Source organism: Enterobacter soli ATCC BAA-2102, assembly GCF_001654845.1.
GTDB classification, from domain to species: domain Bacteria; phylum Pseudomonadota; class Gammaproteobacteria; order Enterobacterales; family Enterobacteriaceae; genus Enterobacter; species Enterobacter soli.
This window is the reverse complement of the sequence record NZ_LXES01000028.1, coordinates 1-52,123: the sequence shown is the minus strand read 5'-3', so window position 1 is coordinate 52,123 and position 52,123 is coordinate 1. Positions and strand designations below refer to the sequence as shown.

General features: G+C 54.1%; 51 protein-coding genes and 1 pseudogene. 15 read left to right on the top strand and 37 right to left on the bottom strand.

Translation table 11 applies throughout. The features are described 5' to 3' along the window. Positions 1–185: 185 nt before the first annotated feature. Entirely contained in the window at positions 186–1,091 is a 906-nt protein-coding gene (gene mak, locus M987_RS10415) for a fructokinase (RefSeq protein ID WP_041162002.1), read from the bottom strand. A 123-nt stretch (positions 1,092–1,214) separates the two neighbouring features. Between mak and rdgC the strand changes: the two genes are divergently transcribed. Then, positions 1,215–2,129, top strand: a complete 915-nt coding sequence (rdgC, locus tag M987_RS10410; RefSeq protein WP_014069084.1) for a recombination-associated protein RdgC — start codon at positions 1,215–1,217, stop codon at positions 2,127–2,129. A 46-nt stretch (positions 2,130–2,175) separates the two neighbouring features. On the opposite strand, the gene ppnP is transcribed toward rdgC, so the two are convergent. The 5 genes from ppnP to M987_RS10385 all read right to left on the bottom strand — a co-directional run bounded on the left by ppnP (position 2,176) and on the right by M987_RS10385 (position 4,815). Further along, positions 2,176–2,463 carry a pyrimidine/purine nucleoside phosphorylase gene (gene ppnP / locus M987_RS10405; protein WP_006176849.1) on the bottom strand — a complete coding sequence of 96 codons (288 nt, stop codon included), beginning with the start codon at positions 2,461–2,463 and terminating at the stop codon, positions 2,176–2,178. A 71-nt stretch (positions 2,464–2,534) separates the two neighbouring features. Continuing rightward, complete coding sequence (locus tag M987_RS10400; RefSeq protein ID WP_014069083.1) at positions 2,535–3,212, bottom strand: AroM family protein; 678 nt, start codon at positions 3,210–3,212, stop codon at positions 2,535–2,537. A 237-nt stretch (positions 3,213–3,449) separates the two neighbouring features. Continuing rightward, entirely contained in the window at positions 3,450–3,641 is a 192-nt protein-coding gene (locus tag M987_RS10395; protein ID WP_014069082.1) for a YaiA family protein, read from the bottom strand. Between the two features lie 46 nt (positions 3,642–3,687). Next, positions 3,688–4,212 (bottom strand): shikimate kinase AroL, encoded by a 525-nt coding sequence (gene aroL, locus M987_RS10390; RefSeq protein ID WP_014069081.1) that lies wholly within the window; start codon positions 4,210–4,212, stop codon positions 3,688–3,690. Positions 4,213–4,356: 144 nt separating this feature from the next. Beyond that, positions 4,357–4,815 (bottom strand): YaiI/YqxD family protein, encoded by a 459-nt coding sequence (locus tag M987_RS10385; protein WP_014069080.1) that lies wholly within the window; start codon positions 4,813–4,815, stop codon positions 4,357–4,359. 110 nt (positions 4,816–4,925) lie between these two features. Here M987_RS10385 and proC point away from each other — a divergent pair, with 110 nt between their 5' ends. Then, complete coding sequence (gene proC / locus M987_RS10380) at positions 4,926–5,735, top strand: pyrroline-5-carboxylate reductase (RefSeq protein WP_014069079.1); 810 nt, start codon at positions 4,926–4,928, stop codon at positions 5,733–5,735. A gap of 16 nt (positions 5,736–5,751) precedes the next feature. Here the strand turns inward: proC and adrA are convergent, their stop codons facing one another. The 5 genes from adrA to M987_RS10355 all read right to left on the bottom strand — a co-directional run bounded on the left by adrA (position 5,752) and on the right by M987_RS10355 (position 10,607). Beyond that, positions 5,752–6,855, bottom strand: coding sequence for a diguanylate cyclase AdrA (gene adrA / locus M987_RS10375; protein ID WP_014069078.1), 1,104 nt, complete (start codon positions 6,853–6,855; stop codon positions 5,752–5,754). A gap of 102 nt (positions 6,856–6,957) precedes the next feature. Beyond that, the gene (gene psiF / locus M987_RS10370; RefSeq protein WP_014069077.1) at positions 6,958–7,278 is read right to left on the bottom strand and encodes a phosphate starvation-inducible protein PsiF; all 321 of its coding nucleotides are present in this window, start codon (positions 7,276–7,278) and stop codon (positions 6,958–6,960) included. 91 nt (positions 7,279–7,369) lie between these two features. After that, entirely contained in the window at positions 7,370–8,785 is a 1,416-nt protein-coding gene (gene phoA, locus M987_RS10365) for an alkaline phosphatase (protein WP_014069076.1), read from the bottom strand. Between the two features lie 99 nt (positions 8,786–8,884). Next, positions 8,885–9,145, bottom strand: coding sequence for an anti-adapter protein IraP (gene iraP, locus M987_RS10360; protein WP_014069075.1), 261 nt, complete (start codon positions 9,143–9,145; stop codon positions 8,885–8,887). 247 nt (positions 9,146–9,392) lie between these two features. After that, positions 9,393–10,607 carry a multidrug efflux MFS transporter gene (locus M987_RS10355; protein WP_041162001.1) on the bottom strand — a complete coding sequence of 405 codons (1,215 nt, stop codon included), beginning with the start codon at positions 10,605–10,607 and terminating at the stop codon, positions 9,393–9,395. A gap of 266 nt (positions 10,608–10,873) precedes the next feature. Between M987_RS10355 and ddlA the strand changes: the two genes are divergently transcribed. Continuing rightward, positions 10,874–11,974 carry a D-alanine--D-alanine ligase gene (gene ddlA, locus M987_RS10350; RefSeq protein WP_014069073.1) on the top strand — a complete coding sequence of 367 codons (1,101 nt, stop codon included), beginning with the start codon at positions 10,874–10,876 and terminating at the stop codon, positions 11,972–11,974. Here the strand turns inward: ddlA and M987_RS10345 are convergent. Further along, positions 11,971–12,207, bottom strand: coding sequence for a DUF2754 domain-containing protein (locus tag M987_RS10345; RefSeq protein WP_014069072.1), 237 nt, complete (start codon positions 12,205–12,207; stop codon positions 11,971–11,973). The genes ddlA and M987_RS10345 overlap by 4 nt on opposite strands. 249 nt (positions 12,208–12,456) lie before the next feature. On the opposite strand from M987_RS10345, the gene M987_RS10340 reads away from it, so the two are divergent. Continuing rightward, on the top strand, positions 12,457–12,762 hold the full coding sequence (locus tag M987_RS10340; RefSeq protein ID WP_014069071.1) for a DUF2755 family protein: 306 nt from the start codon (positions 12,457–12,459) through the stop codon (positions 12,760–12,762). Here the strand turns inward: M987_RS10340 and M987_RS10335 are convergent. The 3 genes from M987_RS10335 to M987_RS10325 all read right to left on the bottom strand — a co-directional run bounded on the left by M987_RS10335 (position 12,759) and on the right by M987_RS10325 (position 15,741). Further along, positions 12,759–13,856 carry a DUF1615 domain-containing protein gene (locus M987_RS10335; protein ID WP_014069070.1) on the bottom strand — a complete coding sequence of 366 codons (1,098 nt, stop codon included), beginning with the start codon at positions 13,854–13,856 and terminating at the stop codon, positions 12,759–12,761. The two genes, M987_RS10340 and M987_RS10335, sit on opposite strands and share 4 nt — an antisense overlap. A gap of 14 nt (positions 13,857–13,870) precedes the next feature. Further along, positions 13,871–15,091 carry a peptide antibiotic transporter SbmA gene (gene sbmA / locus M987_RS10330; protein WP_014069069.1) on the bottom strand — a complete coding sequence of 407 codons (1,221 nt, stop codon included), beginning with the start codon at positions 15,089–15,091 and terminating at the stop codon, positions 13,871–13,873. Positions 15,092–15,207: 116 nt separating this feature from the next. Further along, positions 15,208–15,741, bottom strand: coding sequence for an isochorismatase family protein (locus tag M987_RS10325; RefSeq protein WP_014069068.1), 534 nt, complete (start codon positions 15,739–15,741; stop codon positions 15,208–15,210). Positions 15,742–15,945: 204 nt separating this feature from the next. Here M987_RS10325 and ampH point away from each other — a divergent pair, with 204 nt between their 5' ends. Continuing rightward, the gene (gene ampH, locus M987_RS10320; protein WP_014069067.1) at positions 15,946–17,103 is read left to right on the top strand and encodes a D-alanyl-D-alanine-carboxypeptidase/endopeptidase AmpH; all 1,158 of its coding nucleotides are present in this window, start codon (positions 15,946–15,948) and stop codon (positions 17,101–17,103) included. 5 nt (positions 17,104–17,108) lie between these two features. Here the strand turns inward: ampH and M987_RS10315 are convergent, their stop codons facing one another. Continuing rightward, on the bottom strand, positions 17,109–17,735 hold the full coding sequence (locus M987_RS10315) for a helix-turn-helix domain-containing protein (RefSeq protein ID WP_014069066.1): 627 nt from the start codon (positions 17,733–17,735) through the stop codon (positions 17,109–17,111). 94 nt (positions 17,736–17,829) lie between these two features. Then, positions 17,830–20,604 carry an autotransporter outer membrane beta-barrel domain-containing protein gene (locus tag M987_RS10310; RefSeq protein WP_014069065.1) on the bottom strand — a complete coding sequence of 925 codons (2,775 nt, stop codon included), beginning with the start codon at positions 20,602–20,604 and terminating at the stop codon, positions 17,830–17,832. A gap of 449 nt (positions 20,605–21,053) precedes the next feature. Here M987_RS10310 and hemB point away from each other — a divergent pair, with 449 nt between their 5' ends. After that, positions 21,054–22,028, top strand: coding sequence for a porphobilinogen synthase (gene hemB / locus M987_RS10305; RefSeq protein WP_014069064.1), 975 nt, complete (start codon positions 21,054–21,056; stop codon positions 22,026–22,028). 117 nt (positions 22,029–22,145) lie between these two features. After that, entirely contained in the window at positions 22,146–23,870 is a 1,725-nt protein-coding gene (gene olsF, locus M987_RS10300; RefSeq protein ID WP_014069063.1) for a bifunctional ornithine lipid synthase OlsF, read from the top strand. Positions 23,871–23,939: 69 nt separating this feature from the next. Here olsF and tauD read toward each other — a convergent pair whose 3' ends face one another. From tauD to M987_RS10210, 18 genes are all read right to left on the bottom strand, one after another. Beyond that, the gene (gene tauD, locus M987_RS10295) at positions 23,940–24,791 is read right to left on the bottom strand and encodes a taurine dioxygenase (protein WP_014069062.1); all 852 of its coding nucleotides are present in this window, start codon (positions 24,789–24,791) and stop codon (positions 23,940–23,942) included. Then, positions 24,788–25,615: a taurine ABC transporter permease TauC gene (tauC, locus tag M987_RS10290; protein ID WP_014069061.1), complete on the bottom strand. Its 828-nt coding sequence runs from the start codon at positions 25,613–25,615 to the stop codon at positions 24,788–24,790. Before tauC ends, tauD begins: the two co-directional genes overlap by 4 nt. Beyond that, the gene (gene tauB, locus M987_RS10285; protein ID WP_014069060.1) at positions 25,612–26,379 is read right to left on the bottom strand and encodes a taurine ABC transporter ATP-binding subunit; all 768 of its coding nucleotides are present in this window, start codon (positions 26,377–26,379) and stop codon (positions 25,612–25,614) included. The genes tauC and tauB overlap by 4 nt, the downstream gene beginning before the upstream one ends. Before the next feature lie 10 nt (positions 26,380–26,389). Further along, positions 26,390–27,352: a taurine ABC transporter substrate-binding protein gene (gene tauA / locus M987_RS10280; protein WP_014069059.1), complete on the bottom strand. Its 963-nt coding sequence runs from the start codon at positions 27,350–27,352 to the stop codon at positions 26,390–26,392. Positions 27,353–27,489: 137 nt separating this feature from the next. Beyond that, a complete protein-coding gene (locus tag M987_RS10275) occupies positions 27,490–28,080 on the bottom strand; it encodes a hypothetical protein (RefSeq protein ID WP_014069058.1) in 591 nt (196 codons plus the stop codon). Between the two features lie 89 nt (positions 28,081–28,169). Next, the gene (locus tag M987_RS10270) at positions 28,170–28,655 is read right to left on the bottom strand and encodes a hypothetical protein (protein ID WP_014069057.1); all 486 of its coding nucleotides are present in this window, start codon (positions 28,653–28,655) and stop codon (positions 28,170–28,172) included. Beyond that, complete coding sequence (locus tag M987_RS10265; RefSeq protein WP_014069056.1) at positions 28,618–29,355, bottom strand: winged helix-turn-helix domain-containing protein; 738 nt, start codon at positions 29,353–29,355, stop codon at positions 28,618–28,620. Before M987_RS10265 ends, M987_RS10270 begins: the two co-directional genes overlap by 38 nt. A 193-nt stretch (positions 29,356–29,548) precedes the next feature. Beyond that, positions 29,549–30,325, bottom strand: coding sequence for a cyclic diguanylate phosphodiesterase (locus tag M987_RS10260; RefSeq protein WP_245551566.1), 777 nt, complete (start codon positions 30,323–30,325; stop codon positions 29,549–29,551). Further along, positions 30,325–31,191 (bottom strand): MrpH family fimbial adhesin, encoded by an 867-nt coding sequence (locus tag M987_RS10255; RefSeq protein ID WP_014069054.1) that lies wholly within the window; start codon positions 31,189–31,191, stop codon positions 30,325–30,327. Before M987_RS10255 ends, M987_RS10260 begins: the two co-directional genes overlap by 1 nt. A 12-nt stretch (positions 31,192–31,203) precedes the next feature. Continuing rightward, positions 31,204–31,680 (bottom strand): fimbrial protein, encoded by a 477-nt coding sequence (locus tag M987_RS10250; protein ID WP_014069053.1) that lies wholly within the window; start codon positions 31,678–31,680, stop codon positions 31,204–31,206. Next, positions 31,673–32,254 carry a fimbrial protein gene (locus M987_RS10245; RefSeq protein WP_014069052.1) on the bottom strand — a complete coding sequence of 194 codons (582 nt, stop codon included), beginning with the start codon at positions 32,252–32,254 and terminating at the stop codon, positions 31,673–31,675. The genes M987_RS10250 and M987_RS10245 overlap by 8 nt, the downstream gene beginning before the upstream one ends. 13 nt (positions 32,255–32,267) lie before the next feature. Further along, positions 32,268–33,014 (bottom strand): fimbria/pilus periplasmic chaperone, encoded by a 747-nt coding sequence (locus M987_RS10240; RefSeq protein WP_014069051.1) that lies wholly within the window; start codon positions 33,012–33,014, stop codon positions 32,268–32,270. Between the two features lie 30 nt (positions 33,015–33,044). Beyond that, entirely contained in the window at positions 33,045–35,528 is a 2,484-nt protein-coding gene (locus M987_RS10235; protein ID WP_014069050.1) for an outer membrane usher protein, read from the bottom strand. 1 nt (position 35,529) lies between these two features. Continuing rightward, positions 35,530–36,081, bottom strand: a complete 552-nt coding sequence (locus M987_RS10230; protein ID WP_014069049.1) for a fimbrial protein — start codon at positions 36,079–36,081, stop codon at positions 35,530–35,532. A gap of 89 nt (positions 36,082–36,170) precedes the next feature. Then, a complete protein-coding gene (locus M987_RS10225) occupies positions 36,171–36,686 on the bottom strand; it encodes a fimbrial protein (protein ID WP_014069048.1) in 516 nt (171 codons plus the stop codon). A gap of 596 nt (positions 36,687–37,282) precedes the next feature. Then, positions 37,283–38,215, bottom strand: coding sequence for a homocysteine S-methyltransferase (mmuM, locus tag M987_RS10220; RefSeq protein ID WP_014069047.1), 933 nt, complete (start codon positions 38,213–38,215; stop codon positions 37,283–37,285). Beyond that, positions 38,202–39,602, bottom strand: coding sequence for an S-methylmethionine permease (gene mmuP / locus M987_RS10215; RefSeq protein WP_014069046.1), 1,401 nt, complete (start codon positions 39,600–39,602; stop codon positions 38,202–38,204). Before mmuP ends, mmuM begins: the two co-directional genes overlap by 14 nt. A gap of 240 nt (positions 39,603–39,842) precedes the next feature. Further along, the gene (locus M987_RS10210; RefSeq protein WP_014069045.1) at positions 39,843–40,751 is read right to left on the bottom strand and encodes a LysR substrate-binding domain-containing protein; all 909 of its coding nucleotides are present in this window, start codon (positions 40,749–40,751) and stop codon (positions 39,843–39,845) included. 127 nt (positions 40,752–40,878) lie between these two features. On the opposite strand from M987_RS10210, the gene M987_RS10205 reads away from it, so the two are divergent. Further along, positions 40,879–42,066: an MFS transporter gene (locus M987_RS10205; protein ID WP_014069044.1), complete on the top strand. Its 1,188-nt coding sequence runs from the start codon at positions 40,879–40,881 to the stop codon at positions 42,064–42,066. A gap of 11 nt (positions 42,067–42,077) precedes the next feature. After that, entirely contained in the window at positions 42,078–43,259 is a 1,182-nt protein-coding gene (locus tag M987_RS10200) for an amidohydrolase (protein WP_014069043.1), read from the top strand. Here the strand turns inward: M987_RS10200 and M987_RS10195 are convergent, their stop codons facing one another. Together M987_RS10195 and M987_RS10190 are read right to left on the bottom strand one after the other, a co-directional pair. Further along, positions 43,260–44,423 (bottom strand): multidrug effflux MFS transporter, encoded by a 1,164-nt coding sequence (locus M987_RS10195; RefSeq protein ID WP_014069042.1) that lies wholly within the window; start codon positions 44,421–44,423, stop codon positions 43,260–43,262. It lies immediately after the preceding gene. Positions 44,424–44,568: 145 nt separating this feature from the next. Beyond that, complete coding sequence (locus tag M987_RS10190) at positions 44,569–45,474, bottom strand: LysR family transcriptional regulator (protein ID WP_245551565.1); 906 nt, start codon at positions 45,472–45,474, stop codon at positions 44,569–44,571. Positions 45,475–45,593: 119 nt separating this feature from the next. On the opposite strand from M987_RS10190, the gene M987_RS10185 reads away from it, so the two are divergent. The 6 genes and pseudogenes from M987_RS10185 to M987_RS10160 form a co-directional block, all read left to right on the top strand. Next, on the top strand, positions 45,594–46,457 hold the full coding sequence (locus M987_RS10185) for an arginase family protein (RefSeq protein WP_014069040.1): 864 nt from the start codon (positions 45,594–45,596) through the stop codon (positions 46,455–46,457). A 154-nt stretch (positions 46,458–46,611) separates the two neighbouring features. Continuing rightward, the gene (locus tag M987_RS10180) at positions 46,612–47,721 is read left to right on the top strand and encodes an AI-2E family transporter (RefSeq protein WP_014069039.1); all 1,110 of its coding nucleotides are present in this window, start codon (positions 46,612–46,614) and stop codon (positions 47,719–47,721) included. Between the two features lie 120 nt (positions 47,722–47,841). Continuing rightward, positions 47,842–49,626 (top strand): diguanylate cyclase, encoded by a 1,785-nt coding sequence (locus M987_RS10175; RefSeq protein WP_014069038.1) that lies wholly within the window; start codon positions 47,842–47,844, stop codon positions 49,624–49,626. A gap of 21 nt (positions 49,627–49,647) precedes the next feature. Next, the gene (locus M987_RS10170; RefSeq protein ID WP_014069037.1) at positions 49,648–50,553 is read left to right on the top strand and encodes an alpha/beta hydrolase; all 906 of its coding nucleotides are present in this window, start codon (positions 49,648–49,650) and stop codon (positions 50,551–50,553) included. A 221-nt stretch (positions 50,554–50,774) separates the two neighbouring features. Further along, positions 50,775–51,683 carry a helix-turn-helix transcriptional regulator gene (locus M987_RS10165; RefSeq protein ID WP_014069036.1) on the top strand — a complete coding sequence of 303 codons (909 nt, stop codon included), beginning with the start codon at positions 50,775–50,777 and terminating at the stop codon, positions 51,681–51,683. 3 nt (positions 51,684–51,686) lie between these two features. Further along, positions 51,687–52,123, top strand: a pseudogene (locus M987_RS10160) (hypothetical protein); the annotation flags it as partial.

Below are 52,123 nucleotides of genomic sequence, written 5' to 3'. Positions count from 1 at the left end.
AGCCTCGCCCCGGCCTACAGGAAACGCTTCGGCGATTTTCAGCCGGACCATGGCGTCGCTAGTAGTCTTTTATTTCAATGGCGTAATGTCATCGCTGAATAAAGACAAACATTACTGGTGATCCCTCAGCCCACGGGGAGAGGGTGCAAACACTAAAAACAGCAACGTACGTTGCTGTTTTGCTTTTACTGCGGCCACAACCATGCGGCGCCGCGCACACCGCTGGAATCCCCGTGCACCGCTTTGCGGATCGGGGTTTCACACTCGCCACCGAACACCCACTGTTTCACCAGACCAGGCACCGTGGCATACAGACGATCAACATTGCTCATTCCTCCCCCCAGGACAATCACATCGGGGTCGAGAATATTCACAACATGCGCCAGTGATTTCGCCAGTCGCATTTCGTAGCGGCTCAGAGCCAGTTCCGCCACAGGATCGTGCTCCTCAACCAGGCGCATGATCTCGTTGCCCTTCAGCGGCTGCCCACTGAGGCGATGATAGTCTTTCGCAAAACCGGTGCCGGAGATAAACGTCTCGATGCACCCTTGTTTGCCGCAGTAGCACGGCACTTCAGCGCGATATTTCAGCTCGTCTTCGTCCATCCAGGGCAGAGGATTATGCCCCCATTCGCCTGCCGTACCGTTACCGCCAATGTGGGAACGGCCATTAAAAGCCACGCCTGCGCCACACCCTGTTCCGATAATCACCGCAAACACCGTTTGCGCACCTGCGGCCGCCCCATCGATGGCCTCCGAAACCGCCAGGCAGTTGGCATCATTCGCCAGACGCACTTCGCGGTTAAGGCGCACGCTCAAATCTTTATCAAAAGGCTGGCCGTTGAGCCAGGTGGAGTTAGCGTTTTTCACCACGCCGGTGTACGGCGAAATCGAGCCGGGAATGCCCATTCCCACTGTACCGGTTTGCCCTGTCGCCTGCTCTGCCATGGCGACCAGATGCGCGATCGTCTCGATGGTCTGGTGATAGTCATCACGTGGCGTAGGCAGACGGTGGCGAAACAATTGCTCCCCCTGCTCGCTCAGCGCGATGACTTCGGTTTTGGTGCCGCCCAAATCAATCCCAATACGCACAAGACACTCCTCATTATTTTGATTATCAACAGAGTAGAAGCCGGTTACCCGATTAGCAATGCAAGCACTGCGACAATTCGTTATCATGCCCGCTGATTTAACGACAAGGCCGTGGAAATTATCATGCTGTGGTTCAAAAATTTGATGGTTTACCGTCTTAGCCGCGACGTTTCGCTGCGTGCTGAAGAGATGGAAAAACAGTTAGCCGCTTACACCTTCACCCCTTGCGGTAGCCAGGATATGGCAAAAACCGGTTGGGTTCCTCCGATGGGTTCACAAAGTGATGCGCTGACCCACGCCAGCAGCACGGGTCAAATCATTGTCTGCGCGCGTAAAGAAGAGAAGATCCTGCCCTCACCGGTGGTGAAGCAGGCGCTCGAAGCGAAGATCTTCAAGCTGGAAGCCGAACAGGGCCGCAAGCTGAAAAAAACCGAAAAAGATTCACTGAAAGACGAAGTGCTGCACTCTCTGCTGCCGCGCGCTTTTAGCCGTTTTAGCCAGACGATGATGTGGATCGACACCGTAAACGGGCTGATCATGGTTGACTGCGCCAGCGCCAAAAAAGCAGAAGATACGCTGGCCCTGCTGCGTAAGAGTCTGGGCTCCCTGCCGGTGGTTCCTCTGGCGATGGAAAACCCTATCGAGCTGACGCTGACCGAATGGGTGCGTAGCGGCGCGGCGCCACAGGGATTCCAGCTGCTTGATGAAGCAGAATTAAAAGCGATCCTCGAAGATGGCGGCGTGATCCGTGCGAAAAAACAGGATCTGGTATGCGATGAAATCGCGGTCCACATCGAAGCAGGCAAGCTGGTGACCAAGCTGGCGCTCGACTGGCAGCAGCGCATTCAGTTTGTCATGTGCGATGACGGCTCCGTGAAGCGTCTGAAATTCTGCGATGAACTGCGCGATCAGAACGAAGATATCGACCGGGAAGATTACGCTCAGCGTTTTGACGCGGACTTTATCCTGATGACCGGTGAGCTGGCAGCGTTAATTCAGAGTCTGGTGGAAGGCCTCGGCGGAGAAGCGCAGAGGTAATCTCCCCTCACCCTAACCCTCTCCCCAAAGGGGAGAGGGAAAAAAATCATTTCAGGTAGCGACACAGATAAGAGGTAGGCTCAGCAACCTGCAAATGGAATTCGCTGTGGCCAGGGACGTTGAATACTTGTCCTGCGGCAAACACTTTCCACTCTGTTTCACCTGGCAGTAATACATTCAGCGCACCGCTGACCACTGTCATCTCTTCGGCTTCAGCCGTGCCAAAGGTATATTCCCCTTCAGCCATTACGCCAACACTGGCGCGGCCAGTGCTGCTGCTGGTAAAACCAATGGATTTCACTTTACCGGAAAAGTATTCGTTACTTTGAAGCATGAACTGGCCCTTATATTTATCGATAAAAATCCACTATAGGGGCCATGCTCATAGCCTGTCACGCAAAATCATTACGCCAGCAGCTCTGATGCCAGACGCGCCATCAGTACGTTAGATAACAGCACCGGTACATCAAGGGCTTTTTGCAGAAGATCCCGGTGATGCTGATGAAAACCGAGACAGTCCAGGATCAGGACATCCGCCCCTTTATCAAGCAACGCCTGCCCGGACGCGATCAGTTTTGCCTCGCTATCCGTAATGGGGTTTGCCAGAGCATACAACGGCGTTCGTTCAAGCGCGCTCCATTTCGCCTCCTGGTTTTCCAGCAGCTCCTCAATGGGGACAATAACCCCTACCTGATGACCGTCAACAATCGAGGCCACCAGCGGCGGAATAATCCGCATGGGTTCCAGCAATATGGCATTACGCGCGACAAGCCCCTTAATCGGAGCCGTACTCATCAGTAAAATAACGTCATAACCCTGATTATCGAGCACTTCGATGACACCCTGAAGCGAGCGCTCGATTTTCTGACGTGACACATTCGCCAGTTTACCGTCACTTAATAACGTCGGCAGGAGATCCTCTCCCTCTTCAACAGCGTAGTCTTCCATGACCTCTTCCCGACTCATCTTACCCAACAGACTAAGATGGGTGATTTGTTGTTCAGAGACATGCTCAGTTAAGAGCGGTAATACTTCGCTTACAGGCACCACACCAATGGTGAGGATCGCCAACGTCGCCTTCATTTTGTTTGCCTTCCATTACTACCACAGCGGCCACACAGGTACAGACTCACTTCGCTGCACAGTTCGTTTTTTCAACAAAACAGCACCAAGCGTAGCAGTAGATCCTTACGCTGAAATGTAAAGATCTACTGGCCATTATGAATCCGTCTGTAATAACTTAACTTTAACCTCTGCTTAACATTTCCGATGAGTGAAAAGTGTGATTCGGGCACGGTAATGTGCAGTTTGAGATTTTATTCAGGATTTTTCGGGATCTTCGTAGCGCTGCTTGGCATCCAGCGCTTCTTGCTCCGTCTCGTGCTCACTGATTAACGAATCTGCATTGGGGTAATCGGCACGCAGTTGAAACCAGGTCACGGTATGCCCCGGATGACCTTTTTCAACGGTAACAACGCGTGCGAGACGAGGATAAGGAGGTCGGTTTGGCATAGTTCATCCGTAAGTCAGGGGAGTGAACTATAAGTATAGTCGCCCGCTAACTGGCACACGCCAGACGCAGCGCTGTCACGATTGAATTGACAACCTGTTCAGGGGATAAAGAGGCATCGACAACATGATGCGCCGTCTCACGGTATAACGCGTCGCGTTCCGCCAGCACTTCGCTCACCTCTTCGCTTATCGGTTTGCCGGTCAGGGTAGGACGCTGCCCCTCTTCCGGAAACGCCTCCAGGCGCCCAACCAGAGTAGAAACGGGCGCGCAAAGATAAATCACAATCCCTTTTTCGCGCATAAACTGACGATTATATTCCGCCAGAATAATGCCGCCTCCCGTTGCAATCACCGTTGAAGGCGCCGTCACCGCTTCAAGCGTTGCAGTTTCGCGTGCACGAAAACTGGCCCAGCCTTCCTGCTCGACAATCTCCGCAATGCTTTGTCCGGCATGGGTCTGTAACCAGTGGTCGGTGTCGACAAACTGACTGTGGCACACGCGCGACAGTTCAAGACCAACGGTGGATTTCCCACAGCCACGGGGGCCAACTAAAAAGATGGGTTGGGTCATAAAACGGTGTTCCCCTTGATGCCGGATGGCTGAAGACTGTAAAGAAATGATTGCAGAAGATGTTGCGTTAACTTTACTGCAAAGCGGTACGTGATGACAACCCTGTGGATGCCACACTGTACCACAAATTGACAATGGTTATCATTACGCGGTGCGGCGCTTCACTTCCAGCAGCCATTTATCCAGCTCCGCGGCAAACTGCTGACGGTCGCGCTGGGACAAACTGTCCGGCCCGCCGGTCTGCACGCCACTGGCTCGCAGGGTATCCATAAAATCGCGCATCGTCAGCTTTTCCCGAATGGTTGCCGGCGAGTAGCGTTCACCACGCGGATTGAGCGCCGCCGCGCCTTTCTCCAGCACTTCAGCGGCCAGCGGGATATCCGCGGTGATCACCAGGTCGCCCGGGCTGCACAAACGCACAATCTCATTATCTGCCACATCAAACCCGGCAGGCACGCGCATGGCGCGAATGAACCGGGATGGCGGCACGCGAATATTCTGGTTTGCCACCAGCGTTAACGACATCTGCACGCGATCGGCGGCACGGAATAAGATCTCTTTGATCACGTTCGGACAGGCGTCCGCATCAACCCAAATCGCCATATTGTCTCCTCATAATGACATTGCCGACTATTGTCCCCTGCTTTTCGTTGTTAAGCTATAACGCAACGCTATCGATCATAAACAACAACGCATAAGAACGGAGAGGCATGATGGAGAAGAAAATCGGTTTTATCGGCTGCGGCAACATGGGCAAAGCGATCCTTGGCGGTCTGATCGCCAGCGGTCAGGTGTTGCCAGGGCAGATCTGGGTCTATACCCCATCACCGGATAAAGTCGCCGCCCTGCGTGATGAGTACGGCATCAATGCCGCTGAAAGCGCGCAGGAAGTCGCCCAGGTGGCTGATATCGTCTTTGGCGCCGTTAAGCCGAACATCATGATAAAAGTCCTGAGCGAGATCACCTCCAGCCTGAATAAAGATACCCTGGTGGTGTCGATTGCCGCGGGCGTCACTCTGGACCAGCTGGCCCGTGCCCTGGGTCACGACCGTAAAATTGTACGCGCCATGCCAAATACCCCATCGCTGGTTAACGCCGGTATGACATCGGTCACCCCGAACGCCCTGGTCACCACGGAAGATACCGCTGATGTGCTGAATATTTTCCGCTGCTTCGGTGAAGCAGAAGTGATTTCCGAGGCGATGATCCACCCGGTTGTGGGTGTAAGTGGTTCTGCGCCTGCGTACGTCTTTATGTTTATCGAAGCGATGGCAGATGCAGCCGTGCTGGGCGGGATGCCGCGCGCTCAGGCTTACAAATTTGCCGCTCAGGCCGTGATGGGCTCAGCCAAAATGGTACTCGAAACAGGGAAACATCCGGGTGAGCTGAAAGATATGGTGTGCTCACCTGGCGGCACAACGATTGAAGCTGTGCGTGTGCTCGAAGAGCGCGGGTTCCGTGCTGCCGTCATCGAAGCGATGGCAAAATGCATGGAAAAATCAGAGAAACTCAGTAAGTCCTGATAAAGCTTGCCGGGCGTCAGGCCGCCACTTCGGTGCGCCCGCGTCCGGCATTTTTCGCTTTATACAAGGCGACGTCCGCCGCTTTCAGCCATTCACGATAGTGCCCAAACTGCGGCCCCCAGGGCGCGACCCCGACGCTGATTCGCAACCGCGCGGCAGGCGCGCCGCGTAATGATAATTTGGTCAAACACTCATGCACCCGGGACATGGCCGCAATGGCGCTCTCAGACGTCGTACCCGACATGATCACCGCGAACTCATCGCCGCCAAAACGGCCGATATAATCACCTGCGCGCAGCGTCAATTGCAGCTGACGTGTGATAGCGATAATTGCCTCATCCCCCACATCATGCCCCCAGGTGTCATTAACGCTCTTAAAGTGATCGATATCGATGAGCAAGATTGTCGCGGTGCGCTGGCTTCGACGGCAATGTTCAAATTCGTTACGCAGCAGCGTTTCCCAGTGGCGACGGTTAAACACGCCGGTCATGCCATCACGGGTACTCATCAGCTCCAGTCGCCTCTTATGTTCGGCCAGTCGGATTGCCGTGCGATGGCTAACCCAGGCAAAAAGCATGGGGTAAAGCACCAAAATGGGGAGCGTCAGCCACCATTCCAGTGGCTGAGGGGCAAAGGTGATCACAAGACCGGTGACTTCCAGCGTGGCCAGCGCCGTCAATACGGTCATTGCCACCCCCGCAAGGAACAAGCGGCAGCCGCCAGAGCCCATCATGTTCATGCCGATCATCATGACCAACGCCGCCGTGGGCAGTGCGTTCACGCCCATCAGGCCAATCCATACCCCTGCGATGATGGCATCGACCTTCAGGTTATACATTTCACGGTTAAACGGGTCGGAGGCACGGCAGGCCAGTTGCCAGGCAAGATGCGGCCAGACAAAGGCCCAGCCAACCAGCAGTAGCCACCAGCCGCCAGAAAGAGAATGGGTTACCAGAACGCCCGAGATGGGGAAAAACATCGCCCCCAGCCCCACCATGCGCGCCAGTCTTACCCGCCGGGCAAACTGGATGCCGGAGCTGTGAGGGTCATCCTGAGAAAGGTTTTGATGCCACTCTTCCCGAATGCTTTCGTTATTGTAAAAATTTTCGTCATTCATCATTTTTGGGAATATTCTGAAACATTTTCCCAAATTATAGAGAGGGGTATTCCGGGGAAAGTATGAATTTTCGGGTGAGCCGTAACGGCAACTCACCCGTAAGAACTAGGCTTTTTTCTTCAGACAGCCGCTCATGAATTTATTACGATCGTCGCCCTTAAGCGATTGCTCGGTTGCCTGGACGTTGCACTCGCGCATTCTCTGCTGTTGTGGCGTCAGACTTTTTTCCTGTGGCTTTGATGCACCATTTTTGAGGCAATCACTCATATACGTCTTACGCGCATCACCTTTGAGAGTCTGCGCCGTCGCCTGTTGGTTACAGGTCGTCATGCGCTGCTGTTGAGGGGTTAAGGTTTTTTCCGCCGCGTTCGCCGAAGCCATCAGGAACACGCCAGAGAGCAGGGTAACCAGAAATGTTATTTTCATTGCACCATCCTTTTGTGAACATTCACTGTAAGTCTGGTTCGTGGTGGGAAAAAAACCACCCGGCAGAGGTGTTTTCTGCCGGGTGTGTCTGTTATTTCAGACCGAGTGCCGCTTTCATGGTGTAGAACAGATCGGTTTGATCCGTCAGCCCTACCACGTTTGCCGCATGTGGACCGTACGCGGCAATACGCAACTGCGTACCGGTATGTTCCATCGACTCTTCTTCAGAGTTGCCATAGCTCATCACCATCACCGCACCATCTTTGGTGTTCAGCGCCTGAGTCAGACCAGGTGCTTTGGTTTCTGGCGGAATAATCTGGCTGGCGTGCGCATGGTCAGCCGTCACTACCACCAGGGTATTGCCGTCTTTTTTCGCAAATTCAAGCGCCTTCTGTACCGCTTCGTCCAGATCAACCGTTTCGCCAATCTGACCACACGGATTCGCCGCATGATCTTGCTTATCGATTGATGCACCTTCTACCTGCAAGAAGAAGCCTTTTTCACTTTTGCTCAGCAGGGAAATGGCTTTATCCGTCATGGCCGCAAGCGTCGGGATGCTGTCGTCGCGTTTAGGATTCGGCGTACAGGTCACCGCAGGTTTGTCGATGTTACCGTGGTAAGAGGCCTTCGGGCCTTCCCAGCGTACCGGCATGTTGCCATCCGAGAACAGACCCAGCAGCGGTTTATCCTGATTTGCCTGAGTGATAGCCGCCAGAGAGGCCGCATCGCTTACCAACTGGTAGCCACGCGCTTGCGCCTGTTCACGCAGCGTTTTGCCCTGCCAGTCGCCAGCGGTTGCCGTTTCAGCGAAGGTTTTTGCCCCGCCACCCAGCGTCACATCCGCACGGGCGTTCAGCAGTTGTTCGGTAATCGAACCTTTTCCGCCTTTTTCCAGCGCGTTAGTCGGGCATTTTTCGCTGGTCACAGACGGGCCGTAGCATTTACGTGAGGTAACATGCGACACCAGCGCTGCCGGGGTAGCATCCTGGAGTTCAGCAGTTGAGACGTTACCGGTTGCCAGCCCCGCCGCTTTTGCCATTTCCAGAATGGTTTGATGATCTTTTTCGTGGATATCCACACCCAGCGCACCGTTATAGGTTTTCACGCCGGTTGACCATGCCGTCGCCGAGGCAGCAGAGTCCGTAACGTAATCCGGTTTACCGGTTTTTTTATTCAGTGCGTAATGGGTGTATTGCCCGGTCAAGGGTAAGGCATCAATACCCTTGAAGAAGCCACCCGCACCTTCAGCATAATTTCGCGCAGCGGTAATTTCAGAATCACCCATACCGTCGCCAATCAGCAGAATTATATTTTTGGCCGGCTTCTCATTCAGTGAAGCACGAATGGCCGCGGTCTGGTCTTCTGACAGACGACGAGCGCCACCAGGCTGGGTGATATCGCCCTGAGCGGCGCGATTATCCAGTACGCTGGTACTCGTGGTTTCAGCATGAATAACAGGGGTAAATAACAGGGGTATTAATGCAATGAAAAGTGCGCTCTGTTTCAATTTATTTTCTCCATGTACAAATACATAAAAAATAAAACAGAGCGACTATAGGCATCCTGCATGACATTTCTATGACACGCCGTCAGGTTTGATGACGGTTTAACTGCGTGGATGCCTTAATAGCTTCTTTACGTATTGCTGAAGCAATTGCGCATCCTGTACCGGAACCAGTGAGTCAGGCCGGGCATTCTCCAGCGCCACTTCAACGCTGTTAATCAGGGCCTGCTGATCGTTTTGCGCCATCTGTCTTAGCAGCGCAGTGACTACAATTTCCAGCGCTTCAACCTGAGCGACCAGTTCTTTGGACTCTTCTTCCTTTTGTGCAAGCTTGACCAGCAACTCAGCAATGAGATTTTTCATTGTGCTATTTCCTTATGTCATTTTTTCTGAACTTATCATTCCAGACCAATAATGCAAAGCGGTGTTGAGTATTATCTTATGCAAAATTGATTTTATAGCCAAAATAAATGACATAACTTATCAGCGAAACGTTTTTCTATTATTAAAACCCATCAAGACGAAGCGGGAATATCACACAAAGGCAGGTCGCATTTCGTTATATAAAAATGTGACCGCCATAAGAATATATAATGTATATCGCGGCGTATTAGCGCGACGATTTTGCCTGCGCTATTTGCTGACGACGACGAAGCGCAAAAGCCAGCTGGATGATATTCACCAGGATAACCACGGCCGTGGCGGCAAATACCCAACGGAACCCCGCCATTGCCGAAACAGATGCCCCCATCAGCGGGCCTGCGACATTCCCCAAATACATAAACGACTGGTTATATCCAAAGATACGTCCCGTAACCTGATCGCTGGAATATTTCACCAGCAGCGTTTGTACCGCAGGCAACATGGCGCCATCGGCAAAACCCAGCAGGAAGCGCAACACCCCGAGCTGGAGCGGCGACGTGACAAATGACATGGCAAAAAACAGCACAACGGCAAAAATCAGCGTGCCCATTAATATGCGCGCCGTGCCAATCCGGTCACCCAGTTTCCCCAGACGCGGTGCGGAAATCAGCGCCGAGACGCCCGGCACCGCGGCAATCATCCCGCTGAGAAACGCAATGTTGTTGCTGTCTGGCTCCATCGATTTGATAAACAGCGCAAGGATCGGGCCGACTGAGCCGTTACAAAGCTGAATGACCATCGTGGTGACGAAGAGGCTAATCATCAGGCCTGGATAGGGTAACGTGGCAAACACGGCTTTCCCGCTCAGGCGTTCCGACTTGCTGACAATCGGTCGCCCACCCTCTTTGATCAAAAACAGGGTGACCAGGAAGCTTATCACCAGCAGGGCTGCCGTAATAAAGAACACCGCCCGCAATCCCACGTTGTCGGCCAGGAAGCCGCCCATCAGCGGACCGCCAATCACGCCGCTTATCTGGGCAGTTGAAAGGGTGCTCAGCGCCCAACCGCTACGCTCACGTGGCACCTGAGATGCCACCAGCGCCATGGCATTGGGAATATACCCGGATGTCAGCCCCATTAAGGCTCGCAGCACAAACAGCTGCCAGACGTTTGTGGCAAAAGCCTGGAGCAGTATTGCCACCGCCATCCCAAGCGATGCGCGCAGCAGCATCAGCTTGCGCCCTTTGCGGTCTGCCAGGCTGCCCCACATGGGCGAGACAATGGCAGAAACCAGAAACGTGACGCTGAACACCAGACCCGACCACATCGAAAGCGCTTCATGGGAGGAAACACCCAGTTGCGAAACGTACAGGGGTAAGAACGGTAAAATCTGGCTAATGGCAAGTCCGGTAAAAAAACAGCCAAACCAGACCGATATAAGGTTAACTTTCCAGGATTCCATAACAGACGCAATCTTCATTTTTAGGCGAATTCGCCTACAGATTAGCAAGTTACGTGCATTCACGTAGCGCCAGAGATGCGGACAAGGATGACTTTGGTGTTTTATCTTCCCAGTCATCATATTTGTGAAATATGTCACAAATTATCCGTTAGCAGGCGGTGATTTATGCTTTAAAAACCACACCCAAACATTATGGCAGAAGGCCGGGAAACCCGCAGGGCATCGTGGTATGTTATAGGCTTTTCGTCAGACTGGAAGAGAGTGAAATGGCTAAGCAGCGGGTGGGTATTGTCTTTGGGGGAAAATCAGCAGAACACGAGGTGTCATTGCAATCGGCAAAAAATATTGTCGATGCGATTGATAAAAACCGCTTCGAGGTTGTACTGCTGGGCATTGATAAACAGGGTCAGTGGCATATAAATGATGCCAGCCAATATCTGTTAAATGCTGACGATCCGGCACATATCGCGCTTAATCCATCAGAAATCAGCGTTGCCACTGTACCAGGCAACGTTCAGGGGCAGTTTATCGACGCAGGCAATGCGCAGGCACTGACGCAAATCGACGTTATTTTCCCGATTGTTCACGGCACCCTGGGTGAAGATGGTTCCTTGCAGGGGATGCTGCGTATGGCAAACCTGCCGTTTGTCGGCTCTGACGTGCTGGGCTCCGCCGCCTGCATGGACAAAGACGTCACGAAACGCCTGCTGCGCGATGCCGGACTGAACATTGCGCCATTTATTACCCTCACCCGTGCCAACCGCGACAAACACAGCTTCGCCAGCATCAGCGCCCAGCTTGGCCTGCCGCTGTTCGTTAAGCCTGCCAATCAGGGTTCCTCGGTTGGGGTCAGCAAAGTGAACAGCGAAGCACAGTTCGATGAAGCCGTTCGCCTGGCTTTCGGGTTCGATCATAAAGTGGTGGTTGAGCAGGGCATCAAAGGCCGTGAAATTGAATGTGCGGTACTGGGCAACGATTTCCCGCAGGCGAGCACCTGTGGCGAAGTGGTGTTAAACAGCGATTTCTACTCTTACGACACTAAATACATCGATGACAAAGGCGCGCAGGTCGTGGTGCCAGCGGATATCGATCCGGCCATCAACGACAAGATCCGCGCGATCGCCGTTGAAGCGTATCAGGCACTGGGCTGTGCGGGTATGGCGCGTGTCGACGTGTTCCTGACGCCAGAAAACGAGGTAGTGATTAACGAAATCAACACGCTGCCTGGCTTTACCAATATCAGCATGTATCCAAAACTGTGGCAAGCGAGCGGCATCAGCTACCCAGAGTTAATCACCCGCCTGATCGAGTTGGCGCTCGAGCGTTACGCTGCCGACAGCGCCCTCAAAAGCTCAGTAAACGGTTAATCGGCCTTCTTTACCGTATCCGTTGTATCCGCTGTCGCCTCTTCAGGCCGACGGCGGATTATTAATCCCGCCAGCCAGAAACTAATCACCCACGTCACCATGCCAACGGCATAGGTTTGCCAGCCTTTTGCGTCAAATCCCAGCAGCCCCACAACGCCATTGAGAATAAAAATAAGACCGATAGCAAAGGCGTAATAATGCCAGTCACGGCGTAGTTTGGAAGTGAGCTTCATGGGGACTCCGGCAGAAAAAAAGACATCCTCTCACAGTTTCGCGGGCAGGTCTGTGGCGGGATGCGGGAATTCTTAAACACGTCGCAATTTCACTTAAGTTACAAAACTGTGATGCGATGCAGAAATCGGCAATCCAGGAGAATTCCTTAGGGCAAATTACCACGATTCTGATATTGACAAATGCTATGACCTGTCAAACTCCACCTGTACGACGCGTTTCTGAGCAGAGTGATATTACGGGAGGTCTTTATGGCTGATTTTACATTGTCGAAACCGATTTTTGGCGGCAAACAACCAAAAACCTCGACGGCTGGCAATATCGCCTATGCCCTGTTTGTGCTTTTCTGCTTCTGGGCAGGCTCACAGCTTCTTAACATGCTGGTCCATGCACCAGGCGTCTATGAACACCTGATGCAGGTTCAGGATACGGGCCGCCCTCAGGTGGAAATAGGTTTCGGGGTCAGCACGGTCTTTGGATTAATTCCTTTTCTCACAGGCTGCATGATCCTGGGCGTGGTCGCCCTTGTGCTGCGCTGGCGTCGCCACCATCGTTAAAGCGCCATACAGTGAGCCCGACGCTCATCCACGCGTTTTGCAAACCAGGCGGTTGTGAGATTACGCGTGATCTTCGGGCTCTCAAGCTGGATACCTGGCAGAATGGCTTTCGGTAGCGCCTTGCCACTCTTCTGCTCTGCAAGCTTAAATACCTGCTGATACAGTTCCGTTTTCTCAAACGCCAGACTATCCCCTTTCTCCAGCTGACGGCGGATCTCGCTGTTGCTCATCCCCAATTTTGCAGACAATTTACGCACAGCCAGCTCAGTGGTGCCCGCTTCGCTGCTGCCATAAGCAATGAGATCGCCATCCAGCGCCAGTTTCACTCCGCTGGCGCGGCTCACGGCGCTCTGGAACGCGGCATTACGGCTGGCGTACCAGCCTGCGTTAAAGTCAGCAAAGCGGTACAGCGGCTCGCTGTAGTTGGCCGGATAGTTCAGCAGATGATAACTGCCAAACCAGAGTCCACCCCGCAGGGAGAACACTTCCTGACGCACCGTACCGTCGATTTTCCACGGATAGCCGTCGGTGTGTTTTTCTGCAAACGCGATACTGACCTGCATTGGCCCGCCGGTATGGACCGGGTTAAGCGAGCCAAACAGCTTCTGCCCCATCGGCACCATGCTGATAAAATCATCAAAAATGGCGCTCAGCTGTTTCTCGGTTTTCACCGTGTCCAGCCGTTCGCTGTAGGTTTTGCCATTTGGCGAGGTGATTTTGAGTGCGGTATGCACCAGGAATACCGGGATATGCATTGACTCAGCGCGGCGGTCGATCTCTTTCCAGGCAATCTTGTTCAGCCCTGGCACCGCCGGGTCGGACTGGTACATCGACTCCTGCTGAGCGACAGCCAGCACCGAGCAGATATTCTCCTCGGTGGGGGCAATCTTCTGGCTTTCAAAGGTTTTGGCTAATGCATCCGCCCACGCATTGCGATCCTTCACGCTGGCGGGCATTTTTTGCCGCACAACGCTTGCCACATCCAGTGGTTTTTCACCCTCTTTAAGCGGGGCGGCCCCTTTTTCGGCGCAGCCCGCCAGAACGAAGGCGGCCAGCAAGGACAACGGTAACGCGCGTGGTACGGCAAATGGCATAGCAACTCCCTGTATTAGCTAAATTTATTGGTCACTTCCTGAAGATCACGATCGTCAAGCTCACGCTCGAAGCTGCGTAAACGCTTGTAGATAGACATCAGCTCAACCAGCGTGGTCCAGGAGCTGATCAGATACTGGAACGAACCACGAACCTGACCAAAGACGTTGGTGATTTGAGTCATTAGACCGAGCGTAATCGTACCCGCAACAATAGACGGGAACAGCAGGAACAAACCGAAAACGTTATCGACCTGCAAATAGAGAATACGGGCAATGTTGAAATACATGTAATGGAAATAGAGGCGGAAATAGTTACGGCGCACCGCGCCAAACAGCTCGCGTACGGTCGGCGGCGAGGCGCGGTTCACGTCGTCTTCACCATAAACCAGCTCTTTACGGTAGGCCGCTTCCACGCGCTGGTTTTTAAACTCAAGCCCTGGCAGCTTGATCCCGACGACTGCCAGCAAGCCCGTTCCCATCAGCGACCAGACAATCGCAGCGATCACCAGGCCGTACGGCAGATGCCCGACAATCGGCAGGTCGGGAACATGCGCCGAAAGGGTGACCAGCACCGGCAGGAAGGCAATCAGTGTCATAATGGCGTTGATAAAACTCACGCCCATGTCTTCAAGCGTGGAGGCAAAACGCATGGTGTCTTCCTGCACACGCTGTGCAGCACCTTCGATATGACGCAGATGTTGCCAGTGCGCCATATAGTGTTCGTTCATCGCGGTACGCCAGCGGAAAACGTAGTGGCTGACAAAGAAGTTGTTCATCACCCCAATCACTACCGCAATCAGCGCAATGCCGAGGAAGATCCCGACCTCATGGTAGAACTGGTTAATCGTCACCTTATGCGGCGCACTCAGCGCGGTCTGGATCAGATCGTAGAATGGCGCGTACCAGGCGTTAACCGCCACGCCCACTTCCACCAGGAACCAGGTGACGAAGATGATGAGCGAGGTTCCCAGAATCGACCAGTTTTGCCAGCGATGCGGAGAGTAGACAAACCAGAACAGCGCAAACAGGCCAACGCACACGGCGTAGTAGGCGTAAAACAGCAGATAGCTCAGCGACCAGAAGCGTGCCGCGCTAATGGGTACCTCGCCTGTTGCACCCACGATGCGCGTTAACCACGCGCCACCACCCGCCTGCCAGAAAATGACAGCGATCAGTGCCCAAATAAATGCCGACAGGAAAAAAGGCCCCGGCTTTGGGAAAAAAGACTTAAACATAATGCTTCCTTCTTGTTGTTATGGCTGTTGCTGTGTTCAACACATCACCAAACGAAAACGCTGCTACGGGCCAGCGTGCTGGCCCGGGCAAAAAGGTCAGACCCGATGGATTATTATTAGTTCGCTTTCCAGTTTTCGAGAATTGTTTCGGTGAATTTCACCTTCGGTGGGTTCAGGGGGGCAATAAAGTTACGCCAGACATCGTTATGGTGGTTAATCAGGATTTGCGCCTGCGCCGCCGGGCGGTTTGCGGTGGTATGGGCATCTTCCGCGACGGTAATGTGATAGCCGCGGCTCACGCCGTTTTTGATGGTGGCATCGACACAGTAATCGGTGGCACAGCCGCAAATGACAAATGCATTAATATCCTGCTCGCGCAGCAGCGCTGCCAGCCCGGTGTTATAGAATGAATCACAGGCAGTCTTGGTGACATAGAATGCCCCCGCGGGTTGTTCTACTTCCGGCAGCAGCGCAAACCCCTCACTCCCCTCTTCCAGCCCGCCGGCTTCGGTATGTTGAATAAAAATGACCGTGTCGGCAGCCTTCGTGAGCTGATTGATGCGGGAAACACACTGTTCGCGCTGATGACGCGGCGTTTCAAACACGCCTTGTTGCATATCGACAACCATAACTACACGCTTCTCAGACATAGCCCTCTCCGAAAGATTGAGTGAGATAAACGACTATAATAAGCCCGATGTCACAAAATAGGAGACTGAGTTCCACGAAATTGTTCTTATTTACCCGCGGTTACGTTTTTCTCGCTATCGTTATGCAATTCGACCCATTGCACCGCACCGATTAGTAGTATAAATACGCATTAATTTCTTCATTCACTTCATGGATGCATTTCGTTGAAACGTTGTCTGTTATCTTTCGCCGCGCTGTGTGCGGTGAGCCTGTCTACCGCCCAGGCAGCCCAGCCGCTGACAGCTCCTGCTTTTGCCTCAGATATTGCCGACCGCTACGCTAACCTTATCTATTACGGCAGTGGTGCAACCGGCATGGCGCTGGTGGTTATCGACGGTAACCAGCGTGTGTTTCGTAGTTTTGGTGAAACGCGTCCAGGAAATAATATCCACCCGCAGCTGGACTCAGTTATCCGTATCGCCTCATTAACCAAGTTAATGACCAGCGAAATGCTGGTGAAATTACTCGACCAGGGGGTCGTTAAACTTAACGATCCCCTCAGCAAATATGCCCCGCCAGGCGCACATGTTCCCACCTATCAGGGAGCCCCGATCACACTGGTGAATCTGGCCACTCACACCAGCGCCCTGCCGCGTGAACAACCCGGCGGCGCGGCACACCGTGCGGTCTTCGTCTGGCCAACGAGGGAACAACGCTGGGGCTACCTGAACACGGCGACGCTGAAATCCGAGCCGGGTTCACAGGCCTCCTATTCCAACCTGGCGTTTGATCTTCTCGCCGATGCGTTATCCACGGCATCCGGCAAGCCGTATCCGCAGCTGTTTGAAGAACAAATTACGCGCCCGCTGGGCATGAAAGACACTACCTTTACCCCTTCCCCCGACCAGTGCGGGCGCCTGATGGTGGCGGAAAAAGGGGCAAGTCCGTGTAATAACACCCTGGCAGCTATCGGGAGTGGCGGCGTTTACTCTACGCCGGGCGACATGATGCGCTGGATGCAACAATTCCTCTCTTCCGATTTCTACGCACGCAGCAACCAGGCCGACCGGATGCAAACGCTGATTTATCAGCGTAATCAGCTGCACCGTGTGATTGGCATGGACGTGCCGGGGAAAGCCGATGCGCTGGGTATGGGCTGGGTCTACATGGCACCGAAAAATGGTCGCCCAGGGATCATTCAGAAAACCGGCGGCGGCGGCGGCTTTATCACCTATATGGCGATGATCCCGCAGGCAAACGTGGGTGCGTTTGTGGTTGTGACCCGCTCGCCGAATACCCGTTTCGTCAATATGAGTGACGGTATCAATAACTTAGTTGCCGAGCTGAGCGCCAATAAAGAGAAGGTCGTTCCGGCTTCGTAAAGTGACTAATATTCCGCGGGCAAACGGTTGATACTGACCAGTTTGCCCCGGCTCATATTGATGTAATTCCCCTGCCGTAACGCCGCCAGTACCTCCGCGACGACCGAACGCGAGATGCGCGTGCGCCGCTGAATGTAGTTCATCACGCCGACCCGCGAGCGCAGCGTTTCGTCCCACTCCGCCATGACCAGCAGCGTCGAGCGGATCTGGCTGTAGGAGTTATTCCCCACCAGTTGCCCGTCACGGGACTCCATCATTTTGTGGTCCCACGAAAGCCAGCAGAAGGCATCACGCCACAGATGCGCTTGCTGAATATAGCTGCGGGTGGCGTCAGCCGGAAGATAGAAGCCAGAGCACGGGCTTTGTGCAATCAGCGTATATTGCGACCCACAGCCTGCCATGCCGGCATTCAGGCCCAGGATAAACGGCGCGGTAATAATCTCGACCAGCAGATCGTCCTGCTGGCGGTTAATGGTCAACGTGCCGCTTTGCAGAAACAGGGTGTAGTGGTCATCGTCGTAGCAGTCACCAAAGAGGGTTTGTTCCCCGGAAAGATGAAAAGGCGTGCTGTAAGGGGCCAGGCATTTTTCAAGCCGGGTAAATTCGGGAAGTGGTTTTGCGTAATGGTCCATGCCAACCTCAAGTCGTCCTTGCCTGATGGCGCTTTATCGCTGTTATTTTTGTTATTTAAAGTCCGGGGAGGCGAACCTCCCCGGACAAATCGTATTACCAGGTGTACTTCACGCCCACATTGGCGCCCCAGTTCTGCTCGACGTCGCCGCCGCCCAGATAGGTTGCATCTGAATAAGCACTGAAGTTTTTAGTGAAGCTGAACTGTGTACCCAGACCTACACGTACCGCAGAGCCTTTCACACCGTTATCAATACTGTCACCGTTCACATCGGCGCTGTTGTCAGCGTCGTCATACACGTATGCCAGTTTGAAGTAAGGCGTCAGCGCCTGATCGGAGCCGTAGCTGAAGGTATAACCGGTATCAACACCCACTTCGTAACGCAGGCTGTCGTAGGATTGATCGCCCACCTTCATGTCGTTGCTCAGCTGGTAGTTGTCGCCAGACTGGAACAGCCCGGACACCGCTGCATATGGCGTCACGTAGCCAGACTCGTTAACTTTCCAGTCGTAGCCCAGTTTCATGCCAAAACCCCAGGCATCAGTGGTGGTGTTACCATCCACATACTGACTGTTGCTCATGGTGGCGGAGAGATCGTTATTGAAGCGTGAGTAGCTCAGGGAAGCATCAATAAAGACATCGCTGGCAAACTTCGCGGAGGAGTAAACCATTGCCGTCTGGCTGTCCTGATCAACCTGACCGCTGCGATCGCTCAGATCGCCTTTTGCGAAGCCAGCAGCACCACCGATCAGCCATTTTGCATCATTGCCGTCGATGTGCGTATCCACACCGACCATAATGCCGCTGGCGTCCTGGTCGTAGCTGATGATCCCGTTGTCACCATCAAGATTTCCACCGAAGAAGCTCACCCAGGCACCACCGTTATCCGTCAGACCATGGCGGCTGTTGGTGATACGTGTGCTCAGCGTATCCTGCTGGAGATTCCAGATGTTGGCATTTGCAGAAGGGATGCTCAGCGCCATATTCGCGTAGTCGGTCAGCTCCTGCTGATGCAGAACGACGGTATCGCCTTGTTGCAGCGCTTTATAGGTATACGCACCTAAATCCGCTTTGTTTGCCGCAGTAAAGGAGGCTTTGGTATCCACGTTATTGTCATAGATGCGAATAATTTCGTTGTTTTTATAATCAGCAACAGAACCTGCGCCGGTGGCGTTATCAATACGTACCTTGTAGTTGCCAGCAACTTCACCGTTCACGGCCAGGTGACCGTCGGCATTAAGCGCAACCACACCGTAGTCGTAACCCGTCGCATGACGATCGTTGGTGGTATAGCGGGCGTTGTTCAGATCGCTGTTCAGCACGTAGTCGCGGCTGGCAACATTCAGCACACCGCCGTCAGTCAGGACCATGTTGTGGGTGTCAACCTGGCCCAGCCCGAGCGCCAGCTCAGCACCGTTATTCACGGTAATAGTATTAGCGTACAGTCCGGCGGTTTCTTCCGTCAGTGTTGCAAGGCTACCGCTGTCCAGATAGAGGCTGTCGGTCGCAACACCACCGCTGTCTCCGATATTCAGCGATGACGCATTGGTCAGAGTGATTGAATCTGCCAGCAGGCCTGAGTTTTCAACATTCACCTGCGACTGGTTGTTCACTGCCAGCGTGTCGATGTTAGAGAGCTTGCGGGTGTCCCACTCGGAGCCGTTGTCCAGCGTCACGTTAAACAGACCGCTCTGATAAACCTCTTCGCCTGCAACGTGCCCGTTGCTGTCGTAGGTGGAATCAGGCCAGATGCTGTTAGGAGAGAGCGTGCGCCAGTCTACATCGCTGTAGCCCTCACCGTACATCTGCGCAGTGCCGATGGCTTCAACGCTGGACTGCGCCGCACCTACCCATTTGCTGCCGTTGGTCAGGGTGACATCCAGTTTATCGGTATCGTCCCAGCCGTTGGTGGTTGGGTTATACACGCCGTCATCGGTGGTATCCGTTGCCGGATCGCCATTCACGTAGAAATTGTTATCGAAGGTGCTGGAGAAAAGGATATCACCGGTCACGGTGGAGTGATCAAACGTCGCGGTCGTCTGCATCGCGTTATCAGACGCGCTGGCAGCCACGATCAGCGCTGCATCATCCGCCGCGGTGGCGTTAGTTTCACCGTAGTCGCTCGGCTTCGCGGTTTGACCGTAGAAACCGCTAGTACCCAGGTCGCTGTAGGCACCCGAGGTCAGTACAGAATTTTTGACAACCAGCGTATCCGTGAACACGTTGGTACTGTTGGCAACGCCTTCAACGCCGTCATATGGGGTATTATCCAGCTCCTGATAACCCTGAGTCAGCGTAATACCCGCCACGTGGGAGTTATTCTGGATAACAATATCAGACTCCACGTCCAGCGTAATCGCATTACCCAGGCCGTAGGTATCCAGATAATGGGTCTCAGAGGTCTCGCCATTCACAACGTCGTACGCGTAATGCTCGTAGGTGTCGTTGATGGTGGTGTTATCGACGGTAAGACTAAAACGGTCATACTGGGCATGAGTCGTACCATCCGTATCCACGCCCTCGGAACAGGTCGTGGTCATACATTCAGAGGTGATCATGCCATTGATAGTGCTGTTCGAAATGCTCAGAGCATTCGCCCGGCCATTGACACCGTCATCCAGATAGTAGGTTGAAATAACACCATTTACCGTTGATTTGTTAATCACCGGATAAATATCACCATCGTGGGTCGCATCTGTATAATCCCAGTCTGCATATCCATAATACCAGGGAGCAGACGCTGTATTATCATATCCAAAAGTATTATATGTCGTGCCGGAAATATCCTTCGCATTGGCCTGAGAAGCGATAGCCAGAGTACAGGCTAATGCAAGTTGAGATACAACCAGTTTCTTTTTCCATGTTTGCATTGGGTCATCCCTCCTCAGGGACGTAAGCAAGTTTGTCCATCAAATCATTTGGCAATATTAATTGCGCAGAGAATTATGCAGCTCCATTTAGAAAAGGTTCAATGAATGATTCAATTAAGTCCGTATCCAGACAAACAGCCAGAGCTAGACAGAATAAAAAGGGAATCAATAATTAATATTATAAATAACATTAACTTAAAATAATATCACGCAGGCGACAACAATATAATTATGATAAATAGATTGCTGTTATTTATATATCCAAAGCAATGCAGAAAAAAAGCCAATAATTCAAACGCGCGTCTTCTTAGACCCGTGAACAGTATATATTACTCCACAGCTAACTGACGCATGCCGCTTTGGTTTAATCAAAATGCCCACTTTAGTAAAACACCTAACCCTGCTTTCAGGTACACTGTGCCCCATTGTTCCTCAACGTCAGGCATATCATGACCGATTTAATTGCTCGTCCCCGTCGCCTGCGCAAGTCACCGGCACTGCGCGCTATGTTTGAAGAGACAACACTGACCTTAAACGATCTGGTGTTGCCGATTTTTGTTGAAGAAGAGATCGATGATTACAAAGCCATCGATGCTATGCCGGGCGTCATGCGCATCCCTGAAAAGCATCTGGCACGCGAGATCGAACGCATTGCGAATGCCGGTATCCGCTCGGTCATGACCTTCGGCATTTCCCACCATACCGATGCCACCGGCAGCGATGCGTGGAAAGAAGACGGCCTGGTCGCGCGCATGTCGCGCATCTGCAAAGAGACCGTGCCGGAAATGATCGTCATGTCCGACACCTGTTTCTGTGAATACACCTCCCACGGCCATTGCGGTGTACTGTGCGATCACGGTGTGGATAACGACGCCACCCTGCTGAACCTGGGCAAACAGGCCGTGGTTGCCGCTGCTGCCGGTGCTGATTTCATCGCCCCTTCTGCGGCGATGGATGGCCAGGTCCAGGCTATCCGTCAGGCGCTGGATGCCGCCGGTTTCACCGATACGGCTATCATGTCCTACTCCACTAAATTCGCGTCCTCTTTCTACGGCCCGTTCCGTGAAGCCGCTGGCACAGCGTTGAAAGGCGATCGTAAAACCTACCAGATGAACCCGCTGAACCGCCGCGAAGCGATCCGCGAATCTCTGCTCGATGAAGCCCAGGGCGCAGATTGCCTGATGGTGAAACCGGCTGGTGCGTATCTGGATATCCTGCGCGACATCCGTGAACGTACCGAATTGCCGCTGGGTGCCTACCAGGTGAGCGGTGAGTACGCGATGATCAAATTCGCCGCGCAGGCGGGTGCGATTGATGAAGAGAAAGTGATCCTCGAAAGCCTGGGTGCGATCAAACGCGCGGGCGCGGATCTGATCTTCAGCTATTTCGCGCTGGATCTGGCCGAGAAGAAAATTCTGCGTTAATCCGCATAGCCTCTCTCCCCCGGGAGAGAGGCGTCTGGTGCAATAACTTCACCAAACTGCAATACAAACGACATCTCCCCCTTCTACTGTCTGGGCAAGACGGCAGGAGGAGTTACCATGTTTAGTCTCGACAGCGTTCTCGATGACCTTTGGCCTCAGGCGAGGCCCGCACCCTGGCAAAAAAGTCTGTTAAAAAGACTGTTCTACGAAGAAGAATTCCAGCAGTTTGCAGCAAGCCACCGCCACCTGAAAGGGCTGGATATGGTGGAGCAAGTCCTGGAGCATCTCGACATTCTCTGCACCGTTTCCGCCCGCGATCTCGAACAAATCCCCGAACATGGCCCACTGGTCATTATCGCTAACCACCCTACCGGCACCCTTGACGGGCTGGCGCTAATGTATGCCGTTTCGCGCGTACGCCGCGATGTGAAAGTGGTAACCAACCGGATGTTGACTCACCTGGAGCCGCTCAGCTCGCTGTTTATTCCGGTGGACAACATGGGTGGCAAGACGGCGAAAACATCGCTGTTGCAGATGGAACAACATCTGCAAAACGCCGGGGTGCTGATTTTCTTCCCGGCGGGAGAAGTCTCGCGCCCGACGCGCAAAGGTATCCGCGATAAAAAATGGCACTCTGGCTTTATCAAGCTGGCCAGCAAACTGCGCGCGCCGCTGTTGCCGGTACATATTCAGGCGCACAACAGCCTGCTATTTTATGCCAGCACGCTGGTATCGCCGACACTCTCCATGCTGCTGTTAATGCAGCAGATGTTCCGGCGCCGCCACAGCCAGCTGCCGATTAAAATTGGCCAGCAGATTGGATGGGATAACTGGTTTAGCACCACGCTTTCACCACGTGAGATGGCCGAGCAGTGCCGTCAGCACGTGATGCGTCTTGGCAAGGGACTGCCTGGCGTATTCAAAACCCAGTGCGCCATTGCGCGCCCGGAAGACCGGGCCACGCTGAAACGCGAGCTGGCGCAGGCCGAGTGTCTGGGAAAAACCAGCGACGGTAAAACGATCTATCTGTGGCAGCGCAACGCGCAGGAAGATGCCCCGCTTCTGCGTGAGCTGGGGCGTCTTCGCGAAATTGCGTTTCGTGCCGTGGGGGAAGGTAGCGGCAAACGCCGTGACACCGACAGCTACGACGACGATTACTTGCACCTGATCCTGTGGGATGACGAGGATCTGGAAATTGTCGGCGCATATCGCTTTATGCCAACGGCAATGCAGGTCGACAGGCGCGGCGTGGATGGGCTGTACAGCTATAGCCTGTTCCACTACGACGACAAAATGCAGGATGTGCTGGAGCACGGTATCGAACTGGGACGCAGCTTTATTCAGCCGCGCTACTGGGGACGCCGTGGGCTGGATTATCTGTGGTCAGGGATTGGTGCCTATCTGGCGCGTTATCCGCACTATCGCTATCTGTTTGGCCCGGTTTCCATTTCCGGCGGCTTACCGCCTGCGGCGCGGGATCTGCTGGTGGCGTTTTACCGCCTGTGGTTCCCGGCAAGCCATCCGCTAGCTGCTTCGCGTCAGCCTTATCCGGCATCACTGCCGGACGTGCTGGCCCAGTTTGGTGGGGTCGATTACGTGGATGACCTGACGAAGCTGAAATCCCTGCTCGGAAATCTGGGTTGCGGTATTCCGCCACTCTACAAACAGTACTCTGAGCTGTGCGAGCCAGGCGGGGTGCAGTTTATCGATTTTGGCAGCGATCCGGCATTCAACAACTGCATCGACGGACTGGTGCTGGTGGACTTAACGTATCTCAAAGCAAATCGCTATCAGCGGTATATTGAGGCGCATTTAATACCCTCCCCCCTGCCCTCTCCCTGAAAGGGAGAGGGTGAAAAACGCACCGGTCAGTCCCCTCGCCCCTTTGGGGAGAGGGTTAGGGTGAGGGGCTCAAACCGCACGATAAAACGGCTTATCTCCCAAAATTGTCGCACGCTGCATGATCCGCCGCTGCGGCAGGTAATCCGCATTGGCGTAATGCTGTGTGACGCGATTATCCCAGATGGCGAGGTCATTCTCCTGCCAGCGCCAGCGCACCTGGAACTCCGGTTTGGTGATATGGGCGAACAGGAAACCTAACAACGCTTCGCTCTCTTTCTCTGACACATCCACAATCCGCGTGGTAAAGCCTTCATTCACGAACAACGCCTGTTTGCCCGTCACCGGATGCGTGCGCACCACCGGATGCAGCAGCGGCGGATGCTTTGCGACAGCCTCCAGCCAGCGCTGATGCTCCTCTTCGCTTTTACGGTATTTGTACTCCTGGAACGATTTCTTAAAGTCATGCTCTGCCCGCAGCCCGCTCAGCAGCGTCCGGAACGGTGCAGACAGCGCCTCAAACGCCGCTATTCCGCTTGTCCAAAGCGTATCGCCACCCGTCTCCGGCAAAAGCTTCGCCGCCAGGATCGCCCCTGCTGGCGGGGTTTCAATAAAGGTCACATCCGTATGCCAGTTGTCATTATCCGGTGGGTTATCGTTGTGGGTATCCAGAACAATAATTTCCTCCACACCTTCGGCGTGAGGATAAACAGGATGAATATGCAGATCGCCGAAACGCAGTGCCAGCGCACGCTGCTGGTGCGGCGTGATCGCCTGCTCGCGCAGGAATACCACCTGATGACGCAGCACCGCGTGGTAGAGCTGCTCAAACTGGTTATCGCTCAGCGGACGGGTCACATCCAGACCCGACACCTGCGCGCCAATGTACGGCCCAAGCGGGGTAATGGTCAGACGTTCACTCATTGTATTTCTCCATGCCAGGGTGTCAGGCGGCGCTGTAGCGCACGCAGCCCCAGTTCTAATCCAAAAGCAATTACGGCGATCACCGCAATCCCTGCCAGCACCACGTCAGTCGCCAGGAACTCGCCTGCCGACTGCACCATAAATCCCAGACCACGGGTTGCGGCAATCAGCTCCGCCGCCACCAGCGTTGACCAGCCCACCCCAAGCCCGATCCGCAGCCCGGTTAAAATCTCCGGCAGTGCACCGGGTAAAATGACAAACAACAGCACCTGCGTACGGCTGGCGCCAAGAGACTGTGCGGCGCGGATGCGCACCTGCTGGGCACTCTTTACCCCCGCCAGCGCGGACATCGCCACAGGCGCGAAAATCGCCAGATAAATCAGCAAGATCTTGGAGGTTTCGCCAATACCAAACCAGATAACCATCAGCGGCAGATATGCCAGCGGCGGCACCGGACGATAAAGCTCAATCAACGGGTCGAGAATGCCGCGAACCGTGGGGCTCAGCCCCATCGCTATCCCCACCGGGATCCCGATAATCACCGCCGCCAGCAGCGCCACCAGAATACGGGCCAGGCTCGCTGCCAGATGCTGCCACAGCGTGGCATCCATAAACCCCTGCGGCCCGGCAATGGTGATAAGTTTTGCCAGAACTTGTCCCGGCGGCGGCAGGAACAGCGGACTAATCCACTGCTGGGCAGCTACCGCCCACCACACCGCCAGTAACACCAGCAGCGTACTGACGCTGAGCGTTACCTGACGCGAGAACGGCCAGCGTAGACTCATGCGAGGACGACGTGTTTTTTCACTGAAGACAATGCTCATGAGAACGCCTCCCGTTGTTCAAATACGCGGCTCAGCACATATTCACGTTGTTCGATAAACAGCGGGTCGGATTTAATGCTGCGCACCGGTTCCCCCGCCACATAACGACGGGCGAAATCGAGCGGCAGGCGCTCCAGTACGCGCCCCGGCCCTGGCGATAACAGCACCAGTTCGGTCGCCATAAACACCGCTTCTTCTATGTCATGGGTGATAAGCAGCACCTGCTTACCGGTTTCATGCCACAGGCGCAGCAGTAGGGTTTGCATCTGCTCGCGGGTAAAGGCATCCAGCGCGCCAAACGGCTCATCCAGCAATAACAGCTGCGGATTGGCCGCCAGCGCCCGGGCAATCCCGACCCGCTGACGCTGGCCGCCCGAAAGCTGCCAGATAAAGCGTTTTTCCGCCCCTTCCAGCCCCACTTTTTTCAGCATCTGCCGTGCGACATCCAGCCGCTGTTCGCGCCCGACGCCCGCCAGTTGCAGGCCAAATGCGACGTTTTCCTGCACATTACGCCACGGCAGAAGCCCTTCATTCTGAAAGACCACGCCGCGCTCAGCGCCGGGGCCATCCACCCGTTTTCCTTCCAGTTGAATAGCGCCATGCTGATAAGGGACAAATCCGGCAATCAGGTTCAGCAGCGTGGTTTTACCGCAGCCGGATGGCCCCAGCACCACCAGCAGCTCACCGCTGTCCAGCGTCAGGTTGATATCTTCCAGGGCCGGTTTTCCGCCATAGCTGGCGTGCAGGTTTGTAATATTCAGCATGACTGACTCCTTATTTCACGAATCGGTCGGTCACGTACTGGCTGTAATCCGCCGCGACCGCAGGCACTTTGCCCTGCTCTTTGAGGAATGTTGCGGTATCCACAATCGCTTTGTTCACCGGCCCCGTCAGCTGCTGAACCTGCTGCGCCGGCGTGAGGTAGGTATTCCCTTTCACCAGCCCCGGCACGTCGGCTTCTGGTACGCCGCTCAGACGCGAAAGTTTTTCCAGGTTAGCGGGCTGCTTGAGCCACTCATCGGGGTTGCTGATGTACGGCTGCTGCGCGTCGATGGCGCTTTTCGCGAAGGCTTTCACCACATCAGGATGTTTTTCCGCGAAATCTTTACGCACGACCCACACATCGAGTGTCGGTGCGCCCCACTGCCCCACTTTTTCAGAGTCAGTCAGCACCGAGCCCTCTTTTTCCAGCTCGTTCACTGCGGGTGCCCAGACGTATGCGCCGTCAATATCGCCACGCTGCCAGGCCGCAATAATTGCCGGAGGTTGCAGGTTAATGATTTGCACCTGGCCCGGCTTAATCCCCCAGTGTTTCAGGGCGGCGAGCAGACTGTAGTGAGTGGTGGAAATAAACGGCACGGCAATGCGCTTGCCAATCAGATCTTCTGGTTTAGTAATGTTTTTCTTCACCACCAGCGCTTCAGAGTTGCCTAGCTGAGACGCCAGCAGGAAGACTTCAATCGGCACCTGCTGGCTGGCCGCGACCGCCAGCGGGCTTGAGCCGAGGTTACCAATCTGCACATCGCCAGAGGCCAGCGCACGCACGATGGCCGCCCCGCTGTCGAATTTGCGCCAGTCCACTTTCGCACCGCTCTCTTTGGCGAAGGTGTTATCTGCCTGCGCGACTTTTGCCGGCTCCGCAGAGGTTTGATACGCGACGGTGACATCCACCGCCTGCGCCTGAAATGCCCACAGCGCCAGTGCGCCGAGTAAAGTAATACGCGATGAAATTGCCATACTGTCTGCTCCCCTTGTCGTTATGGAGGCAGTATTTCCGGCAGCCGATTTTTGATAAAGGAATAAAAAGGTATCGCTAATACCAAATTGTTTTTAGATAAAAAAGTGCAAAGCAAAGTTAAAAACCATGAATGCCATTAAGCACGTAACCAGGTTTCCGGCAGCGTGTAGTTTTGGTTCAGTAACCCGTGACGAAAAATATAAATGCAGGCAGTATAAAAGTGTTTCATTTTCATCCGCTGGCAGACCTTATCTCTGAGTTTATAAACCTGTTTTTGCGAGCAATAAAACATGTCAGCAATATCCTCTATTTGCATTCCGCTCAGAAAGGCATTAATCAATGCCATTTCCTGTTCATTCATTTCTATTCGTACGGACTGACGCCACTTATCCGGCATCACAATTTCAGCCTTATGGTAAATCGTGGGGATCAAACGCCCGACAACGGCGCTCATGTCGATAGTATGATCTTTCGAGTTCGCATCAACAGGTGGGGAGGCCGGTTCATTCATACAGAGGACCACCGCCCGCGTTCGCTCAAAGCGGCGGGAGATTGCACGCCATTGGCGTTCCAGAATATTTAGTGGCGTTCTGCTGTCAATCAGGATAATACATTCCTGATGATGCTCACCTGTCTGTTTCAGGTCGCGGATATGTTTTAAAGAAATATAATACTGCAACCCCTGAAACAGATAGTTATCATGGGTAATCAGAACAATAAGGGACATTAACGAAAACCAGCCTTCAATAAAAAAGGAAAGGGAGCCCAACCCCTTATTAATTAAGGGGTGGAATAATGTATTTAATACTGAAAAAATTAATCTGTCTTAGCGCAAATTAATACCGTGCGGCGTAAATCACTGATACTCCAGATCCCATCACGCAATTTCCTGACTTTGAATAGAAAGACTTTTTGCGCTGAGGTGAGTTTTTCTGACAGAGCATCAGGTAATGTTTCGGCACTGTTTTTATCAATCCCCTCGCGTTTAAATTCAATAAAGGAGTGGCGATTATCGTCGGAGTAGCGCAGCCTGGCGTAACGGTCAACGATATAGCGTTGGTTGTTGTAAGTGACTACGCCATATTCGGTAATATAGCTAAGTTCATTGGGTACAAAGTGAACAACAAGATGGATTCTGGCTACGATCTTTTCATCATCCTTTCCGAGCTCAAGATTCAAATCCGATGTGCAATCCACCACACTGGTGTTTTTAGGTACGTAGAGCAATGCACTGATGAACAGAAGACCCAGGAGCACGACAAGGCTACCCCACTTTAGTCGTGACGAAGTTTTTACACTCACCGGGATCCCCTTCACTATTAACCATGCATTGTGCAACAAAGATTTCCAGAAGATCGGTTTTCTCATGTACCTTACTGTCATCGTAATAAATATAAGAAGGACGTGAACACTTCTCCAACAACTTCTGACCCTGCCCATGAGAGAAATAGTTTTCAACCCGTTTGACGTTCACATTGTTATGGTAATAAATCTTGCATTGCTCAACCTGCTTATATAATGACATATCATTATGTTGATCAAAAAAATTGAGATATAAAGCGATTACCGCAGCAATAATTGTGAACAACAATCCACCCCATCGAATCAACCTTGTCTTATTTACATTCGTTTCTTTATCTGGTTGAGAAATCGCTTGCATTACCATATAGTCCCTGGACCTCTCATTAAATTGCAGGTCATCAAGGGCAAGTTCAAAGCCCTGTTTCGGTACCGTTTTTAGCGCATCATGAATGTCAAATTCGGCTAAAATCTTACGCAATATGCTGACATTATTGTTCAGACTGTTACTTGACGGGGTCAATCCAAAATCACCCCATACCTTTTGCAACAGGTCTTCGCGTGTCATCAACCTGTTATTATTCTCAAGCAAAATCAGTAGTAGCCTGCATGATGGATTTGAGAGCACATGTTGCGTTCTCTCATCCGACACTGTCCTTTCCGCAACGTTAAAAGAGACTTTATTGTTTATTAGAAAATACATAGCACTGTCACCGACTCCAATATTAACCCACACTTTTTTAATGGCATTAATGCCAGTAACTATTTTAGCGTATCGGGATAAAGTGACAAAACATCAATTTAGCCGTTCAATATACCTCCAGAACATTTCCGCCTGCATTAGACAATTATTTTCCAGCAATCAGAAAATCCCATAAGTTTATAAAGGAAATAATTTATTCAACCACCAGAAAATCCCTCAACTGGGTTTTACTCAATGCGCAGGAAAACAGATGCCCCTGTTGAACAGTAATTCCGATATCAGAGAGGATCTGCGACTGCTGGGTTGTTTCGACACCTTCCGCAATGACATTCAGCTTATAGGCTTTTGCAAGGCTGGCTATCGCCGGGACTATTGCACCCGACGGCGAATCAGAAGAAAGGCCCGCAACAAATAAGCGGTCGATCTTCACTCCATCCACGTTGAACTGCTCAAGACAGTTCAGGTTGGCATAACCCGTACCAAAGTCATCAAAATAGATACTGACATCCGCCAGCTGTAATTTAAGAAATGCCCCCCGGACTTCCGGCGTATTAGCCAGGGGCTGCTCTTCCGTCACTTCAACCACCAGCCGGTATTTCTCCAGCGGCAACATCGCCAGAAACGAGAGGGTGTCGAAGACAAATCCCGGTGCCGCCACCTGCGATGGGCTGACATTGAAAGAGATATGTAGCCCGGTCGGCAGCAGTGCATTCAGCTCATTGATATCCTGTGCAACCTGGCGCAACAAGTGCTGCATCATTTCCGGTAGTAGCCCACTCTCCTCAAATGCCTCGATTAGCGTAACAGGCGTTGCGTTTTCGTCGGCAAGCGACCAACGCATCAGCACTTCAAGCCCATAAAGCGACTGGGTTCGGATGTCGATCAATGGCTGATAGTACGGAACAATCTCGCCCATCATTAAGGAACAATAGAGATCGATATTGTTTACGGCAGACGTTGTCATCATCATCACTCCACTGTAATCAGTATCACGGTTGAGCCTGAAAACTCACCGGCTGCTACGCTGCCGTTAGTGCGCAGAACCGATTTCACGGTCACATTTTCTTGCTCGGCAACATCCAGAGTGAAACCGGCCGTACCGAGCACGTTGCCATTCATATACAGTTCCGAATAGAGGCTACCATCGTCACGCAGCTGCACGTTATCCGCAGAGTAGATAAACAGTTTCAGCGTTTGCGAAGTCGTACAGTTAATACTTACCGTTTCACTCACTTCATGGCCTTCCAGCTCCTGACGGGTTAGCGTGCCATGATTCAGATTCAAAACATCCTGATTAAAATCACAGCTGCCGCTGGGCGCAGGGGCAGCACCGCAGATACTGCCAGGCATAAGCGGGTAGCCGGTGAAACTGCTGTTACTCACTTCCGAGGTATTTGTCCCTAAATTTTTCCCCGCAGCATAGAAAATCCCGACACACTCTTCAGTAGCCACAGTGCTTCCACTGTGGCGTGTGGAAGAGGAGTAAGGCAGAGAGAAAATGGACTTAAACGATTTTGCCAGTTCACCCATTGTTTCTGCTGTTGTCAGAAAGGAATAAGTTCCCGTTGCCCATGATCTGTTCGTTCTTGGCCCAGATGTGCCTGCCGCGTTATGTCTGTGTCCGATGAATATTGTGCAGGCTGTTAGCCCATAACAGGGATTGGGTGTAGAGTCCTCTTCATCCCAATCTGCAATGGTGAAATTATATTCATAACAATAGGTTGCTGAGGCAGAGCATGTTTCAAGCGTGTCAATCCAGCTCCAGATTGACGCCGCAGAGGTTTGGCTGAACATCCCCCCGCCCAGCAGCAATAAAGCGCAGAGCCATTTTTTCATTGCATTGTTCCCTTATTGATACTGGATCTTAAGTGTCGCAGAGGCGCTAAACACGCCGGTTTCCACTTCAGCTGCATCATCTTTAATCGGCGCAGCCTGGAGTACCGGCACTTCCGGCCAGGTAAAGGGCATCCAGGTATTCATTGGCATAGACTCCCCGTTCATATACAGCTTGATCCCCAGCCCCTCGCGGTCGGTGGCCAGATAGTCATCGCTAAACGAGGTCGCCGTACCTTCAAATTCCATCTCCAGGTCATTGGAGGTCAGATCTTCACAGACCAGCGAATAGTCGATGGTTTTCATAAAGTTTTCGCCGTTGATCAGGCGCGACTGTAGGTTGCTGCCAAAATCCACATAAATGGTTTCACCGTTGTTAATTTCACACACACCTTCCACCACCACGCCGGTGACATTCACCGTCAGGGCAGACCAGGAAACAGGCGTCAGCAATATCAGGGCGATAAACAGGAAAAAACGTGAACTAGTCATAATTCAGCCTGAAGTGAATAAGCGCCTGCCACGCCCCCGCCACCAGCGGCGCAGGTGTGCGTTCCGGCGCAATGTAATAAAAGAGCACGTTATTCCCTGGCTCCAGCAGCAGCGGATGTCCTTCCCCGTTCAGACGCACAGAACGATGCAGCCTGTCGGTCAGGCGCAGCGCCAGCCCACTGGCACCCGTCACGCGAACAAGCCCCGGGTTTAACAGCTCGCCTGGTGCAACAAAACTGACCGTGACCGAGGGTTGATCCCGGCTCCAGAGTAAATCTCCACTCCAGGCATCCCGTACTGAGGTGGGTGACGGGAGGCAGTCTTCAAGGCGGATCTCAATCCGTACCGGCGTTCCCTGATCGCCTGGCTTTTTCAGCGTTCCCGTTGCCGTGGAGCCCATGTCCACCTCCTGCCATGCGGAGTCCATTGCCAGACGGCAGGCGCTTTCCGTCAACGCACCGTGCACATGCAACAAGCCATCATTGCCATCCACCCGTTCATCTGCCGCGTTAAGCTGCCCTGCCATCAGCAACAGCGCGAGCCATCCACTTTTTCTCCAGCACGCGATATTCATTTCACTCTCCTGGTTATTTTTTCTTTTCCTGCGGTACGGCTTTGCACTCGCTGCCGCCACAGCTAAACACCAGCTTTGCCCGCCCACCAAAGTCGTTAACGTAAGTCAGTACCGGCGCGCCTCCCAGAGCAGAAGCCGACGCAGCCAGCACCAGTTGGCCCCTTGGCTCCACCATGATCGGTTTGAAGCCTGCCGCCGCTTTACCGGTGAGTGCCGAAGAAGCATTAACCAGAGAGATGTAATACGGCGTCGGGTTGTTCACGCGATACTTGTCACCTTCACGCGTCAGGGTCAGCTGTTCCTGGAACGGCGTAGCGTAATCGACATGTTTTACTTCAATGGCTGCCGGGCGATAGAACAGCTTGATCCGGGTCTGGAGCGCCAGTTGCAGGGTATTGGGCTTGCTGCTTTTGGGCGGGATCTCGCGCAGGTTAAAGTAGAACAGCGACTCCCTGTCCTGCGGTAAACGCTGGATCCCGGCCGTGGACTGGACTTTAATCTGGCTCTGCTCGCCAGGCTCAATGCGCTGAACCGGCGGTAACAGCACCAGCGGATCGGTTATCTTCTTGCCCTGCGGATCTTCCACCCATCCCTGCGCCAGATACGGCAGCGTTTTGTTTTCGTTGGTCAGTCGCAGGCTGACGGACTTCGCGTCCCCGTCAAAAATCACCCGGGTTCTGTCCAGCGATACCGCAGCCGTTGCCACACCGGAAAACATCAGAGCCATGCCCGTCAGGGCGGAAATTCGCACAATTGTCATCTTGATTAACTCTTCTCGTATTCAGGCCGGTTATTCCGGCGCACAGGTTAAAAGCAGGTTCTCCAGCACATCCGGCAGTACGGCGGGCAGATGCACCACGCAACGGGCTTTTCCATCCCATTTCACGGTCATTTTTCCGTACGGCTGAATCCCACTTAGCCAGACACTTCCCTCGTCGTTCACCACACCGGTTTCCTGGTTTTTATCGTTTACAACGGAGGCCCCAAACGGCGGGAACGTGCCGTCGGCTTTGCGAATAAAGGCCATCGCCTTCCCTCCGGCAATCACGTCGAACTGGCGATAGCCAATCGCGCCTTCGGTGAGCGTGGCCTGGGAAACCGATCGTGTGACGTCGGCGTTGTCATTCAGCTTGTCCACATCAATACGGATTGGGTTGCGGTAGTAGCTGTTCACATCAGCAATCACGGCCTTGCCAAAGTGGTTGGTCTTCACCGATGCCCCAAATCCCTTGATTGGCACACCGCTCACGCCTGCGGTATCCACCAGCACGCGGCTGCCGCCACGGGCGTTAGAGCGATGCGCCGCGCCCCCTTCGGTGGTCATGGTCAGGCCACCGGTCAGATTCATGCCCAGTGCGCTGTAGCTGCCGGACTGGTAGCTGGCATTGGCCTGAACCTGAGAGCTATCGCCCTGCCAGGTGTAATAGCCGTATGCCGTTGGGCCGCTGCGGGAAAGCCCGCTACTGAACTGGAAGCTGTTGTGTTCATCTACCCGGCCGTAATAGCTCACGCGATGGGTGTTATCGGTGCGGTTAATGGTGGCGCCATAGCTGAGCGAGGTGCCGTTGCCAATCGGTAATGACAGTGAGATGTAAGCCCCGTCGTCTTTCAGGGAGTAGTACTCGCTGCGATAGGCCGTGAGCGAGACGCTCATGTTCTTAAACGGGCCGATATCGATATAGCGCGAAAGCGACAGGCTTAAGCGGTCGTTGTCTGCACTGTTCCAGTAGGTCTGGTGGCTGTAGTTGAGATAGGTACTCAGCCCTAAATCACGAAAGCGTTTATTAAACGACACCGTGTATTTCTCTTTCGGGCTGTGGGATGTGCCGCTGCCATAGCGGGTATCGAGGTACTCCGACATGCTCATAAAGTCGCGCTCGGAGAAACGATATCCGGCAAAAGTCACCTGGCTGTCGTACTCGTCGAAGGTTTTGGAGTAACTCACGCGGTAAGAGGTACCGGACAACGTCCCTTCAGACGGCAGTGAAGCCCGTGACTGGGTGACATCGAAGGCCAGCGCCCCCAGAATGAAGAGATCGCGTCCGATACCCGCCGACAGGGCGTTATAGTCACCGCCAAGTACCGAGCCGCCGTACAGTGTCCAGCCATTCGCCACGCCCCAGGAGGCTTCACCGGAGGTGAACACTGGCCCGGTCATGCTGTGACCCCATTCAGAGGGTTTACCTGCCGCCAGCTTGTAGCGCACGGCGCCAGGGCGGGTCAGATAGGGAACGGACGCCGTTGTCACCTGAAAGACCTGTACGCTCCCGTCCAGCTCTTCAACGCGCACATCCAGGGTGCCGGAGACGGCATCATTCAGCTCCTGAATACGAAACGGCCCCGCTGCAACCTGCGTTTCATACAGCACGCGCCCTTGTTGGCTGATAGTGACCTTGCCGCCGGAGCGGGAGATCCCTGTCACTTCGGGTGCATAGCCGCGCAGACTCGGCGGTAACATACTGAGATCCGAATTCAAACTCACACCGCTAAAGCGGAAGGTATCGAAGATGTCGGAGCTGAGGTAATCCTCCCCCACCGTCAGCTTCGCCTTCAGCGAAGGAATGGCGCGATAGAGATAGTAACGGCTAAAGGAGAAATCCTTGTCGGTATTACCATCACGCTTGTTCCAGTTAGTCTGCCAGTCGGCACGGGCACGCCACGGCCCCAGGTTGGCGCCAAACACACCGGTTCCGCTGATACTCTGGGTGTCAGAACCGGTCTGATTTTGCTGCGCCTGCATATTGAGGTTGTAGTCGGCAATCACCCCAGGAATACCGTCATCCCAGCGCGAAGGCGGATCCCAGTTTGGCGCGGTGTACTCTAGCCACGCCTGCGGGATCGCCAGATAGAGCGTGTCCTTTGCCAGGTCGACGCGCATGTCCAGTCCTTCAAGACTGGATTTGTCAAGGCACTGGCCATCGCGCAGCCAGCGCAAATCATCCATCACGCTGGTTTTCAGATTGAAGCGGGAAAGTTGGTCCGGCGTCAGACAAATCAGGCTCTCTTTACCGTTTTCCCCTTCGGCGTACACCATGATTTGCTCTTCACGCAAAATGTCTTTATTCACCATAATGGTGAAGGTGTAGTCGCCTGGCATGACGTAACCACGACGCGAGAAATGGCTGAGGTCGATATTATTTTTATCCTGAGTATCCAGCACGTCGGTATTAAACTGGATCTCATCATCGGCCCGGCTTTTCGTCACCGGCATCATCAGCCCCAGAATCAACAGGCTAAGCGTTGAGCGGCGAAATATCCGTATTGTTTTTTTCATCTCAGTAGTAATCCATTCTGAAGCGGATCAGAGACTGGTAATCACCGGCTTTAAGTGGTTGACCGTTGCTGACAAGCTGAAGTGAAAAATTCAGGTTCATGCTTCCGGCAGTCACCTCTTTGGCGGGGAAAGCCACTCCGGGCTGTGCGCGATAACCCTCGGTATCGCGAATTGCCAGCTCAATGCCTTGTGCCTCACCGCGAATAGCAAATCGCTCCGAACCGGTTATAGGTTCGAACGTAATCTGGTAATACTCGGAGTCGTATTGGTTATGGCCTGGCTTCGGCAGCATCAGGCAGTTAATTAAGCGAACGGAAAATTGGCGGGTCGGCCCATAGCCTTTGGTTGCTATTTCGGACACGGGCGTATCGCCCATATCAATCGTCTGGTCGCGGCTATCAAGGTCAATTGCGCAAGGGGTATAAAACACAGCCCCCTGAATAAGGACGGCGCCCTCGCCCTGGTTTGCAGCAATAAGTGGCAGGCAATAACCAGACAGGAGAAAAGGGAATGCTTTCATGATGTTTGTGGCTCTGGAAAATAGAAAACGCATATCAACCCCTTTTCACTTATTCGGTCGGTATCGAATATCAGACGGCCCGTTTCGGCCGTCTGAATGGATTAACGGAATAAGGTCAGTGCTTATTCGTACGCCAGGGTCCAGTTAGTCACTGCGGTGAAATCACCTTCGGTTGGCGCTTCGCCACCGATGATGTACGCGGAATAAGTGAGAGTGTTGTCGCCGTTAACCACGTTCTGGCCAACAGTGGCTTCGCCCAGGGTGATGGTGTTGCTGTCGCCGTCGGTCATGACGACGCCAACGTCAGTGGCATTACCGGTCACGCCCAGTACCGCACCGTCAACACTGGAGTCAGAGCCAGAGAAGGTGGTGGTGACGGTAGTTGCCGTTTCAACGGAGCAGTTTTCCAGGTGGATGTAGAATGGAACCGGAGTAGAGGTACCGCCGTTCGCCACAGCAGAGCTGGATACCTGGCCCAGGCTGATGGTCTGATCTTCATCGCCTGCCGCAATTGAGCATGGCGCATCAATAACGGAACCAGTGAAGGTCACAACACCGCTGCCCTGATCTGCCTGAGCACCAAAAGCAGCCATACCAGAAGCCAGAACCAGTGCAGTAAAGAGTTTGTTCATTTTCATAAAAATCGTCCTGTAAATTAAGTGAATGACACACAAATGAGATTTCCGATGGCTGATTTTTGGCAATATGTGCCCCGCCCAAAAATAGGGAATTAAATAAAAAGTCAGCAATCGAATAATCTCTTAAACATCATCATCAGCAAATTCAGTTGAACTTACGCATATCTCCCTGCGCTTCGCTGATGCAATAAATAGTAACTTGAAGATGAAAAAACAAAAGGTGAAATACCCCACCAGGACAAAAAGAAAATTCATCCTTAAATAAGAAGATTAATTAGAATAATAAAAATCCATTTCAATATGATTAGGTTTTTATACTTTAGAAAAGAGGCTTGTTAGATTATCGACCTAAGACTTAATTTCAAACCGCGATTTTGCAGTCATAAATCCAGTACCGCTGTGAGAGTAGTTGTTACCAGGGTGTGAACGATAATGACATTATTTCAAATATCGGCCGCATTTAGACACAATTATGTTCGCACACGAACTTATATTCTACTCTGTTTCGTCGCTTCTGATGTTTTACGGAAAGGGGATATTAAGACAGGAAGAGATATTTTACCCGGCCAGCTTGTGCGGCTAGCCGGGTCGGGGAATTATCGCCGGGCGTTCAGCTCAGCAATATCTTTTGGCGTGGTGCGACAGCATCCACCGATTAATTTTGCGCCTGCCGCCAGCCACTGCGGTAAATAACCCGCCAGCGCTTCACAGGCTTCACCGTGGTGATGCCAGGTTTTCGTCACTGCATCATAGTGCTCACCGGAATTGGGATAAACCACCAGCGGCAGCGACGTCAGGCTTTGCAGATAGTGTAGCGCCGCCGTGGTATTCTCCAGCGCGATGCAGTTAATGCCCAGCGCCACAATCTGCGGGTAGCGCACCAGCTCTGCAATCACTTCACGCAGCGGTGTGCCATCGCTTAAATGCTCGCTGTCACGCAGGGTAAAAGAGAACCACGCGCGGGCACGCGGATACTCGCTCAGCAACGCGGCAAGGGCTTTGCTCTCCGCAAAAGAGGGCAGCGTTTCACAGGCCAGCAAATCGGCCCCGGCATCCAGCAGCGCTTCCACGCGTGGACGGTGGAACGCAGTGAACTCTTCTGCGCTACGCACATAGTCACCGCGGTATTCTGAGCCATCGGCCAGGTACGCGCCGTATGGCCCTACGGAGCCGGCCACCAGCAGCGTGCCGGCGTGCGGGTTTTCAGCCAGGTACGCTTCGCGTGCTTTACGTGCCAGCTCCACGCTTTTGCCAATCAGCGCGCGGGATTGCGCGTCATCCAGGCCGCGCGCCGCAAAACCTGCGGGTGTTGCCTGGTAACTGGCGGTAATCGCCACCTGCGCTCCGGCGCGGAAATAGTCGAGGTGCACTTCACGAATAAGTTCCGGGTTTTCTACCAGCACTTTGGCCGACCACAGGCTATCGGCAAGGTTACAACCGCGCGCTTCCAGCTCCGTTGCCATCGCCCCGTCGAGAATGACAAAGGGTTGTGTTTCAAGGATGGCGCTCAGCGGATTATTCTGCGACATGTTCAGGCTCCTGCGTTGTCAGGTTGCGGGTCAGGTAATACGCACCATAGCACAGTGCGACAAAGGGTATGCCGCAGTAAAGAGCGATTCTCTGGCTGGGGTCAAACGCCAGGCCAACGCAGGCCACCACGCACAACACAAACCCGAGCACCGGCACCAGCGGATACCACGGCGCACGATACTGCAACGCAGACAACGGCTGGCCGGACTGCACATGGCGACGGCGGAAAACAAAGTGCGATGCGCAGATGCTTATCCACACCGCCACCACCGCAAAGCCGGAAATCGCCGACAGCGCCACAAACACCGTGTCTGGCGCCACCACGCTTGAGAACAACGCCAGCACGCCGCCCAGCATAGAAACGGAGAGCGCCGTCAGCGGTACGCCGTTTTTATTGACGCGGGCGAAGCAGCGCGGCAGCGTTTTCTCGTTCGAGAGCGACCACAGCATCCGGCCCGAGGCATACAACCCGGAGTTGGCCGCCGAGAGGATCGCCGTCAAAATCACAAAGTTAAAAATGTCTGCGGCATAAGGAATGCCGACCTTTTCAAACACCAGTACAAACGGGCTCTTTTCCACGCCCGCCTGCTGCATCGGAATAAGCGCCGCCAGCACAAACACGGTGCCGATAAAGAAGATAATCAGGCGCGCGATGGTGGTACGGATTGCCACCGGGATCACCTTGTGCGGGTTTTCCGTTTCTCCGGCGGCAATGCCGATAAGCTCGGTGCCGGAGAAGGCAAAGTTCACCGCCACCATGGTCATCAGGATTGGCAGGCCGCCGTGCGGGAACCAGCCTTCAGCCGTAATATTCGTTAAGCCCGGCGCAGGTGAACCGTCCTGCATCGGGATAAAACCAAAGATTGCCGCGCCGCCAAGAATAATAAAGGCGATGATGGTGATCACTTTAATCAGCGAGAACCAGAATTCCCCTTCGGCGAAGAAGCGCGTGGAGATCACGTTCAGACCAAAAATCACCGCGCAGAACACCACGCACCACGCCCAGACGGGCACCTGCGGGAACCAGTACTGCATACAGAATCCGGCAGCGGTAAAGCTCGAACCGAGCGCCACCGTCCAGGTAAGCCAGTAAAGCCACGCCACGGTGTAACCGGTGGCCGGGCCAAGATAGCGGGCAGCGTAAACGTGAAACGCGCCGGTTTCTGGCATCGCGACGGAAAGCTCACCCAGACACTGCATCACCAGCCAGACCACCAGCGCGCCAATCAGGTACGCCAGCAGCGTGCCCGCGGCACCGGTTGTCGAAATAATGTATCCGGTATTGAAAAATAACCCTGTGCCAATCACGCCACCCAGCGAAAGCATAATCAGGTGGCGTGTTTTCATGGTGCGCTTAAGCTGCCCATTTTCTTGTTGTGTTTGCATATTACCTTCTATACGTATGGACATCTAAACATCCAAAGAAGGTGTGTTATACCGCGAATGTTAACAAAAAGCTAGCCGTGTACCAGGCGCAGCCGGGCACGCCGCGCGCTAAGACGGGGATGAGTTGTCAGGATCACATAGAGAATGGGTCGCCAGGCCATAAGCACCTCCGTAAGCAGATACCTAGAGCATGGCGCGAGAGACTGAAATCCTCGGTCAGTCGAAAGTGGGATCTGCTGGCTACCAGCTAAACTGTCGGCAGGCTTCGCGCAGGCGAATCAAAAACTGGCGGGCATTGGTGGTCATCGCCGATTTTTGCGACCACACCGCGCAATACTGAGCCGAGGGCAGCTGGGTTATCGGCAGCGCCACCAGCCTGTCGTCAAGCTGCAAAGGCTGGCACATGGCCCTGGCGACCACCGTCAGGTAATCGGCGTTGAGCACCATATTCAGCCCGGTGATCACGGAGTCCGTGCGCAGCGGGGTGACCTCTACCTGGCGGTAAAAATGGCTCAGCTCATTTTGCAGTTGCTGGTAATACCCCATAGAGGACTCTGGCAGCAGCCATTTGGCCTGGCGAAGTGCCAGCAGATTATCGGCGTTCGCCAACGGGTGTCCTTTGCGGGCAATAATACAAAACGGCGAGGTGAACAGCGGCTCGATCATCACCCCTTCCGGCGGAGCCATGGGATCAACAGAGCCAATGGCGATATCGATTTCGCCGTTACGCACGCCCGGTAGCAGCGATGAGAGTTGCCCCTCTTTGGCCGTCAGCAGCACCTGCGGCAGCGTCTGTTTAAAGGCATCGGCCACACCGGGAAACACGGTCAGGGCAATCAACGATGAAAACCCCACGGTTAGCCGACCATGCGTAAAGTGATTAATCTGCTCCACCTCTTCGGCGGCACGTTTTAGCTCTTCAAGGACCCATTCCGCCCGTTGCGAAAAGGCGATCCCCGCTTCCGTCAGGGCAATGCCCTCTTTACTGCGTAACAAAAGTTGTGTGCCTAAAGTTTGCTCAAGCTCACGCAAGGTACGGCTCAAACCGGGCTGCGAAACGCCCAGCTCACGCGATGCCGAACGAATACTGCCGCTACGTGCGACCTGACGAAAGGCCTGAAGATGGCCAATTTTTGGCAAATATTTCATCACTCACCCTATAACAAAAAAGCATCACCTATAGAAAAATTATATCTTCCCGCCTTTTCGGTAAACCCCTAGATTCAGAGGGCACACAACCTCTCTCATCGCACTCTGACGCCAGGCGGAAAACATAATGAAAAGCCAGTCACAGATGATTTTTTTACTCTTTATCGGTTATGTCGTGGTGTACATCGACAAAACCGTGATGGGCTTTGCCCTGCTGCCCATCGAAAAAGAGTTTGGGCTAAGCACCGCACAGCTTGGCTACATTACCGGGATCTTCTTTCTTGCCTATTCGCTGTTTCAGGTGCCCGCAGGCTGGCTGAACGACAGGCTCGGCTACAAACCCATGCTAATCATGTCCCTGTGCGCACTGGGGATCTTCGCCCTGTGCTTTGGCGCGCTAGGGATGAGTTTTGGCCTGCTGCTGGTGTTCCGCTTTCTTTCGGGCGTGGGGCATTCCGGTTACCCCTGCTCGTGCGCCAAAGCGGTAGTCAGCAACTTCACGCTGGAAAAACGCACCTTTGCCCAGTCGGTGCTGCTCTCTTCCGCAGGGCTGGCGATGACCGTCGGGCCGATTGTGGCCGTCTCGGCGCTGGAACACCTGGGCTGGCATCTCTCCTTTGTCTCGTTAGGGATCGCTGCCTGCGCCATCGCATTGCTGATCACCCTGCGCGTGCCGTATCACAAGCCCGCACCACGGCCGCAATCACAGGAGCGCAGCGACGTGTTGTGGCGCAACCCCACGGTACTGCTGCTGTTTGTCTCGGTGTTTTGCGTCAACATTCCAAGCTATGGCCTGATGGCCTGGCTGCCAAAATTCTTCGTGCAAAGCATGGGGATGCCGCTGGAGGTGTCGGGCTACATTGTGGCCGCAGGCGGCGCGGGGATTTGGCTCTCTTCGCTCTGTACCGGCTGGCTGGTGGGCAAGTATTTCCACAACCGCGAGCCGCAGGTGATTTTGGTCTGCGCGCTGATCAGCGCCGCCGCTATTCTTGGGATTTTCCATACCTCGACCGCGCTCTCCGCCAGCGCCCTGCTGTTTGTGGGGGAGATCTTCCTGATGGCGACCTTTGTGACCGCCTTTACCCTGCCGATGAAGCGCCTGCCGGAAAGCACCATGGGCTCGGCGATTGGCCTTATCAATACTGGCGGCACGCTGGGCGGTTTCGTTTCCCCGGTGGTGATTGGCTATCTGGTCGGGCAAAGCCACAGCTATGAAAGCGCATTTATTTTCCTGTCACTGGCGATGGTGTGCGCCGGCGTGGCAATCACGCCGTTAATCAAAAAAACCGCGACTTCGCAACCCGTGACTGACTGAAGGAGACTGTGATGAAAAGTACGATTGAAAACCTTATCCGCGACGTCAATGAAGATGTGATCCGCTGGCGCAGACATATTCATGCCAACCCGGACCTCTCTTTCCAGGAGAAACCGACGGCCGATTATATCGCCCGTGAACTGGCAACCCTGCCGGAGCTGGAGCTTAGCCGCCCGGTAGAGAACAGCGTCATTGCCGTACTGCACGGTGACAAACCCGACCCCATGTGGGCGCTGCGTGCGGATATCGACGCCCTGCCGTTACAGGAAGAGAGCGGCGAAACCTTCAGCTCAACCCGACCCGGCGTGATGCACGCCTGCGGCCACGATGCGCACACCGCGATGCTGATGGGCGCGGCGAAGGTCCTGTGCCATCTGCGCAGCCAGCTGCACGGCAGCATTAAGTTTATCTTCCAGCCAGCCGAAGAAGTGCCGCCGGGCGGCGCCCGTGAGCTGGTCGAAAAAGGTGTGGTCGATGATGTGGAGAAGATCTTTGGCCTGCACGTTTTCCCGACCAGCCCGACCGGCAAAATCACGCTGAAAGAAGGGGTGTATGTCGCCTCCAGCGACAACTTCGATATCACCATTTATGGTCAGGGCGGCCACGGCTCGATGCCGCAGTTTTGTATCGACCCGGTGGTGATCGGTGCCGAAGTGGTCACCGCCCTGCAAAACGTGGTGGCGCGTAATCTCGACCCGATCAACGCCCCGGTACTGACCATTGCCACCTTCCAGGCAGGTGACAGCTATAACGTTATCCCGGACAGCGCCCGTCTGGCGGGCACCGTGCGTACCCATAACCAGCAGGTGCGCGAACAGGTGCCGCAGCTGATGCAGCGCATTGTTGAAGGCGTAGTGAGTGCCCACGGCGCACGCGCGGAGATCTGCTGGCAGCAAGGTTATGCCGTTGGCAATAATCATGCCGACACTAATGCCATCGCCAGAGCGGCAATTGCCGAACACTTTGGCGACGATACCCTGCAACTTGCCGACCGCGCCCTGTTTGGCAGCGAGGATTTCTCCTCTTATCAGGAGAAAATCCCCGGCTCGTTCCTGTTTATCGGCTGCGGTAATCAGGAGAAAGGCGCGGTGTGGAACGTCCACAACCCGCACTTCCGCATTGATGAGGCCGCGCTGGCAGTGGGCGTGAAGGCGCATATTGCGCTGGTCAGCTCGCTGTTTGAGGGTATCTGACTATTTTTTCTGCGCCAGCAGCATGGCGAGAGTGGCAAACAACGCGATGATCCACGCCATTGTCCACGGCGTGCCGTCGCTCAGTGTCGCCAGCAGCAAAGACGAAACAATGCCGCTGCCGTATTGCAGGGAGCCAATCAGCGCCGACGCCGACCCTGCATTACCTGGCACCGCATCCAGCGCGGCGGCGGTGGAGCTGGCAGCAATAATGCCGTTCATCGAGAAGAAGATAAAAATCAGCACCACAATCAGCGCAATGCCGCCCACATGGAACCAGACGCTGGCAGCCATCGCCACGGCGGCAAGCGCCGCGACGCTTGAGGCATATTTCAGCAGTATCTCAAGCGAGTAGCGATTCACCAGCCTGCGGTTCACAAAACTCATGCCCATCACGCCCACGATATTAACGGCAAACAGCCAGCCGTAATATTGCGGGGCGATGCCGAAGTAGCGGATATAGACGAACGGCGAACCGGTAATAAACGCATAGGCCGCCACGTAGTAGCTGGTCAGGCTGAGGGTGAACTGCATAAATTTACGGTTACGCAGCAGCGCAACATAGTTTTTGAACGCGCCTTTAACCGAGGCCTTAACGCGTTTCTCTTCCGCCAGCGTTTCTGGAAGCCACCACAGCGAAGCAAACATCAGGATGCCAATCACCACCAACAGCCAGAAGATGCTGTGCCAGGAGGTGAATTTGATCATCTGCCCGCCAATCAGCGGCCCGGCAATCGGGGCAATGGCCATCACAATCACCAGCGTCGACAGCATTTGTGCCGCGCGGGTACGGCTGAACAGGTCGCGGATCATCGCTCGCGCCAGCATCGGCCCGGTGCATGCACCTAACGCCTGAAACACCCGCCAGAAAACGATATGGGTAATATCGGTCGCCAGTGCGCAACCCGCCGAGCCAATCACAAACAGCGCCATGCCGATAAACAGCGGAATGCGGCGACCAAGGTGATCGCTGATGGGGCCCCAGATTAACTGAGCGATAGCAAAACCAATTAAGAAACCGGTGATGGTCAGTTCGGCATTGCCGTGAAGATCGGCCGTCATCACCGGCATGGCGGGCAGGTAGATGTCAGTAGAAAGTGAGGTGAACGCCATTAAGGCGCTCAGGATCAGCACAAAGGGTAAACCAGTGGTTTTGGGGGAGGTCATAGCATTCCGGGTATTATTGCGTTGGGTGATAATAATAATCGCAATGGAGTGATGAATAATCAGGGGTAAATGGGATGTGGTTATGAATGGTATTCATAATTTGTTTATCACGTGCCGTTATGGCTGGCCGGGCCGCTCAAGCCCACTAAGCCGGTTTACGAAACCGTGCAATCAGCCAGTCAATAAACACCTGCAACCGCGCATTCTGATGACGGTTTGGTGGATAGAGCACATGCACCGGCAGCGCCGGGCGTTGCCACTCCGAAAGGATCGCCACCAGACGCCCGTCTTTTAAATCATCTTCGACATAGCATTTCAGCGGCTGCCCGATCCCAAGCCCGGCGCGCATCATGGCAATGATCCCACTGCCGCCATTGGCAGAAAACGCGCAGCGATCGTAAAAATAGCGCTGTTCACCTTTGATAAACGTTAGCCCTTCAGCGCGGCCGCTTCCGGCTGAAAAGTAGCCCACCAGCTCATGCCCCACGCTTAAATCCTGGGGTGTATGCGGGATGCCGTTGGCGGCAAGATAAGCCGGCGTCGCACAGGTGACATATTCCATATCAAACAGCTTGCGCCCAACCATCGACATATCGAGCAGCTCACCGATACGAATAACGCAGTCGACAGCTTCGCTCACCAGATTGATGGTCCGGTCGTTCACGCCCAGCGAGATGGCAACATCTGGAAACTGACGATGAAAATCAGGAAGCGCGGGGATCAGTAAGGACTCCGCAAACACGGCAGGAACATCAATGCGGAGCATTCCCCCGGGGTTGGCCTTATTACGGCGAACGATAGTGTCGGCCAGATCCAGATCGGCAACCAGCCGCACGGCATATTGATAATATTCCTTTCCTTCCGGGGTGACGGCAAGCGAGCGGGTTGTCCGGTGCAGTAACGTAGTCCCCAGGTGGCGCTCAAGATCGGTGACCAGTTTGCTCACCGTCGAACGGGGCATCCCGAGCTGATCGGCTGCCCGCCTGAACGAATCCGTGTCTACCACCCTAACAAACGCGCGCATTGCCAGAAGCTGATTCATTTTCATCATCCCATTATCCATAACAGTGTACAATGATGTCAGGTTTTGCGTCTTGTTACGACATGACGTTGCTTTATTCTGATCCGTTATTCCACGCTTCTCGCGCACGGAAAAAATAAGGAGATACCATGAGCAACGACCTACGATTGATCTTCCCGCTCTGGCTGGGCGGAAACCTTCGTGAATACCATTTTGGCGCACAGATGCTGGCATGGCTGGCCCCCGAAACCGCCTCCCCTGTTGAACAGGTTCCCGTGACACCGCTGGATGAACAGCCGGGTATTGAAGAAGGCATTCTTGGGCGCAGCAAACTGATGCAAGATTTGGACAATGCCTCTGCCATCATTCGAAAACACCAGCCAGAACGCATTACCGTTCTCGGGGGCGACTGCCTGATCGACCTTGAGCCTTTCGCCTGGCTCAGCGAGCGCTATGGTGATGGGTTGGGTATTTTGTGGATAGATACCCACCCGGATGTGATGACCCCCGCGCAATACGCAAATGCCCATGCACATGTTCTCGGCGCGTTGATGGGTAATGGCGACAGCGATCTTACTCGCCGCGTCCCGCGCCCTGTTCCGGCCAGCCGGGTGATGATTGCCGGTCTTCATTCACCGAATGCCTGTGAAGCCGATTTTATTCGTACAAAGGGGATCCGGACCGTCTCGCCCGAGGCCATCCGCGCAGGCAGTCAGGACATTGCCAACTGGATCGCCGCAGAGAAGATCACACACCTGGCGATCCACTTTGATCTTGATGTCCTTGATTTTCATCAGTTCCGCGCAGTGATGTTTGCACGCCCGGACGACGCGCCGGGGAAATGGGATGGCGTAGCCAAAGGCAAACTCACGCTTGCCGAAGCGGCGGCGGTAATTGCGCAGGCAGACGGTGCTGCTGACGTGGTCGGTTTAGGGATTGCGGAACATTTACCCTGGGATGCCATCAACCTGAAAAACCTGCTGGCAACGTTACCGCTGCTTCGGAAGGCGTAAAAAAAGCGGCGAGTCATCGCCGCCAGAAACCAGGGCAATGGAACACCGGACTGCTATGGCTATCCATATTGATGGACAATCCAGACAGACGGCATTGGTAAATCCCGGAAACGGTTCTATAGTCGAGACTGTTTCTTAGTTACAGGATCAACTGATGCGATTTAACGGACTGACCAAAGGCTTCTTTCTTTTCATTCTCGCCCTTGTCACCTGGGCTTTCTTTGATGTGCTGTCGCCCTACTTTTCTGCGATCCTCTGGGCCGCGATCCTGACCATCATCTTTAACCCGGTAAAAAACAAGCTGCGCGCCGCGCTGGGCGATCGTAACGGGCTGGCGTCGCTTTTGACCATTGGCCTGATTTGCCTGATTGTCTTTATTCCACTGATGGTGATCCTCTCGTCACTCGCTATCGAGCTGAACGTGGTTTACACCAAGCTTCAGCAAAACAACACGCAGTTCCCGGAAGTGGTTGCCAGCCTCTTTGCGCACCTGCCGGGGTGGGCCAGCGGCTTCCTCGCCGATCATAATCTGGATAACGCAGCACAAATTCAGAAAAAACTCTCTGATGTGGCCTTGCAGGGCGGGCAGTATCTGGCGGGGAGCGCATTCCTGATCGGCAAAGGCACATTCGGCTTTGCTATCAGCTTCGGCATTATGTTGTATCTGCTGTTTTTCCTGCTCAAAGACGGGCCATATCTGGTCCGACAGATCCTGGATTCTCTCCCACTGACGGATTTTGCCAAACAACATCTGTTCGCCAAATTCGTGGGCGTGTCGCGCGCTACGGTGAAAGGCACAGCGGTTGTGGCGGTGGTTCAGGGGCTGCTTGGCGGCATTGCGTTTGCAATTGTAGGTATCGATGGCAGCGTGCTGTGGGGCGCGCTGATGGCATTCCTTTCCCTTGTACCTGCCGTGGGCTCGGCCATTGTATGGGTACCCGCCGCTATCTTCCTGTTTGCCACCCACCAGCTGTGGCAGGGGCTGTTTATTGTCGGTTTCTTCGTGATTATCGTCGGGCTGGTGGATAACATTCTGCGCCCGCTGCTGGTCGGCAAAGACACCAAAATGCCGGACTATCTGATCCTTATCTCGACACTTGGCGGCATGGAGCTTTACGGCATCAACGGTTTTGTCATTGGCCCACTGATTGCCGCCCTGTTTCTCGCCTGCTGGAATCTCTTCTCTGGCCGCGACCATGAGGGTAACGCCGAGGAGCTGGACGCTGACTTTATCGAAGAGGGGAAAACCCCTCCAGATTTATAGTGTATTGACGATAACAACCACACCAGACGGCTTCGCGCCGTCTTTTTTTTCGCGAGTAATCAGCCGTTTTCTATAATTTCAAAGATGCTATCCCACTAAAGTCGTAAAAGGATCTAACCGGTGAGAATTGCCACGATCACTAACTGGGCATACGGTGCAACGGTATGCCTGACTATCGCCTCTGGCATCGTCATGCTGATGGCTTCAAACGCAGACACTGTCGAGCGTCAGGCCGTCCTGCAACGACAGGTTTTTGATCAACTCACCGAAGATGTTGAAACCGATGCCTGGGCGTTATCCGACTTAGCCCGGCTGTATGTCGTCAAAAAAGAGCCGCAAATGCTCAGTGAATATCGCCAGAAAGAGGGAGCGTTACAGTCCATCGATACCCGACTGTCCAGGCTGAAAGACAACGGGGCAACAGACGAGGAGCTGGCGGTATTACATGAAGGGCTAAAGATAATTGATGAGCTACAGGACGAGCAGCAATCAGCGATAGCCAGCGTGGCGCGTGATGAAGCCCCGCAGGCCGTTGCGCTGTTGTACGGCGATCCGTATGAACAGGAGCTGGACCGCGTTCAGAGCCAGATTGACCATTTCCGCTTGCTGCTGGACAAGCGTGCCCGCGCCGCCGTCACCGATGCTACCCGAACATCCAAAGCCCTGCGCACGCTGTCTGAAATCATGGTGGGCACCACCGCCCTGCTGTTTTTGTTTGTACTCGGGTTCATCTTAAAGCGCCGTGTGCTGCGCCCGGTTGTGCGTCTGAGCGATGTGGTGCATCGCCTGGCATCGCAAGATTACGCCGTCGAAACGCCCAACTTTAACCAGATTGATGAGATTGGCGATATGGCGCAGGCCATCCGCATATTCCGGGAAAATGGCCTGGCCCGACAACGGCTGGAAAAAGAGCGCGATGCCGACTGGGCCATCCGTGAACTGCTGGCACGCATGACGCAGCGGCTGCAAGGCTGTGAGAATTTCGCCGATGTGATAAACGTCGCGGAGCTGTTCGCCCCGAATATTGCGCCGGGCATCGCCGGGCGGTTATACATCCTCGATCGCGATCCGTGGCAGATGCGCTGCGCGGCCGAATGGCTGTCGCCCGAGGGCAAAAATACACCGTTCCACCCGGATGAATGCTGGGCCGTGCGCCGTGGTCAAAGCCATCCGCCGGTGAACGGTGAGCCGGATATCGCCTGCTATCACCTGCCGGAGTCCAGCCTGAATAACACGCTGTGCGTACCGCTTATCGCCCAGGGCGAGGCTATTGGTTTGCTCTCTTTCCAGAACATTACCCCGGAAACCGCCCCTTCCCGGGCGTATCTGGAGCTGATGGCCGAAGCGCTTGGGCTGGCGCTGGCAAACCAGCGACTGCGCGATGCCCTGCTTGAAAAAGCGTTATTCGACCCGCTGACGGGCTTACGTAACCGCCATCATCTGGAAGACACGCTGCGCACGCAGATGGCACAGGCAATGCGCAACCACGAGCCGGTAAGTTGTCTGATGATCGATATCGACCACTTCAAGAGCATTAATGACCGCTTTGGCCACGAGGCGGGAGATCAGGTGATAAAAAGCGTGGCATCGATTGTTCAACGTGCCGTGCATGACAGTGGGCTGGCCTTCCGCTATGGTGGGGAAGAGTTTCTGGCGATCCTGTCCGGGGCGAATGAAGATGTGGCGCAAGCCTGCGCAACGGACATTTTCAATTCCGTGCATGAGTTATCCCTGCGTTACGGGCTGTCTGAAATTGGCCCGGTGGATGTCTCTATCGGCATCGCCAGTTATCCGCAACATGCCCAAAGCGACAGCCTGCTGCGCGCGGCGGACGTGGCGCTATACCGCGCGAAAGAGCTTGGCCGCGCCCGGATTGTCAGTTTTGGAATGCTGGAGACGGGCTGAGTGTTTTCAGGAGAGCCCTGCATGAACCGTCGCCATTTTCTGATGGGACTAGCCGCCGCCGCAGCCCTTCCCCACCGGGCGTTTGCCGCGTTATCGCCACAACCGTTTACCCAGATCCCTCTCTGGAACGGCACACCGCCTGGCGGCGGCGGCCCAACAGGGCTGCGGATTGCATCGCCTTCTGGCGCAATTCGACACATTTCGGAGCCGGATCTTAGCGTACTGACACCGCGCGCGCCCAACGGGCATGGCGTGCTGATTGCCGCAGGCGGCGGCTATAAACAAATTCAGACCGGTAAAGAAGCCCTTCCCGCCGCGCAATGGCTGGTCGCGCGAGGCTATACGGCATATATCCTCACCTATCGCCTACCCTCAGAGGGCTGGCACGATGGGGACAGGGTTGCCTTGCAGGATGCCCAGCGGGCGCTGCGCATTATCCGCCAGCGGGAGAAACAGGTCAGCGTGCTCGGGTTCTCTGCGGGCGGGCATCTGATGGGCATGGCGGCTACGCGGCCAGACTTTCGTACTTATCCCGCCCGGGACGAGATTGATGAGCAAACGGCCAGGCCCGATCGCGCCGCGCTGATTTACCCGGTTATTACGCTCGAGAAACCGTACACCCATACTTCAACCCACAAAATTCTGGTTGGGCCGCACGCCAGCGCCACAGAAGAAGCCGCGTGGTCGGTACAGAACTTTGTCTCACCCGATACGCCCCCCTGTTTTATTGTTCAGGCCAAAGACGACCCGCTTTCCGATCCGCACAACTCTCTGATCATGTATGACGCCTGTGTGGCAAACCATGTCCCGGCAGAGCTGCATCGCTACCCGACGGGCGGTCATGGCTTTGGGATGGGGCGACCGGGAACAGAAACGGTTGCATGGCCGGGAGAGTATGCGCGCTGGCTGGGCAGGAAGCCGGTGTAAAGCATCGTTTTTTCTCGCATCCTCACCGAAATATTGCGCTTGCTTTTCTCAGGGAGATGAGAAGCAACACATTGACCGCTCTCGATAATTTTCTTTAAGAAATACCCCCTTGTTGCCGATACCTGAATCTCCAGGCGGCAAAGTCCTGCTCCTGGTCCTTTCTGACATGACCTGTCAGGAAGCGAGAATAACCTTAAGGAAAAATTGTCAGGGGAGCACGCATGAGCGGACACGAGGTCATGGTTCAACGGATAACCGTCATTATTTCAGCGCTATATCAGCACGGTTATGTCTCACGCCAGAAATTGCTGGATGAATTCAATATCAGCGAGCGTACGCTGTATCGTGATCTTAACCGCCTGGGCGACCGAATCATTCATGATGGTAACGGCATTTACAGGCTGTCTCCCGCGTATGCCAGACCCCAGACGCTTAAAGAGTTGCAGAACCTTATCGGTCTTCTGGGCATGGAAGAGTTAATTCCTGCCAATAAGCTCATTCTCAAGCCTGATTTATCATCACTCAGCATCCGCTCTTTGCCCGGCGATCCTGATGCTAAACGAGCGCTGGAAAATAACTTTAGCCTGTTTGATAAAGCCATTCGCCAGAACAACATCTGCGAATTCCACTATAAAAATACGCTGCGCACCGTTGCCCCTTACCAGCTAATTAATATCAAAGGCGTGTGGTATCTCGGTGCAGTCGAAAATGGCAACGTGAAGGGATATCAGCTCAGCAAAATCCGCTGGCTGAATCTGCGAACGGAACATTTCACCCCGGAGCCGCACATCGCGAAATATTTCGCCGAAGAAGATGACGTGTGGTTTTCCCTGGATAAGCAGACGGTGCACATCAAAATTGCGGCAGAAGTCAGTTATTACTTCCAGCGCCGCAGCGTGCTGCCCGCGCAAAAAATTATACGGCAAGAGCCGAACGGCGATTTGATTGTGCAGACCGAGATGGCACATGAAAACCAGCTATTTCCGTTACTTCGGTACTGGTTCCCGAATCTCACCATTATTTCCCCGGTTAGCCTGCAACACCATTTTATCCAGAAGCTTTCTCAGCAGATGGCGGAAATGGAATCGCAGAGCAATGGGACATATTTTGACCACACAGAGCAGGAATAAATCATGTTACGCGGAACAGAAAAAAAAGAAGCATTAGAAAGCCTTTCCCGAGCCAGAACGCGTTATGAATCACAGGCAACAGATACCCAGACTGCCATCACCGACCTGTTTTTACTGCGCCAGAAGTGCAGCAAAGATCTGATTGCGCGAGGCGAGCACTTCATCAACCGCCTGGCGAATACGCCGAAAGAGTTCGATAAGTCCTGGAGCGAGCTGAAAGCGGAAATCGCTGAGTTCGACGATGTGGTCGAAAAGCTGGAAGAAGAGTATCGCGCCTCCCACGTGGGTAAAGGTACCGCCGCGGCGGGTGTTGCCGTGGGTGCCGGCGTGGCGGCGTTTGCCCCGACTGCTGCCCTGGCGATTGCAACCACCTTCGGCACCGCCTCTACCGGCACGGCCATCGCTACCCTGAGCGGGACTGCGGCAACCAATGCCGCGCT

Coding starts and splice junctions, on each gene's coding strand:
- M987_RS10255 (WP_014069054.1), bottom strand. CDS start 31,191: ATGAAAAAATGGCTCTGCGCTTTATTGCTGCTGGGCGGGGGGATGTTC.
- M987_RS10240 (WP_014069051.1), bottom strand. CDS start 33,014: ATGACAATTGTGCGAATTTCCGCCCTGACGGGCATGGCTCTGATGTTT.
- M987_RS10245 (WP_014069052.1), bottom strand. CDS start 32,254: ATGAATATCGCGTGCTGGAGAAAAAGTGGATGGCTCGCGCTGTTGCTG.
- M987_RS10200 (WP_014069043.1), top strand. CDS start 42,078: ATGAAAAGTACGATTGAAAACCTTATCCGCGACGTCAATGAAGATGTG.
- adrA (WP_014069078.1), bottom strand. CDS start 6,855: ATGATGAATGACGAAAATTTTTACAATAACGAAAGCATTCGGGAAGAG.
- hemB (WP_014069064.1), top strand. CDS start 21,054: ATGACCGATTTAATTGCTCGTCCCCGTCGCCTGCGCAAGTCACCGGCA.
- aroL (WP_014069081.1), bottom strand. CDS start 4,212: ATGACCCAACCCATCTTTTTAGTTGGCCCCCGTGGCTGTGGGAAATCC.
- proC (WP_014069079.1), top strand. CDS start 4,926: ATGGAGAAGAAAATCGGTTTTATCGGCTGCGGCAACATGGGCAAAGCG.
- M987_RS10165 (WP_014069036.1), top strand. CDS start 50,775: ATGAGCGGACACGAGGTCATGGTTCAACGGATAACCGTCATTATTTCA.
- M987_RS10310 (WP_014069065.1), bottom strand. CDS start 20,604: ATGCAAACATGGAAAAAGAAACTGGTTGTATCTCAACTTGCATTAGCC.
- M987_RS10275 (WP_014069058.1), bottom strand. CDS start 28,080: ATGTCCCTTATTGTTCTGATTACCCATGATAACTATCTGTTTCAGGGG.
- olsF (WP_014069063.1), top strand. CDS start 22,146: ATGTTTAGTCTCGACAGCGTTCTCGATGACCTTTGGCCTCAGGCGAGG.
- M987_RS10385 (WP_014069080.1), bottom strand. CDS start 4,815: ATGGCGATTTGGGTTGATGCGGACGCCTGTCCGAACGTGATCAAAGAG.
- M987_RS10395 (WP_014069082.1), bottom strand. CDS start 3,641: ATGCCAAACCGACCTCCTTATCCTCGTCTCGCACGCGTTGTTACCGTT.
- M987_RS10345 (WP_014069072.1), bottom strand. CDS start 12,207: ATGAAGCTCACTTCCAAACTACGCCGTGACTGGCATTATTACGCCTTT.
- M987_RS10355 (WP_041162001.1), bottom strand. CDS start 10,607: ATGGAATCCTGGAAAGTTAACCTTATATCGGTCTGGTTTGGCTGTTTT.
- tauB (WP_014069060.1), bottom strand. CDS start 26,379: ATGCTGAATATTACAAACCTGCACGCCAGCTATGGCGGAAAACCGGCC.
- sbmA (WP_014069069.1), bottom strand. CDS start 15,091: ATGTTTAAGTCTTTTTTCCCAAAGCCGGGGCCTTTTTTCCTGTCGGCA.
- M987_RS10170 (WP_014069037.1), top strand. CDS start 49,648: ATGAACCGTCGCCATTTTCTGATGGGACTAGCCGCCGCCGCAGCCCTT.
- mmuM (WP_014069047.1), bottom strand. CDS start 38,215: ATGTCGCAGAATAATCCGCTGAGCGCCATCCTTGAAACACAACCCTTT.
- iraP (WP_014069075.1), bottom strand. CDS start 9,145: ATGAAAAATCTCATTGCTGAGTTGCTGGTCAAGCTTGCACAAAAGGAA.
- M987_RS10225 (WP_014069048.1), bottom strand. CDS start 36,686: ATGAAAATGAACAAACTCTTTACTGCACTGGTTCTGGCTTCTGGTATG.
- M987_RS10265 (WP_014069056.1), bottom strand. CDS start 29,355: ATGTATTTTCTAATAAACAATAAAGTCTCTTTTAACGTTGCGGAAAGG.
- M987_RS10400 (WP_014069083.1), bottom strand. CDS start 3,212: ATGAAGGCGACGTTGGCGATCCTCACCATTGGTGTGGTGCCTGTAAGC.
- M987_RS10210 (WP_014069045.1), bottom strand. CDS start 40,751: ATGAAATATTTGCCAAAAATTGGCCATCTTCAGGCCTTTCGTCAGGTC.
- M987_RS10205 (WP_014069044.1), top strand. CDS start 40,879: ATGAAAAGCCAGTCACAGATGATTTTTTTACTCTTTATCGGTTATGTC.
- M987_RS10260 (WP_245551566.1), bottom strand. CDS start 30,325: ATGATGATGACAACGTCTGCCGTAAACAATATCGATCTCTATTGTTCC.
- M987_RS10315 (WP_014069066.1), bottom strand. CDS start 17,735: ATGGACCATTACGCAAAACCACTTCCCGAATTTACCCGGCTTGAAAAA.
- mmuP (WP_014069046.1), bottom strand. CDS start 39,602: ATGCAAACACAACAAGAAAATGGGCAGCTTAAGCGCACCATGAAAACA.
- tauD (WP_014069062.1), bottom strand. CDS start 24,791: ATGAGTGAACGTCTGACCATTACCCCGCTTGGGCCGTACATTGGCGCG.
- M987_RS10180 (WP_014069039.1), top strand. CDS start 46,612: ATGCGATTTAACGGACTGACCAAAGGCTTCTTTCTTTTCATTCTCGCC.
- M987_RS10250 (WP_014069053.1), bottom strand. CDS start 31,680: ATGACTAGTTCACGTTTTTTCCTGTTTATCGCCCTGATATTGCTGACG.
- M987_RS10230 (WP_014069049.1), bottom strand. CDS start 36,081: ATGCGTTTTCTATTTTCCAGAGCCACAAACATCATGAAAGCATTCCCT.
- M987_RS10340 (WP_014069071.1), top strand. CDS start 12,457: ATGGCTGATTTTACATTGTCGAAACCGATTTTTGGCGGCAAACAACCA.
- ppnP (WP_006176849.1), bottom strand. CDS start 2,463: ATGCTTCAAAGTAACGAATACTTTTCCGGTAAAGTGAAATCCATTGGT.
- psiF (WP_014069077.1), bottom strand. CDS start 7,278: ATGAAAATAACATTTCTGGTTACCCTGCTCTCTGGCGTGTTCCTGATG.
- M987_RS10185 (WP_014069040.1), top strand. CDS start 45,594: ATGAGCAACGACCTACGATTGATCTTCCCGCTCTGGCTGGGCGGAAAC.
- M987_RS10335 (WP_014069070.1), bottom strand. CDS start 13,856: ATGCCATTTGCCGTACCACGCGCGTTACCGTTGTCCTTGCTGGCCGCC.
- M987_RS10325 (WP_014069068.1), bottom strand. CDS start 15,741: ATGTCTGAGAAGCGTGTAGTTATGGTTGTCGATATGCAACAAGGCGTG.
- tauA (WP_014069059.1), bottom strand. CDS start 27,352: ATGGCAATTTCATCGCGTATTACTTTACTCGGCGCACTGGCGCTGTGG.
- tauC (WP_014069061.1), bottom strand. CDS start 25,615: ATGAGCATTGTCTTCAGTGAAAAAACACGTCGTCCTCGCATGAGTCTA.
- rdgC (WP_014069084.1), top strand. CDS start 1,215: ATGCTGTGGTTCAAAAATTTGATGGTTTACCGTCTTAGCCGCGACGTT.
- M987_RS10190 (WP_245551565.1), bottom strand. CDS start 45,474: ATGATGAAAATGAATCAGCTTCTGGCAATGCGCGCGTTTGTTAGGGTG.
- ddlA (WP_014069073.1), top strand. CDS start 10,874: ATGGCTAAGCAGCGGGTGGGTATTGTCTTTGGGGGAAAATCAGCAGAA.
- M987_RS10195 (WP_014069042.1), bottom strand. CDS start 44,423: ATGACCTCCCCCAAAACCACTGGTTTACCCTTTGTGCTGATCCTGAGC.
- M987_RS10235 (WP_014069050.1), bottom strand. CDS start 35,528: ATGAAAAAAACAATACGGATATTTCGCCGCTCAACGCTTAGCCTGTTG.